Source organism: Chryseobacterium arachidis, from assembly GCF_900129245.1.
Lineage (GTDB): Bacteria > Bacteroidota > Bacteroidia > Flavobacteriales > Weeksellaceae > Chryseobacterium > Chryseobacterium arachidis.
On sequence record NZ_FQUT01000005.1, the window covers coordinates 173,014 to 230,684 of the forward strand.

49 protein-coding genes and 19 tRNA genes (2 of these 68 only partly in view) are annotated in these 57,671 nt (G+C 35.0%); 61 read left to right on the forward strand and 7 right to left on the reverse strand.

The features are described 5' to 3' along the window. The 3 genes from BUA89_RS11530 to BUA89_RS11535 all read left to right on the forward strand — a co-directional run. Positions 1–51: the 3' portion of an SIR2 family NAD-dependent protein deacylase gene (locus BUA89_RS11530; RefSeq protein ID WP_072957644.1), read on the forward strand. 777 nt of this gene lie to the left of the window's left edge; only the last 51 of its 828 coding nucleotides appear in the window; its start codon lies beyond the left edge, outside the window; its stop codon occupies positions 49–51. A 10-nt stretch (positions 52–61) separates the two neighbouring features. Then, a tRNA-Ser gene (locus BUA89_RS23140) sits at positions 62–130 on the forward strand. 167 nt (positions 131–297) lie between these two features. Then, positions 298–1,092: a TatD family hydrolase gene (locus tag BUA89_RS11535; RefSeq protein WP_072957647.1), complete on the forward strand. Its 795-nt coding sequence runs from the start codon at positions 298–300 to the stop codon at positions 1,090–1,092. A gap of 6 nt (positions 1,093–1,098) precedes the next feature. Here the strand turns inward: BUA89_RS11535 and BUA89_RS11540 are convergent, their stop codons facing one another. Then, the gene (locus BUA89_RS11540) at positions 1,099–1,932 is read right to left on the reverse strand and encodes a glycosyltransferase family 2 protein (RefSeq protein WP_072957650.1); all 834 of its coding nucleotides are present in this window, start codon (positions 1,930–1,932) and stop codon (positions 1,099–1,101) included. A gap of 295 nt (positions 1,933–2,227) precedes the next feature. Beyond that, the gene (gene deoD, locus BUA89_RS11545; protein ID WP_072957653.1) at positions 2,228–2,941 is read right to left on the reverse strand and encodes a purine-nucleoside phosphorylase; all 714 of its coding nucleotides are present in this window, start codon (positions 2,939–2,941) and stop codon (positions 2,228–2,230) included. A 539-nt stretch (positions 2,942–3,480) separates the two neighbouring features. Between deoD and BUA89_RS11550 the strand changes: the two genes are divergently transcribed. The 43 genes from BUA89_RS11550 to BUA89_RS11750 all read left to right on the forward strand — a co-directional run bounded on the left by BUA89_RS11550 (position 3,481) and on the right by BUA89_RS11750 (position 36,282). After that, complete coding sequence (locus BUA89_RS11550) at positions 3,481–5,040, forward strand: T9SS type A sorting domain-containing protein (RefSeq protein WP_072957656.1); 1,560 nt, start codon at positions 3,481–3,483, stop codon at positions 5,038–5,040. 10 nt (positions 5,041–5,050) lie between these two features. Continuing rightward, the gene (locus BUA89_RS11555; protein ID WP_143152334.1) at positions 5,051–8,680 is read left to right on the forward strand and encodes a hypothetical protein; all 3,630 of its coding nucleotides are present in this window, start codon (positions 5,051–5,053) and stop codon (positions 8,678–8,680) included. Positions 8,681–8,687: 7 nt separating this feature from the next. Next, positions 8,688–12,305: a DUF6443 domain-containing protein gene (locus tag BUA89_RS11560; RefSeq protein WP_072957664.1), complete on the forward strand. Its 3,618-nt coding sequence runs from the start codon at positions 8,688–8,690 to the stop codon at positions 12,303–12,305. A gap of 427 nt (positions 12,306–12,732) precedes the next feature. Further along, positions 12,733–12,984: an RHS repeat-associated core domain-containing protein gene (locus BUA89_RS23505; protein WP_072957672.1), complete on the forward strand. Its 252-nt coding sequence runs from the start codon at positions 12,733–12,735 to the stop codon at positions 12,982–12,984. Continuing rightward, positions 12,899–13,417: a hypothetical protein gene (locus BUA89_RS11575; protein WP_072957675.1), complete on the forward strand. Its 519-nt coding sequence runs from the start codon at positions 12,899–12,901 to the stop codon at positions 13,415–13,417. Before BUA89_RS23505 ends, BUA89_RS11575 begins: the two co-directional genes overlap by 86 nt. 130 nt (positions 13,418–13,547) lie before the next feature. Further along, positions 13,548–13,949 (forward strand): hypothetical protein, encoded by a 402-nt coding sequence (locus BUA89_RS11580; protein WP_143152335.1) that lies wholly within the window; start codon positions 13,548–13,550, stop codon positions 13,947–13,949. A 276-nt stretch (positions 13,950–14,225) separates the two neighbouring features. After that, on the forward strand, positions 14,226–14,867 hold the full coding sequence (locus BUA89_RS11585) for a hypothetical protein (protein ID WP_228420556.1): 642 nt from the start codon (positions 14,226–14,228) through the stop codon (positions 14,865–14,867). Positions 14,868–14,983: 116 nt separating this feature from the next. Beyond that, the gene (locus BUA89_RS11590; protein ID WP_072957681.1) at positions 14,984–16,117 is read left to right on the forward strand and encodes an AAA family ATPase; all 1,134 of its coding nucleotides are present in this window, start codon (positions 14,984–14,986) and stop codon (positions 16,115–16,117) included. After that, the gene (locus tag BUA89_RS11595) at positions 16,090–16,833 is read left to right on the forward strand and encodes a hypothetical protein (protein ID WP_072957685.1); all 744 of its coding nucleotides are present in this window, start codon (positions 16,090–16,092) and stop codon (positions 16,831–16,833) included. The genes BUA89_RS11590 and BUA89_RS11595 overlap by 28 nt, the downstream gene beginning before the upstream one ends. Continuing rightward, the gene (locus tag BUA89_RS11600; protein WP_072957688.1) at positions 16,824–19,217 is read left to right on the forward strand and encodes a hypothetical protein; all 2,394 of its coding nucleotides are present in this window, start codon (positions 16,824–16,826) and stop codon (positions 19,215–19,217) included. Before BUA89_RS11595 ends, BUA89_RS11600 begins: the two co-directional genes overlap by 10 nt. Continuing rightward, the gene (locus tag BUA89_RS11605) at positions 19,201–20,889 is read left to right on the forward strand and encodes a hypothetical protein (protein ID WP_072957691.1); all 1,689 of its coding nucleotides are present in this window, start codon (positions 19,201–19,203) and stop codon (positions 20,887–20,889) included. The genes BUA89_RS11600 and BUA89_RS11605 overlap by 17 nt, the downstream gene beginning before the upstream one ends. Continuing rightward, positions 20,886–21,908: a soluble NSF attachment family protein gene (locus tag BUA89_RS11610; protein ID WP_072957694.1), complete on the forward strand. Its 1,023-nt coding sequence runs from the start codon at positions 20,886–20,888 to the stop codon at positions 21,906–21,908. Before BUA89_RS11605 ends, BUA89_RS11610 begins: the two co-directional genes overlap by 4 nt. A 10-nt stretch (positions 21,909–21,918) precedes the next feature. Then, positions 21,919–22,185 carry a hypothetical protein gene (locus tag BUA89_RS11615; RefSeq protein WP_072957697.1) on the forward strand — a complete coding sequence of 89 codons (267 nt, stop codon included), beginning with the start codon at positions 21,919–21,921 and terminating at the stop codon, positions 22,183–22,185. A gap of 812 nt (positions 22,186–22,997) precedes the next feature. Then, positions 22,998–23,071 (forward strand) — tRNA-His (locus tag BUA89_RS11625). Between the two features lie 9 nt (positions 23,072–23,080). Further along, positions 23,081–23,154: transfer RNA gene (locus tag BUA89_RS11630), tRNA-Ile, on the forward strand. A gap of 56 nt (positions 23,155–23,210) precedes the next feature. Further along, positions 23,211–23,287: transfer RNA gene (locus BUA89_RS11635), tRNA-Lys, on the forward strand. Between the two features lies 1 nt (position 23,288). Continuing rightward, positions 23,289–23,362 (forward strand) — tRNA-Arg (locus BUA89_RS11640). Positions 23,363–23,369: 7 nt separating this feature from the next. Beyond that, positions 23,370–23,454: transfer RNA gene (locus tag BUA89_RS23145), tRNA-Ser, on the forward strand. A gap of 198 nt (positions 23,455–23,652) precedes the next feature. Then, positions 23,653–23,724, forward strand: a tRNA-Pro gene (locus BUA89_RS23150). A 6-nt stretch (positions 23,725–23,730) separates the two neighbouring features. Next, positions 23,731–23,803: transfer RNA gene (locus BUA89_RS11645), tRNA-Glu, on the forward strand. A gap of 5 nt (positions 23,804–23,808) precedes the next feature. Then, positions 23,809–23,882, forward strand: a tRNA-Met gene (locus BUA89_RS11650). 8 nt (positions 23,883–23,890) lie between these two features. Continuing rightward, positions 23,891–23,962 (forward strand) — tRNA-Asn (locus BUA89_RS11655). A 305-nt stretch (positions 23,963–24,267) separates the two neighbouring features. Beyond that, positions 24,268–24,349: transfer RNA gene (locus tag BUA89_RS23155), tRNA-Cys, on the forward strand. 173 nt (positions 24,350–24,522) lie between these two features. Then, positions 24,523–24,609 (forward strand) — tRNA-Tyr (locus tag BUA89_RS11660). Positions 24,610–24,772: 163 nt separating this feature from the next. Then, positions 24,773–24,845 (forward strand) — tRNA-Glu (locus BUA89_RS11665). A gap of 206 nt (positions 24,846–25,051) precedes the next feature. After that, positions 25,052–25,125: transfer RNA gene (locus BUA89_RS11670), tRNA-Leu, on the forward strand. A gap of 7 nt (positions 25,126–25,132) precedes the next feature. Next, positions 25,133–25,206: transfer RNA gene (locus BUA89_RS23160), tRNA-Leu, on the forward strand. Between the two features lie 92 nt (positions 25,207–25,298). Next, positions 25,299–25,371, forward strand: a tRNA-Phe gene (locus BUA89_RS11675). 73 nt (positions 25,372–25,444) lie between these two features. Next, positions 25,445–25,517 (forward strand) — tRNA-Gln (locus tag BUA89_RS11680). Between the two features lie 9 nt (positions 25,518–25,526). Further along, positions 25,527–25,597, forward strand: a tRNA-Trp gene (locus BUA89_RS11685). Between the two features lie 117 nt (positions 25,598–25,714). Next, a complete protein-coding gene (locus BUA89_RS11690) occupies positions 25,715–26,200 on the forward strand; it encodes a ribonuclease H-like YkuK family protein (protein WP_072957705.1) in 486 nt (161 codons plus the stop codon). 99 nt (positions 26,201–26,299) lie between these two features. Then, entirely contained in the window at positions 26,300–26,845 is a 546-nt protein-coding gene (locus BUA89_RS11695; protein ID WP_083531666.1) for a 3'-5' exonuclease, read from the forward strand. Positions 26,846–26,849: 4 nt separating this feature from the next. Beyond that, on the forward strand, positions 26,850–27,104 hold the full coding sequence (locus BUA89_RS11700) for a cyclic-phosphate processing receiver domain-containing protein (protein ID WP_378127543.1): 255 nt from the start codon (positions 26,850–26,852) through the stop codon (positions 27,102–27,104). 116 nt (positions 27,105–27,220) lie between these two features. Beyond that, complete coding sequence (locus tag BUA89_RS11705; RefSeq protein ID WP_072957708.1) at positions 27,221–27,778, forward strand: DinB family protein; 558 nt, start codon at positions 27,221–27,223, stop codon at positions 27,776–27,778. A gap of 92 nt (positions 27,779–27,870) precedes the next feature. Then, positions 27,871–28,887 (forward strand): RNA ligase, Rnl2 family, encoded by a 1,017-nt coding sequence (locus BUA89_RS11710; RefSeq protein ID WP_072957711.1) that lies wholly within the window; start codon positions 27,871–27,873, stop codon positions 28,885–28,887. 51 nt (positions 28,888–28,938) lie between these two features. After that, complete coding sequence (locus BUA89_RS11715) at positions 28,939–29,529, forward strand: RNA ligase 1 family protein (RefSeq protein WP_072957714.1); 591 nt, start codon at positions 28,939–28,941, stop codon at positions 29,527–29,529. 211 nt (positions 29,530–29,740) lie between these two features. Then, positions 29,741–30,685 (forward strand): MBL fold metallo-hydrolase, encoded by a 945-nt coding sequence (locus BUA89_RS11720; RefSeq protein WP_072957717.1) that lies wholly within the window; start codon positions 29,741–29,743, stop codon positions 30,683–30,685. Positions 30,686–30,729: 44 nt separating this feature from the next. After that, positions 30,730–31,599 (forward strand): nucleoside hydrolase, encoded by an 870-nt coding sequence (locus BUA89_RS11725; RefSeq protein WP_072957721.1) that lies wholly within the window; start codon positions 30,730–30,732, stop codon positions 31,597–31,599. Positions 31,600–31,805: 206 nt separating this feature from the next. Next, the gene (locus BUA89_RS11730) at positions 31,806–32,369 is read left to right on the forward strand and encodes a metallophosphoesterase family protein (RefSeq protein WP_072957724.1); all 564 of its coding nucleotides are present in this window, start codon (positions 31,806–31,808) and stop codon (positions 32,367–32,369) included. Positions 32,370–32,561: 192 nt separating this feature from the next. Further along, positions 32,562–33,107, forward strand: coding sequence for a 3'-5' exonuclease (locus tag BUA89_RS11735; RefSeq protein ID WP_072957726.1), 546 nt, complete (start codon positions 32,562–32,564; stop codon positions 33,105–33,107). A 111-nt stretch (positions 33,108–33,218) separates the two neighbouring features. Beyond that, the gene (locus BUA89_RS11740) at positions 33,219–33,767 is read left to right on the forward strand and encodes a 3'-5' exonuclease (protein WP_072957978.1); all 549 of its coding nucleotides are present in this window, start codon (positions 33,219–33,221) and stop codon (positions 33,765–33,767) included. Between the two features lie 431 nt (positions 33,768–34,198). Continuing rightward, positions 34,199–34,261 (forward strand) — tRNA-OTHER (locus BUA89_RS11745). 506 nt (positions 34,262–34,767) lie between these two features. Beyond that, on the forward strand, positions 34,768–36,282 hold the full coding sequence (locus tag BUA89_RS11750) for a slipin family protein (protein WP_228420557.1): 1,515 nt from the start codon (positions 34,768–34,770) through the stop codon (positions 36,280–36,282). A gap of 159 nt (positions 36,283–36,441) precedes the next feature. Here BUA89_RS11750 and BUA89_RS11755 read toward each other — a convergent pair whose 3' ends face one another. Next, positions 36,442–36,894: a VOC family protein gene (locus tag BUA89_RS11755; protein ID WP_072957729.1), complete on the reverse strand. Its 453-nt coding sequence runs from the start codon at positions 36,892–36,894 to the stop codon at positions 36,442–36,444. Between the two features lie 487 nt (positions 36,895–37,381). Here BUA89_RS11755 and BUA89_RS11760 point away from each other — a divergent pair, with 487 nt between their 5' ends. The 4 genes from BUA89_RS11760 to BUA89_RS11775 all read left to right on the forward strand — a co-directional run bounded on the left by BUA89_RS11760 (position 37,382) and on the right by BUA89_RS11775 (position 42,089). Continuing rightward, positions 37,382–38,899, forward strand: a complete 1,518-nt coding sequence (locus BUA89_RS11760; RefSeq protein WP_072957732.1) for a TROVE domain-containing protein — start codon at positions 37,382–37,384, stop codon at positions 38,897–38,899. Positions 38,900–38,928: 29 nt separating this feature from the next. Then, entirely contained in the window at positions 38,929–39,255 is a 327-nt protein-coding gene (locus BUA89_RS11765) for a hypothetical protein (RefSeq protein ID WP_072957735.1), read from the forward strand. 194 nt (positions 39,256–39,449) lie between these two features. Continuing rightward, positions 39,450–39,977, forward strand: coding sequence for a DUF6584 family protein (locus BUA89_RS11770; RefSeq protein ID WP_072957737.1), 528 nt, complete (start codon positions 39,450–39,452; stop codon positions 39,975–39,977). A 1,272-nt stretch (positions 39,978–41,249) separates the two neighbouring features. Next, the gene (locus BUA89_RS11775) at positions 41,250–42,089 is read left to right on the forward strand and encodes an SMI1/KNR4 family protein (protein ID WP_072957741.1); all 840 of its coding nucleotides are present in this window, start codon (positions 41,250–41,252) and stop codon (positions 42,087–42,089) included. 339 nt (positions 42,090–42,428) lie between these two features. On the opposite strand, the gene BUA89_RS11780 is transcribed toward BUA89_RS11775, so the two are convergent. After that, entirely contained in the window at positions 42,429–42,773 is a 345-nt protein-coding gene (locus tag BUA89_RS11780) for a helix-turn-helix domain-containing protein (protein WP_072957744.1), read from the reverse strand. A gap of 10 nt (positions 42,774–42,783) precedes the next feature. Then, a complete protein-coding gene (locus BUA89_RS11785) occupies positions 42,784–43,200 on the reverse strand; it encodes a transposase (protein WP_072957748.1) in 417 nt (138 codons plus the stop codon). A gap of 348 nt (positions 43,201–43,548) precedes the next feature. Between BUA89_RS11785 and BUA89_RS11790 the strand changes: the two genes are divergently transcribed. After that, on the forward strand, positions 43,549–45,087 hold the full coding sequence (locus BUA89_RS11790; protein WP_072957750.1) for a SulP family inorganic anion transporter: 1,539 nt from the start codon (positions 43,549–43,551) through the stop codon (positions 45,085–45,087). Between the two features lie 334 nt (positions 45,088–45,421). On the opposite strand, the gene fusA is transcribed toward BUA89_RS11790, so the two are convergent. Then, positions 45,422–47,488 (reverse strand): elongation factor G, encoded by a 2,067-nt coding sequence (fusA, locus tag BUA89_RS11795; RefSeq protein WP_072957984.1) that lies wholly within the window; start codon positions 47,486–47,488, stop codon positions 45,422–45,424. A gap of 733 nt (positions 47,489–48,221) precedes the next feature. Between fusA and BUA89_RS11800 the strand changes: the two genes are divergently transcribed. From BUA89_RS11800 to BUA89_RS11830, 7 genes are all read left to right on the forward strand, one after another. Beyond that, positions 48,222–48,896 (forward strand): HAD family hydrolase, encoded by a 675-nt coding sequence (locus BUA89_RS11800; protein ID WP_072957753.1) that lies wholly within the window; start codon positions 48,222–48,224, stop codon positions 48,894–48,896. Between the two features lies 1 nt (position 48,897). Then, positions 48,898–49,722, forward strand: coding sequence for a phosphoribosyltransferase family protein (locus BUA89_RS11805; protein WP_072957756.1), 825 nt, complete (start codon positions 48,898–48,900; stop codon positions 49,720–49,722). Beyond that, positions 49,712–50,266, forward strand: a complete 555-nt coding sequence (locus BUA89_RS11810; protein ID WP_072957761.1) for a TerD family protein — start codon at positions 49,712–49,714, stop codon at positions 50,264–50,266. Before BUA89_RS11805 ends, BUA89_RS11810 begins: the two co-directional genes overlap by 11 nt. A 6-nt stretch (positions 50,267–50,272) precedes the next feature. Next, complete coding sequence (locus BUA89_RS11815; protein WP_083531667.1) at positions 50,273–51,442, forward strand: toxic anion resistance protein; 1,170 nt, start codon at positions 50,273–50,275, stop codon at positions 51,440–51,442. A 14-nt stretch (positions 51,443–51,456) separates the two neighbouring features. Continuing rightward, positions 51,457–52,407 carry a hypothetical protein gene (locus tag BUA89_RS11820; protein ID WP_083531668.1) on the forward strand — a complete coding sequence of 317 codons (951 nt, stop codon included), beginning with the start codon at positions 51,457–51,459 and terminating at the stop codon, positions 52,405–52,407. A 49-nt stretch (positions 52,408–52,456) separates the two neighbouring features. After that, on the forward strand, positions 52,457–53,068 hold the full coding sequence (locus BUA89_RS11825; protein WP_072957765.1) for a TerD family protein: 612 nt from the start codon (positions 52,457–52,459) through the stop codon (positions 53,066–53,068). Positions 53,069–53,155: 87 nt separating this feature from the next. Next, positions 53,156–54,199: a TerC/Alx family metal homeostasis membrane protein gene (locus tag BUA89_RS11830; protein ID WP_072957768.1), complete on the forward strand. Its 1,044-nt coding sequence runs from the start codon at positions 53,156–53,158 to the stop codon at positions 54,197–54,199. A 519-nt stretch (positions 54,200–54,718) separates the two neighbouring features. Here BUA89_RS11830 and BUA89_RS11835 read toward each other — a convergent pair. After that, positions 54,719–55,720, reverse strand: coding sequence for a catalase family protein (locus tag BUA89_RS11835; protein ID WP_072957771.1), 1,002 nt, complete (start codon positions 55,718–55,720; stop codon positions 54,719–54,721). Between the two features lie 208 nt (positions 55,721–55,928). On the opposite strand from BUA89_RS11835, the gene BUA89_RS11840 reads away from it, so the two are divergent. The 3 genes from BUA89_RS11840 to BUA89_RS11850 form a co-directional block, all read left to right on the forward strand. Further along, on the forward strand, positions 55,929–56,366 hold the full coding sequence (locus tag BUA89_RS11840) for an FKBP-type peptidyl-prolyl cis-trans isomerase (protein ID WP_072957775.1): 438 nt from the start codon (positions 55,929–55,931) through the stop codon (positions 56,364–56,366). Positions 56,367–56,575: 209 nt separating this feature from the next. After that, positions 56,576–57,526 carry a hypothetical protein gene (locus BUA89_RS11845; RefSeq protein WP_072957992.1) on the forward strand — a complete coding sequence of 317 codons (951 nt, stop codon included), beginning with the start codon at positions 56,576–56,578 and terminating at the stop codon, positions 57,524–57,526. Positions 57,527–57,592: 66 nt separating this feature from the next. Then, positions 57,593–57,671, forward strand: the beginning of a protein-coding gene (locus BUA89_RS11850) for an Rrf2 family transcriptional regulator (protein WP_072957779.1). The gene runs 332 nt beyond the window's last position; only the first 79 of its 411 coding nucleotides appear in the window; the start codon lies at positions 57,593–57,595; its stop codon lies off the right edge, out of view.

Genomic DNA, 57,671 nt, shown 5'->3' on the forward strand with positions numbered 1-57,671 from the left:
GTAGCGCTTCCACAACTAAAAAATATGATGGAAGAAATGATAAACTCTTAAATTTTCAGACAAAGTAATAGTTTAATGGAAAAACACATTCTACTCCAATGGATTGCCGGTTCGATTCCTGCTTACTTTGTTTTTTTTGATTAAAATTGAATAAAAGATTAATATTTTTTTCTCGCAGATTTTGCAGATGATGCAGATCTTTTTCTTAATACAATTCTGCTTCTTAACCTTTTAAACCGACATTGGAAACTGCAGCGTTAAGAAAATTAATAATAAAATAAATTAATAAATAAAAAAATGAACACATTTATCGATATTGGTATCAACCTGACCAATAAACAATTTTACAACGAACAGGAAGAAATCATCAACCGTGCCCTCGACAATGGGGTAGAGCAAATGATCCTCACAGGAACGAGCATTCGTGGAAGTAAAGAATCAGCAGAAATTGCAGAAGATTATCCTGAGATTTTATTTTCCACGGCAGGAATTCATCCACATGATGCAAAATCATTTAATAATGAAAGTATTCATGAATTAAGAAAACTTTTAAAACAAGATCACGTTGTTTCTGTCGGAGAATGCGGGCTGGATTTTGACCGGGATTTTTCGCCAAGACCAATTCAGGAGAAATGTTATCGTATGCAGCTCGAATTATCCATTGACGTGAATAAACCGCTTTTCCTTCATGAAAGGTCGGCTTTCAAAAGATTTAATGAAATTACAGATGAATATCTTGCCAAACTTCCCAAAGCGGTCGTTCATTGTTTCACGGGAACATTAAATGAAGCAAAAATCTATTTAGACAAAGGGTTTTACTTAGGATTTACCGGAGCTATCAGCGATCAGAATAGGTTTAAACATTTGGAAGAAGTGATAAAATATATTCCGCTCGATCGAATGATGATTGAAACCGACGCACCATTTATGCTTCCGAAAAATATGCCGAGAATACAGAATCGAAGAAATGAGCCTTCATTTTTACCTTACGTTGCTCAGACGATTGCTCAATTAAAGAAAATAGGTATTGCTGAAGTCGCCAACGAAACCACAGCAGTTGCCCGGGATTTTTTCAGGATAAATTTTAGATAAAGTAATTCAGCGCCTTTTAAATGCTAATCTGGCTCTGTTTTTTATTCGGTAAAATAACCTGGTCTGATAATTTAAAAGTTTAAATATTTCAGCAGAATCCGTGTAAAAATCGGGAACTTCTATATTGTCAATTGTTTTTAAATCACGTCTTTTCATTGTCTCATGAATGACTTTTGCAAAAGAATTTTTAGCGTTTTTCTTAGATTTAAACTGTGAAATCCCTTTGGCATGAAGCCTGTACAGATACAGGTCTTCATCAATAAATGAAGGATTCCCGTGATCCAGAATTTTCAGATACAAATCCTGATCTACTGCACTGGTAAGTTCAGAATTAATCCCTTGAGTTTGGAGATAGATATCTTTCCTGAACGTAAAAAAATGGGCAAACTGAACAGGGCAGTTGAAAAAATATTTATCGTTATATATTTCTTTGGTTTTCGGAAATGTTTTATCAGGAATAAGATCTTCATTGCACATCATCATTCTCGAGTAAGTGGCAACAATCTCAGGAGCATAATCGTATTCCGCAACTGATTTCTCCAACGCCTCAGGATATAAAGCATCATCGGGATCCACATAGCCACACAGATCTCCTTCAGCAAATTCCATGCATTTCCTCTTTGTGAAGCCACAGCCTTTATTGGTCTCGTTTTCGTATAATTTAAAACGGGGATCATCGGTAATGATTTCTTTTATGACTTCCACGGAATCATCGGTTGAGCGGTCATCTACAATAATCACTTCCCAGTTGCTATAGGTTTGCGATATAATAGATTCATAACATTCTTTGAAATATTTTCCGTTATTGTAGTTAGCAATAAGGATCGAAAATTTTTTCACTTTTTGTTGAATTGTTTTGTATTTGTAAAATTACTATTATTTAAAGAAAAATGGAGGGAAATTAAATGTTAAAATTATAAAAGACTGGATTTTAACGGTATTATTTTCCGTCAATACTAAATATTATTCAGATTTAACCTATTCCCATTTTGTTAAAGTTTAAATTAAATTACTAATTCCTAAATGCACGATAGGTTTAAATTATCCAAAGACTTTACAGAAAAAAGAGCTTTACAGTATATGTAAAACTCTTTTTATTAAATATTAATGACAGGTATTCTTGCCCGACAATTTTTTATTTAATACTTTTCCAAGCCGCTTCCAAAGCCAGCTCAATCATCGGTCTCAAAGCTGTTTCTCTTTGATCGGCTGATATATTTTCGTGTGTAGGAATAATATCTGAAACGGTAAGAATCGTTGCCGCATTTTTACCTAAATGTTGAGCATTGGCAAACAGCCCGAAAGCTTCCATTTCTACTGCGGGACAGCTGTATTTCGTAGCAATTGCAGGAATAGCGGGATCTTTTCTGTAGAAAATATCGCTGCTGTGGATGTTAGTCGCTTTTGCGGTTAAAGACATTTCTTGAGCCGTTTCGTTGATAGTATTGAAGATATTTCCCTGGTGAGAAATAATTTCTTCATCAATTTCCCATGCGTATTTTGCATACGTACTTTCGCTGGCTGCATTTTCGACGTTAAGGATATCGAAAACTTTAAGATCTGTTGTATAAGCCCCGCAGGTTCCGATTCTGATAATGGTGTCCACCTCATATTCCGTAAACAGTTCAAAAGAATAAATCCCGATGCTTGGGAAGCCCATACCGCTTGCGCCTACCGTAATTTCTTTTCCCTTATAAATCCCTGTATAATAGAGGATTCCTCTGGTCTGGCTTACTAATCTTGCATTTTCCAGAAAGTTCTCAGCGATATATTTAGCACGCAACGGATCTCCGGGCTGCAGGACAACCTTGGCAATTTCTCCTTTTTTTGCACTGATGTGGATACTCATAATTTTTTTATTTGAAAGCGCAAAGATAATGAATTATGAGGTTTAATCCGGGCTGATAGAATCTGTACGAATTTAACTCTTTTATAACTGAGTTTTATCTTTTCGGTGTCTATTTTATTAATCAGGCTTTTTCGAAATTCTCTCCGGAATTTTATCATTTCTTTTAAAGATCACAGTAATGTGGAAGATATATTAAATACAAATACAGATATAAATCGACGAAGGACAATAATGGGTTTACTGTAATTTTTTCTTTTGTTTAAATACTACTTTCTTCGGATCTTCTTCGGAAGACCTTCGGATGGGCTTCGGAAAAAAGATACTTTTTCCGAAGGAGTGCCGAAGAACTCTCGAAGAAAACCTGAATAATAAATAACACGTCACGTTTTGACGTTGTATCGTTTTATTTTTGTCTCAGAATGATTTAATGATAATATTCATATACTATTAACTGATAAATCTTCCTAAAGTGAAGTATAAAGTCTATTTTTGCAGCGATTTTAAAAAAAGTAATAACTAAGAAACAAATAAACACGGGAATGAAAAAATTCTACATGGGTGCATTGTTCTTATGCACTGTTCAGGGGTTCTCTTCTCAGGAGGTCTTGTGGCAGAAGGACATTAAGTCTTCCACCCAGGATTTCATTTCACAGGTGACCACAACAATCGATCAGCAGTATCTGATTACCGGAAGCTCTATTCAGTCTAACAACCAACAACCGGGGGCGAACGGCCAAAAGCAAAACAATGGTTACGATTTTCATTTGGTAAAACTTAATCAACAGGGGGAAGAAGTCTGGGAAAAATACTTTGGCGGAAAGAACCATGATTTTTTATCGGCTACTGTCAATACCCAGGAAGGAGGATTTCTGTTAGCGGGTACTTCTTACTCTTCAAAAGGTCTGGATAAAAAAGACGATTCAAAGGGTGGTTCCGATATCTGGCTGATCAGGATCAATGAATTCGGGGATGAACTGTGGCAGAAAACCATTGGCGGAAGTTCGGATGAAGAAGCTCGAGCAGTGATCCAGACCACGGATTTCGGCTTTTTCGTTGCGGGTAATGTCCAAAATTCATCCAAAGGCTACGGTTCAAAAGATGTTTTGGTTGTAAGATTGGATAAAAACGGAAAAGAATTATCTCAGTTGGTATTGGGCGGAAAAGGATTGGATGAAGTGGAGAAAATGATTCCGACTATGGATGGTGGAGCTTTATTAGGGATTTATTCCAGAAGCAACGCAGGAGGATCAAAGAAAACTGAAAATTATGGCGAAGGAGACTACTGGATCATTAAACTTTCAAAAGACGGAAAGGTTGAATGGGAAAAGAACTTTGGAGGCAAAGGAGATGACCATATCAGAACATTAGCTTTTACATCAACAGGATATCTAATCGGTGGTGAATCAAGATCTGAAAGATCGGGAAACAAGTCTGTCGGTATTGAAGAAGGAACCGATCTGTGGCTGATCTCACTCAACGAACGAGGCGAAGAGATCTGGCAGAAATCCTACAATTTCAAAAACAGGGATGTTTTGATGGGAATGGGTGTAATCGGTAATCCATCAACTAAGAACAATCAACCAACAACCAAAGGCATTTTACTGGGCGGTTACACTCAGGCTGAGGGCAGAATTGAGAGTGATGACGAGACGTTCTGGATGCTGTATCTGGATCAGAATGGTAATGAACAGTGGAGAAAGCATGTGAAAGGAGAATCGAGAAAGAGAGAAGAGAGATTATCCGATATTAAATTAAACAGAGACGGATCTATTATTCTGGCAGGAACCAGTGCAGAGGAACTCGGCAAAGAGAACTGGAAGATTGTGAAGCTGGGCGATACTCAGCTTGATCAGCTGATCGAGAAACAGGATATTAAGATTTATCCGAACCCGGTATCAGATTATACGTATGTGGAGATTGGCTTTGATTTTAAAGAAGCTGATATTGTGATGTATGATATGGGCGGAAGACAGGTACAGAGCCTTAAAACCAAGAATAAGGTGACCAAGATGAATACGCAGGCTTTGATTCAGGGAGCTTACATTATTTCTGTGAAAACGGATGTGAAAACCGCAAACGCTAAACTAATAAAACAATAAGATTAATAAAATGAAGAAGACATTGATAATAACTATTTGCATGCTCTTTTGTTCGTTAGTGTATTCACAAATATACAAAGGACCTAAGAATGTGTTTCCATATACCCCTGAAACAAGCAGCCTGTTAAAGTATCAGGAGACTCCAGTCTCCAATTATACTGGAATACCGAATATTTCAATACCGATTTATAATGTAAAATCCGGAAGTGTTGAGTTACCTGTCACATTAAGCTATCACGCTGGGGGTGTCTTAGTCTCAGATATTGCAAGCTCTGTAGGACTAGGTTGGTCAATCAATACTGTTGCCCCTATTACGCGAAAAATTAATGGACTTACCGATGAAAATGGTGTAATGAAACATGATACAGATAATATTGAAAATTTTTTAAATAGCAATATTGATAATCAGAAACTAAGATTGAACATGGCAAATAATCCTCTATTTAATGAGTCAATAGCTGATCTTATGTCAGATGAATTTGCTATGTCAATTGATGGTTTTGCAGGAAGTTTTTTTTACAATCCTAAAAATAAAAAAATTGTGACCTTCCCAATGTCAGATTTGAAAGTTGATTATTATACAAAAGTATTTGATCCCACATATTATAGCAGGCTGGATACAATAAATGTTACAACAACTTCAGGATTAAAATATACTTTCGGTGGTGATGGTATAGAAGTTCTTAGAGGAGATGGATCTGCATCAGGTAGTAATAAATATGGTGTTAATGCATGGAAGATAAAAAAAATCAAGGGGGTAGATAATAATGAAATTAATTTTTACTATTTGTCCAACCAAATGGTTAGAAGAGAGCTTGCACCTCGAACAAGAAATATTACATACTTTACTCGTTCATTTTTAACGGGTTGTAATTATCCAAATATAACAACTCCTCCAATACCAACTCCAAGTTATGACATAACATATGACATGACAGAAGCTTTATTGAATAAAATAGAGACTACGGATGCGATTGTAACCTTTGAATACTCAGGTAGATTGGATTTCAATAACTTAAAAAAGCTCGATAGAATTATAATTAAAAATAAAAGTGGAGTTTTAATATCAGAAAAAAAATTTAATTACGGATATTTCACAAATACAACAGAAGCAACTGGAGCAAATGATCCCACAGAAGATCCTACGAAAAGATTGAAACTACTATCGTTTCAGGACTGTGATAGAGAAAACAAATGCCAAACAACTTCTTTTGAATACTATGAAGATAACATAATGAGGCAAAGGTTATCTTTCTCAACGGATCATTGGGGATATTATAATGGTACCAGTTACAATTCAGGTTTTCCCAATGTACCTGTGAAGTATTTGAATACATTTTTAAACACTCCGGTATGGGGTTTCACAGATGATGTTAATGGAGCATTATTTACAATTGCAGATAAGAATGTACACTCTCAATTTACCCATACCAACACCTTAAAATCTATTACATATCCCGAAGGTGGAAAAAATGAATTTATTTATGAACCTAATAAGGCTAGCTCATTAATCTACGAGCCAGTAAGGGAACATTATTTTTTAACAAAAAAGAAAACTCTTCAAAAGAATGATTTTTTTATGGTAAGTGCAACTGCACAAGGTCCTAATCTCACATATTCAATGATTCCGACCGAAGATGGAGGATATTATAAAACTTTTGTTAAGGAGATTGATTTAACAGCTGAAAAAGCTCTATCATTAAAAATGACCCTCAAATCTACTTTCAGGGCATCTACTTTTTCGAATTCTTTAAATAATAGTTACTTAAACGCTGAATACGGTATTTTTTATTATGTAAATGGAGTTAAAACTTATCTTTCCACAGGTGGATCATTATCAGGACAAAATGAATTTACCATAAAGTATACTGAAATCAATAGTACAGCTATCCCTTTGCAGAAAATATATTTGGAAATTAAGCATATTTACTGGGGAGGGCTAAGCTATGACAGTAATTTATCTAATTATATTTACTCATATTCCCAAGCGGCACTAAGTTGGGAGGAACAAGATCCCGAATATAAGGAGCCCGTTATTGATGCGGGAGGTATTAGAATTAAAGAGATAAAAAGATACGATAATAATGGAGAATATAAATACTCTTCAAAGTATTTGTATACGAAAGATGGAAACAGCCAATTATCAAGTGGTGTTTTATTTGATATTCCTATGTATACTAGGTCTACTAGATCAGGGTATGTAAGGTCACATACTTGTGGACAGGGTAACGATTCAGGAAATACTAAACTTATTCAAGATAACATTGAATTATCGAATAGACCAGTCATTACTGGTATGCGAACCCAAGGAAAAACAATAGGATATAGTAATGTAGAGGTAGTAAGAACAGATAATATGAATAATATAAAGGGAAGAGAAATATTTAAATATTACATCGAGCCTCCTTTTCAATCTGGTGATAATTTCCTAGCTACTACAGAAAATACATCAGCGAGATATGAATTTATGGAAACCAGAGACTGGAGAAATGGTGAATTAATAAATTATACTGCTCTCAATAATTTAAATGATACAATAAAAACAACCAAGCGAGATTTTTATACTGTTGGAGCTCCGAATGCAAGTATTAATTATCAACAAGATCGGAACATTAAAATGATTTTTTCGAGCTTAGTTTCGCCTATTGATTATATATCTGGTGGAACACCTTTAAGAAATGAATATTCGGGTGCATCAATGTTAGAACCAAATGTTGAAATAAATGATATTTTTCCATCCTATATAGGAGTTAATACAACAGTAAGCCCAGGTCCTTTTCCTATTTTCGTAAGACATAATGATGCGTTTTTACTAAAGAAAGAAGAAACTACAGATTATTTTACTGACGGTAGAAAGAAGTCTCGAAAAACAGAATATTTTTATAATGATTCATTATATCCCACAAAATTAACGTCTACAAGAGAATCCTTTTCTGGAGAAAATGTAGAGTTGAACACTACTTTCAAATATGCATATGAGAAAGGGAATCAGCTCATGATTAATAGGAATATGCTTAATATTCCATTAGAAAATACTACGACCCAAACGATAAATGGAATTACTAAAAACTTGGAAAAATCAGAAACCATTTATCCCACATCCCTTCCGACAACACAAACCGGAAATTTAGTATTGCCGTTATCCGAACAATCTTATGACAAGCTCAATAATAATGCTTCAACGGATGTTTCATACGACAAATATGATGAAAAAGGAAATATCCTTCAGTATACAACCAAGGATGGGATTCCTGTTTCAATTGTGTGGGGATACAATAAAACGCAGCCGATCGCAAAAATCGAGGGTATTTCTTACGGTGATTTAACAGTAGGAATTTCTATCGCTGGGATTGTTTCAGCTTCGAATGATGATGCAACTGATCCAACAAAAGAAGGTTTGTTGCTTGATGCTTTAAATAGTTTCAGGAAGGAATCTGCACTATTGGGAAAGAAAATTACGACCTATACTTATGATCCTCTGATCGGAGTAACCAGTATTACGCCTCCATCGGGTATCAGACAGACTTTCGTATATGATGCAGCCAACAGGCTCAAAGAAACCGATATCAGAGGTAAAAACAATTCCGGAACCTATATCAATAAAAAAATCTCTGAGCATAACTATAACTACAAACACTAATACAAGCATGAAAACAAATATTATTACAAAAGCTTCATTGGTCCTTGGGTTAATGGTTACAGTTCTATCCTTTGCCCAATCAACAAATGAAAACTTTATACAGTCCAAAAAATGTCTTAATGATGACTGCTCGAGAAAATCTGAAACTATTACGTATTTCGATGGATTTGGAAGGGCAAAGCAGATTATAGATGTCAAATCAACACCTACAGCAAAAGATCTGGTAACTGCTGTTACCTATGACGGATATGGAAGACGGGCCAAGGATATCCTACCCGTACCTGTAGCTACACAAAACTCGGCAATCCACACAGGCATTACCAATGAGTCTGCGGCAAATACCTACTATGGCGTAAGCAATGCCTTTTCTGAAAAAGAACTTGAAAACTCCCCTCTGGACAGAGTATTGCAGCAGGCAAAACCGGGCGAACCTTGGAAGAAGAGCTCCGGGCATACACAGAAATTCCAGTATGAGGCAAACTCCGGTAGCGAGGTAAAAAAATTCAAGACCGTTACCTCCATCAATACGATCAGTGGGATTTCCAGTACGGTTTCCGAATTGTCAGTTTCCGCTGATAATTCAGGATTCTACCCCGCATCGACCCTTTATAAAAATACAGTCACCGATGAGGATGGAAACCCTGTGATCCGTTTTCAGAACGGGAAGGGACAAACCGTAATGATCCGACGTAATGACGGGTCGCAAAATGTAGACACCTACTATGTCTATAATGAATACGACCAGCTGGCTTTTGTGCTTTCTCCAAAGGCAGTTCAGCAGATCACACAGAATAATAATGTAATTACTGAAGCTATTCTAAACGAGCTATGCTACCAATACAGATATGACGGACAAGACAGAGAGGTAGAGAAAAAAATCCCTGGAAAAGACTGGGAATTTACGGTTTATGATAAGCATGACAGAATAGTCCTAACTCAGGATGGAAGCCTACGAATAACAAATAATACATTTGGAAATAGAGGTTGGCTTTTCGCAAAGTATGATGAGTTTGGAAGAGTGGCTTTCACTGGTTTCTATCCTAACTTAGACTCAAGGTCTGCAATACAGAATCAGGTGAATAATTCATCCAGTATCGAAAGCAGATTAGCAGTCCCAATAGTAATCAGTGGTGGAAACCTATATTATAGAAATCTGGGGTTCCCATCGGCAAATATTACTGTCCTAACGGCAAATTACTATGATACTTATCCTTCGGAAGCTCCTAGTGTTCCCCCAACTATTTTAGGTCAGCCTACCATGTCCCAGATATTAAGCAGTACGGATGATGCTTCAACCAATGATGCTCTAACAGCTACCTATGTAAAGAATATTGAAGACAATAACTGGACAAAGACCTATAACTACTATGATTCGATGGGAAGGCAGATTGCCAGCAACTCGGTGAATCACTTAGGAGGTTATACCAATACCGAAACGGAGCTTGATTTCGCAGGATCTCCCTTAAGAAAAAACACTTACCATCTTAGAAAGCAGGGTGAAATCGGTGTTACGGTGAAGGAAAGATTTCTTTACGATACGCAGAACAGGCTTGTGCAGCATTTTCATCAGGTAGATAATAATGATGAGGAACTTCTGGCGGAAAATACCTACGATGAACTTTCCCAGCTTATCAATAAAAAGGTAGGATCTACATCAGGTTCTGTGCCGCTGCAGAGTATCGATTACGACTACGATATCAACGGCTGGCTGACCGATATCAATAAAAACCAGATGTCTGTCGGTAATCTTGATGGAAAGCTGTTTAGCTACAAAATAAAATATGCCAGCAGAGACGGAATACAGAATCCGGATACTGCACAATTTCCGGGCAGAAATGTTTTGCCGAAATACAATGGCAATATTGCGGAAGTCGACTGGAGAGCCGTGGAAAATATAGGGGTAAATCCTCCGCTTACGCCCAAAAGGTATGGCTATGCCTTTGATAAAATGGACAGGCTTTTAGCTGGATATTACCAGAATCCGGACAACCCATACAGCAAAGAGAATACGGAATCTTTGACCTATGACCTGAACGGTAATATATCTGACCTTTATAGAACATCAAAAGCAGAATATGGCAATACTACCGCAACGGTTATTGATAATCTGCAATATACTTATAATGGGAACAAAGCACTAAACATTAAAGACAACAGTGGAAACCCAACGGGATATGAGGGTACCGCAGGTTTTCCTATTGATTATGATGTGAATGGGAATATGACCAATATGATGGATAAAAATATCACAGGTATTGGGTACAATTATTTGAATCTTCCTAATGCAGTACATATTGGTTTTGGTCAGATTACCAATGATATTTCGACAAAATACAGGGCTGATGGTGTAAAAGTAAGAAATGAGAGCCTAAAAATGTCCATAGGTATTGCCGGAACCACTTCCTCTAAGGAAACAACAGACTATCTGGATGGCTTCCAGTATCTAAATGTTACCAGTTCTGGGCCTGGTGGTAGTGATCCAGGAGAAAGCCCTGAAATGAGGATGCTGAAAAGAGCGTACGAACCAGAGGCATTTACTCCTGTAGGTATCTTGGAACCCACTGTTGAACCGACTTTTCTTAACGTACCAAAGACTGCGGAATTAAAGTTTTTCCCAACGGCAGAGGGCTTTTACGATTATACAAAAAATCAATATATTTACCAGTATAAAGATCAGTTAGGAAATGTAAGAGTTAGTTTTGCAAAAAATAGCTCAGGCACTCTAGAATTAGTGGATAACAACGATTACTATCCTTTTGGAATGAATCATTTGAAGACTGGACTTTCATATTTTAGGCAAGGCAGCTATAAGAACTATAAAATGCAGGAACAAGAACTACAGGAAACTGGATTTTATGCTTATAAATGGAGAAATTACATGCCTGATGTTGGACGATTCTTTAATATTGATCCTCTAAGTGAAAAGTACAATACTTGGTCTGTGTATGCTTTTAGTGGAAATAGAGTTATTGATGCAAGAGAATTAGAAGGATTAGAACCTTTGGTAATAAATAGGACTACTAAAAATTTAGTTTTAGTAAATCAAGGATGGATAAGAGCTAATCCTCCGAATGGAGCAACACAGGCACAAAATTTTGGTAAAGTGAATAAAGATGGAGGAATAGATTATGATGGTTTAGGAGTTATAAATAATTTAAATAGCAAAACTAATCAAGTTGGGGTATTTGGATCATCAAGTACTGAAAATACAAAAAATGACATTCTTACTTCTATTAAATCTTTTAGAAAGCAAAGTCCTAATGGAAAGTTAATTATGGTAGGACATAGTAGAGGGGCCGACAATTTTATCGAATTAGCTCAAGAGAATCCAGATATTAAGATTGATTTATTATTTACTCTAGATATAGCTGATGATTGGGATAGTGATCAAATTCCTTCAAATGTTAAAAAAGCAATAAATTATTATAATAAAAATGATGGCTTCTTAGGTAGTAGTATTGGAGGAGAAGATATAGAAGCTGATGACCCTTCTAAAACCACGATTTTAAATGTTCCAGTATCAGCTTCTCATACTGAGATTGATAATAAATATAAATATAATGCATATAATGCCGTAGTAAATGAACTAAATAAAAAGCCGAACAATGAAACAAAGAAAAAATAGAATTAATTTTATAATTAATATTTTAATTTGGTTATACACTATCATTATTGCCTATATTTTTATTAATGGAGGCTATGAAAAAAATATACTACTATTTTCAGGGATATCTATTGGATCACTTTTAACTGTAAATCTAGTCTATTTGAAAAAGAAATTATTTTTTAAAGAAATTATTTCAATAATTGTAAATATTATTTCAATTATACTAATTATTTATCTAACATCAGTTTTTATACAACTTGATGTCAGATAATATAAAAAAATATTAATAAATAAGTAGTAATTATAAAACAAACCACTGTAAAAACAGTGGTTTTTACAAAAAAAAAATAAAAATTATAATTATCAATAAATATATGAGTGATCTTACAAAAACAGTGCAGGTGCTCTACAGCTCATCGATAATCATGATTATTATCCGTTTGGGATGAACCATCTTAAAAGCGGTAATGCGTTCTTTTCACAGTCGAATTTAAGGAATTATAAGTTTAAAGGACAAGAATTACAGGAGACTGGTTTTTACTCGTTTAAATGGAGAAATTATATGCCTGATGTTGGAAGATTTTTCAATGTAGATCCGTTGAGTAAGAAGTATGCGTATCAATCTCATTATAATTTTTCTAAGAATTGGGTTACTTCACAGGGAATTAGAAAGATTAGAAGCTATAAATGCAAATGAAATTCGTAAATTTTTTAATAATGGAAAAAAAGGAAAGAGCTATCAATTAGTAATACACGTAGATCAACCAGGTAAGGGAGGTGATAGAGATACATATGAATACAATGGCGGAACAGATTCAGGGCATGCTTTTGTAACTTTAAATAGAAAAAATACTGATGGTACAACAGATTCAAAGACTTTTGGCTTCTATCCATATCCTCCATCTGTAAATCCTATAGCCTCGGAAGCTTATGGAAAAATAAAAGATAATTCAGTACATGAAAAAGAAGTTGTACAGATGCGACCGATAAGTGAGAAAAAATTTAATGACATTCTAGATTTTGTAGAATCTAACAAAAATAATAAATATGATTTGAATACTAATAATTGTACTGATTTTGTTTTAAATTGTGCTGCTGTTGGAGGAATTAATCTTCCAAAAACGAAATGAACATGGCCAAATGGAGGTGGTCATAATCCTGGTGATTTAGGTGAAGATTTACGTGAACAAAATAAAAGAATCAGAAATGGTAGACCTCCAGACCCTACTCCTAATAATTCTAACTCTAATAAAAAAGATAATGATAAAAAAATTGGCTTATAATACATTTTTAATTTTGATAGTTTTATCATTTTTTAGTTGTTCCAAAAAAGAAAACAAGTTTGATAATCCAATATTTTCTTTTTTTCATGAATTGAATGATAAAAATGTTGATAGTTTTATGAAGTCCTATTATAGTGAAAAACCTGATTATGTATTGAGCCAATATAGGATAGTTCTAAATCAACTAAAAAATTCAGACATAACTATTACAGATTATAATCATTATGAGGGAGAAAAAATAAATATAGATGGAGATACTAAAAATATTTTTATCATTTCTCATGATCAAGAAATTATTACAAGCGTAAAAGTTGAAGATAAGAAAGTAAAATATTTACTTTCTATTAATAAAGGAAAAGAACTTATAGGTTGGCTTTAACTATAATAATTAGAAATTTAATAAACATTGCAAAAACGGATAACTAATTTGGTTATCCGCTGCGCAAAGTTTCCCGACTTTGAGCAAACAAGCAAAATCCACTGCATTGCGGTGGATTTTTTTAGAATAGTCGTATCAAAAATCGCTCAAACTTCCATTATCTTCCAATACTATCCCAATCATGATGATTCATAATCAACCTCAATAAAAAATATTTAATCCCCAATCATTCCCGTAAAAATTTTATTCTCAAAGAAATAATTTTATTTTTGTTAGATGATGAAAACCCAATCTCCGTTTTTAGACACTTTGTTTCTGTTGCGGAAGGAAGAATGCATTACGATTTTTACGGATGTTAAAAAGATTTCTCCAAAAGAGGAACAGGAAGTGGCAGAGTATTTTGAAAGCGAATTCGAAAAAGAAAGGTTAGAATTTCTGTCTGATCAGATTCCGTTTGACAAAGAAGCGGCGGTCTGGGCGGCAAAAATTCTGTACCACAGTGTACAGCTTTATCTTGTTCGTGAAAATACGGAGAAAGACCTTTCCCAATTGATTCCTGGATTTAGGGGACAACTGACGGTTTCCTCCAGATTGTCAGCAGACTTATCACTCAGGTTTCTGCCGCAGATTATCATATCCCTGAAAAATACAGATCCAGATGACCCGTTAATAGCATTGCTTGAAAATATTTTAAAACAGTTTCATTATTCGGGGATTGAAACAGAACTTGATCTCGAAAATCTAAACTGGGAAGAAGAATTAAAAGATAAAACCTACAGAAAATTATATCTTGAGAGAATTGTAGAGAACAAAGTTTATAGACTCGCAGAAATTCCTTACATCAATCGGCTGCTGACTGCAGAATTCGGGTGGTACAAAGATATTTTCTGGAAAGAATTGAAAATAATAAAAGATTAAAAATCTTTGTTTACTTTGTTAAGTGAAACGCCTTTGCGAACTTAAAAACAGTTAGCAAGTTAAAGAAACCTTTGCGGACTTTACGTTAAAAAAAACTAATATAAAAACAAAAAACAATGACTCAAAATATAGAAAAATTAAACAAAGTTCTTACTTACGTCAAAGACACTTTCGTTGGTAAAAATAACGTTGTGGATTTGTTGGGAATCTGCTTACTGGCAAGAGAAAATGCCTTTCTGTACGGACCTCCCGGAACTGCAAAATCCGCTTTGGTCAGAACGTTGGCAAAAACAGTAAAAGACGGGAAAAATTTCGAATACCTTTTGACCCGTTTTACAGAACCGAACGAGATTTTCGGACCGTTCGATATCAGAAAACTGAAAGAAGGTGAACTTTTTACCAATACAGACGGGATGATGCCCGAAGCCTCCATGGTTTTTCTTGATGAAATTTTCAATGCGAATTCGGCCATTCTGAATTCCCTTTTGATGGCTCTGAACGAAAAGATTTTTAAAAGAGGAAAAGAAACAAAAAATCTTCCTGCATTGATGTTTGTGGGGGCCAGTAATGTTCTTCCCGAAGATGAAGCGTTGAACGCTTTGTTCGATCGTTTTTTGGTGAGAATTAATGTAGATTACGTACATCCCGATCTTCTTCAGCAGGTTCTTTTAGCCGGAAGAAAATTAGAAAATACAACAGATGCTGAAATCCCGGAAATCCTGGCTCACGAAATCAAAGAACTTCAGGCATTATGCAAAACGGTAGATTTAAAGCCTATTTATGAAGTTTATCTCAATACAATTATTAGTCTTCGAAACACGGGAATCACCATCTCGGATCGTCGTGCCGTAAAAATGCAGAATCTGATTGCCGCAAGTGCCTTGATTTGTGGCAGAAACGAAGCTATTTTATCCGATTTATGGGTGTTGAAACATATCTGGGATACCGAAGAACAGATTGAGATTTTAGAAGGAATTATCAACAGAACCATCGAAAAAGACGATAACCCGAAATCTCATCCACAGGCTTTACACAATAAGACTCCGAACCCTGAAGAAGTGATGAAAGATGTGAAAATATTAATTGATCAGTGGGAAAACGGAAGTCTGAGTTTTGAGGAGCAGAATGTCATCAAAGATAAGTTGAGATATCTTCAGACCCGTTGCGACTGGATTGCCCATGCAGAACAGAAACAGTTTATTCAAAAAGAAATTGAAAGCTTATGGCAGAAGATTCTTCAGAGCGCTTAAAAGAATTCTGGGCAGAAATTCCCCGTAAAGATGAATATTCTTTAGGGTCCATCCGCGACTGGAAAAATATTCAGATTGCCGGGGATGATGAGATAATTTGGCTGAAAGGTTTTACCGTAGAACAAGCCGTTTCTTCTGAATTGAAGCAGCTTCCTAATTTTATTTTATATGAATTAAAGAACGGATTGTTGTTCAGAAGAAATGCATTGGTTCCAAGTAAAAAAGTACGGACGGCATTGCTTTGGACATCTATTGATAAGGCTTTGAAATTAACGTTTCCGCCATCAAACCATAATTTGTTTGGCATTGATGAAAAAATTGCGGTTCACCTTAAAAAAGGAGAAAATGAATATCCGGCGGTTGCATTATTATGTTCTATCGATGAAATAAAAAATAAAATCGCCGAGCTTCCGAACTTTAAACTTGAAAAGCTGGAGTGGATCATTGTGGATGATAAAGCGTTATTCTTGGGAACACCATTATTAGGCTTTCCGGGGAAAACCTATTGGATGAAAGATGATCATCTTTTACCAAGCGGATTTGATTTTGAATTTAAAAACCTGAGTTCATTATTACAGAAAAAGTATAATAAAGATTCAGATAAATGGTTACTGTGGAATGAAGACGGAAGTTATCTCTCAATCAATAAAGAGGATTTCCGAAAGCTGTCTGTAAGCTCTTTCCGTCTGACTCAAAAAGCAAGAGAATGGATTTAGTAAGTTATTTTCAATCGCATGAAAATTATTTCTGGGAATGGATCACAGATAAGGATGTTCGTGACTCTTCCGGATATCTTGAGAATAATCTTATTTTGGTTCCGAATGTTGGTGTTATTGCTTACAGACCCTATATTATAGAAGTTTTAAAAGAGCTTCAAACACAAGGTTTGCCGCCTTTTGGAGCTTTTCTGCTGACAATGTACGCTACACAAGACGGTTATTTGAATCTGGATGGTATTTTTTATTTCCTAAGAAAATATAGAACAGAAGAGACTAGTGATTTTAATTTAGATATTAAAAATGCTTGTCAGCTATTGGAAAACCTCAGCAAAATTGGAAATTCCATGAAGAGAGGGCAAAACAGAATCAATCTTTTCCAGACGATTTTTAAAGATTCTGTTAATTTGATTTCTGCGGAAGAATCTGAATATATTCTTAACAGTTATCACAGAAGTCCCCAGAAAATTGGCGATGCTGCAGAAAAGCTTATGCTTTCTGATGATATTATAGATAGAGATATTGAAACGTTATCATTCATTCATAATCGGTTTCCGACCACAGAATCTATCGTTAAAGCGATACAGGGTTTAACAGTTGAACCGGAAATTAAAGAAGAATTAGCTGAAGAACGTACGGCCGAATCTGAAAAAGATTTCATTCAGGAATTGATTGAAGAGCCCAAAACATTTCAGTTAGGAAGTCTGATTAAAAGAATCTGGAGCGGGCTTAAAATTCCGATGAGGCATCTTTCTCCCGGCGAACAGCCGATTGGTGGTGTTGCGGATATTACCAATAAAGGAGATCTTCACAGAATGCTTTTATCTGAATATGCCAATGAAGATGAAGTTTTTATGAACCGTGTGGCCAATAACGAAGCGTTATATATTCAAAGGGAAATACCGCCTGAAGAAAATATTTTTGAAAGAATTATTCTCATTGATACTTCCCTGAAAAACTGGGGAACTCCGAAAGTGTTATCTTTTGCTTCTGCTTTAGCTGTGATAAAACATCCGAAAGCACATTCCGAGTGTAAAGTGTATGCATTGGGACAATCCAGCATTGCCATGACCCTGGATCGTGTGGAGGAAGTAATTGAAAATCTTAACCTCGTAAGCGGAACATTGGATGTTTCAGAAGCTTTAGATTTATTTTTCAAAAAAGAACGGACAGAAAAAGACCTCGAAGTTTTTTTTATTACCCATCATGAAAATCTGGCGAATGAAAGCCTTCAGAAAGTCATTCACGAAAACAGAAACCGACTGAAGTTTTTGGTGACAACCTCTTCAGATGGCGAACTGAATTTTTACAAGCATCATTTAGGAGCCAGAAAACATATTCAGAAGATTGTATTGCCGCTGAAAGAGCTTTGGGCAGATCCTCCGTATAAAAAAAGTAAAAGGTCGGCAAGTCAGAACGGTAAAGGAGAAAAAACGGATGTTCCGCTTAATTATCCATTGCTTTTCCCGATTCCGCAACAGCAGATTGCGAAGTTTATGTATGAAGGAGAATTTTTTATTCTGAGCAGTAAAAAACAATTACTGAGAACTTATCTATCAGACAATTATTATAACAGAAATTATTATGATTTATATAAAATCCTTCGTGGTTGTGAGGTGTTGTTTGAAAATATCTCCATAAAAGACAGAGGAATGTTTGCTTTGGCAAAGAATAAGCAACAGCAGTTTATTTTATGTCAGTATCAGCAGGATAAAAAACTGATTTCAAAATTAAATATTGAAACGAAAGAATATTCCGAACTGAATATTTCAGGTTTTGACATTCCGTTGCATGTGGAATTGGTATATTTCAATAAACATTTTTACTTACACGAAAGTAGTTTAACAAATATTTTTGAAATTAATCTTGAAGGTGAAGTTTCTATAGAATCGATAAAAAACGATCCTGAAATTCATAAAAATATAGAAAAAGTAAAGATTGAAGTTGATAAACTAAATCGTAACAATTACAAATTCACCAGCAATTTTACGTTGATCGGAATTAATGAAAATAATAATCTGGTAATTTCTAAGTATGAATTAAAGTTTTGGGGAAGTTCAATGGCGCAGTACAAAAACCAGTCTCCTATTGTAATGGTTGCCAGTCAGGATAAAAATAAGTTCACATTTTCAGACGGGAGTGAAATTATTGCAGACTCTCGCGGAATGATTACTTTCAGAAGTATTAATGCCAATATTCCCGAGTTTTATATGCCGACTTCAACGCATACAGGAGTAGCTTTGGCTTCAGAAAAAGAGTTTGGCGGCTACGAATATTATCTTCCGGATCATACGCTGCTTAAAGTAAAAACCGTTGAGGATATGTACCAGGATTATTTACAACCTTTTATAGATCAAGTATTGGAATATGGAGCTAAAGATTAAACCTTTTCCGAAAAATCATTATCCGAAAAGAGGGCTTCTCATCAGAAGCGATTCACCTTTGGCGTGGCTTCGTGAAATAGAATCTTTGGGAATTGATCTTAACACTGTACAGTCTTTTGCAATCCCTTCTCTTGAACCTAATATTCTGTATGGTTGTTTTCTTGTTTTTGGAGATCATGCTCCGGCTGAAATAGGTAAAAATTCATACTTCCAGTGTTTTGATCAGAAATTATTCATTCCCGAGAATACAGATTTTTATCCTAAAATCAATTCAGAAGACTGGAAAAATATAGATGCCAAATACATCATCATGCATCCCGATTTTGGATTGGTAAAGTTAAATGAAGCCATCGATTGGGTTTCAATAGTAGCAGAATCTCCGAAAACAGAATCAAAACTAAAAAAGCCGTCAAACGGAGTTTTCATTCCACAGAAAATACGAAGCTTTAAAGTGGATATGAATGATGATGAGCTATTGGAACAGCTTTTGGCTCCCGTTACCGATGAAGAGTGGATGATAAACTTACCTTTTGATTTGGATAAATTGAAAGCGGGAGATGAAGCAGAAATTCTAAAATATATAGAATACATTACCAAATATCCGGAGCGGGCGGTATATTTAGGAATACCATTGGATATTCATGCAACATCCCGAGGTGGATTCGGAAATTTCGATTGGGGAATGTTTGGTGATCCCATCGCTCAAGACACAGACAATTCCTCCGGAGGCGAAAGCTCTCCACTGAAAATGACCGGTTCGCAAAAGATTTTTGCACTGTTTCTGGCGGTTGTAGTGATTATTATTTTTGCCGTCGATTTTGGTAAAAAACAGGCAGAAAAAGAGTTTGTGGCTCAGAATTCCTACAATGGAAATACGGCGGAAGGAAATTTTCAGAAAGGAAATGACGATCAGGCACTGATTTTTGAGTCGGGTTTTACTGAGATTGATCGGAAGATCGATTCTATGTTTGGACGTGACAGAAGATTGCTGATTGAAGAATATAAACAGAAAAGTTTCTCGGAAAGAGGCATGTCTTCCATGCAGTGGCAGATTGATGAGTATAAAGCCAAAGAGCGAGAAGCAAGAGAGGCTCTGAAAAAAGTATATCAAAAAAAGATAGAGGATTTAGTCAATCTTCAGACCAGAAAGTATTACCAGAAAGTATTGGATTCTATCCGGAAAGATCCATCCAATACAATGAATAAAATATCGAAAGAGCTTTTGGCCGATGATATGAAGGAAATGAAAAAAATATTGCTCAGTGATTCTCTGGCAAGGGTTTTCGGTACCTTTCGGGAAACTGAACCTAAGATTGTATTTAACGAATATGTGCAGGAAAGACCATTTGATGTGATTGGAGAGGTTCCTGAAAAAAAAGAAGTTTCCTTTTCCGAGATCGTGTGGATGTTGCTTGCTGTTGTAGGGCTGGTGGGCGTATATTCTTATTTTTTCAGAAAAAAACCTTTGTATATGGGTGGAAATTATGTTCCCGACGGGATCAAATTGGTTCTTATTGCACTATTGGGAATTATTCTGCTGTATATTTTTTATCCTTTGATCAATTCTTTCGGATACAATTGGCTCGTCTGGTTGATGATTATTGGAGTGATTGTTCTCCTTTACCGATTATTTAATGAAGATGAAAACATTTTAAAATCAAAGAAAAGATGAAAAAGCAAAAGTTTCTGGAAAAGTTTTTGGTTGCCTTCTTTATTCTTGTGATTTTTAAGGCGATTGCTATTGTGGCACAGTCGTTTCAGATGACTTTGGCGAGTTTTTGGGAAACCCTGTTCAAATTTATATTTTTTGCAGCCGTGGCTATTGTGCTTATTGTTATTCTGCAAAATCAGGAAAAAGATCCTCAGCCTCCGGTAACGAAAAAATACAGCGGAAGTTCCGGTTCATACATCGATACATCTCTTTTTGATAAGCTAAGAAGCATGTATGAAGATATTGCCAGAAAACATATTGAGGATAATGAATATAAAAAAGCAGCCATTGTCTACATGAATCTTCTCAAAGACAACTACCGTGCGGCCGCAACACTGGAAGAAGGAGGTTTTTATAATGAAGCGGCAGTCGTTTATCTGAGAAAAGTACAGAGCAAGGTAGATGCAGCCAATTGTTATGCAAAAGCAAAACAGTACGAAAAAGCCATTACGCTTTACAAAGAACTTCAGCAGAAGGAGAAAGTGGGAGATTTATATAAGGAAATTAATGACCTTGAAAATGCATTTATTTTTTATCAGATGGTTGCAGATGATTATGTACAAAGTCATCAGATGGTAAAAGCTTCTTTAATGTATCGAAATAAAATGGATAAGCCCCATGAAGCACAGAAAATCCTTTTGCAGGGCTGGAAAGAAAATAAAGAAGCGTTAAACTGTCTTCATCATTATTTTGCAAATATCCATGAAGTGGATAAACTGGAACAGGAAATCAAATATTTATACGAAAATATTTCACCGGATAAAAAACTGATTTATCTGGAAGCGATGAAAACTGAATTTAAAAAAGACCAGCGCCTTCAGCATTCAACAAGAAATATTGCATACGATATCATTGCCGAAAACCTCAGCAGCCGTTCTGAGATTGTGAATGATCTTAAGCTTTTTAACCCTGATGATGAGGTGATTTTAAAGGATATTTCGAGATATAAAACGGGGAGAAATAAGATGTTTAGAAATTAGAATTCATAAGATGGATAATACAAATAAGTATCTTCACATAAAACACGAAGGTAAAAATGTTTATGAAATTGTAGATGAATTAATGGGAAAGTATAAATCTCCGTTGGTTACAATTCAAAAAATCAGAGAAATATTTCCTCAACTTTCATTAATAGAGGCAAAAGAGGTTGTAATTATAAAAACTTCTGAACATAAAAGTCTATATGATTATCAAGGAAGTTTGTTTCCGGATCTTCAAAGATTCTTAAACGAAGAAAACGACAATAATAATTTATAATATTTGATGATTAAAGCTTTTAAAAACGATCGGTTTTATTACCCGTTCTCGTGAAAATTATAAATTAAAGAAGAAAAAGATTTATCTTTGCACCAATAAAATTATGACAATACAAAGAGCACATATCAGTTTAAATCTATGCGATCGCCCTGTACTAAAGGGATCGTTTGGATATGAATGGATGATATTGGATGAGGCGAAATGTGCTTTCTTTGAAAATTATTTACTGTAAACTCGTAAAAATTTAATCAAAATACTGCAGAAACGCCTCGATGATCGGGGCGTTTTTTGTGTTTTTAGGGCAGAAATTATTTAGAATGAAAAAAAATAACCATAAAAATGAAAATTATTTAATAAAAAATGAACAATTAATAAGAAAATAAAGCGTGATAAGTAACCCGATGAGAGACAGTCATTTAGGTATTTAAGACATCTGCAAAATATTGCGGACAGAAATTCCCTGTTCTAAAATTTAATTATAATTAATTGATTTTCAGTAATTTAAATGAAAAATAAATTTGCGAGTTAAAAAATTTCATCCTTACTTTGCAACCGAAAATTGAAAGCAACAAGTTTTCAAGCCTTTCAAAAAAACTTTTTTAAAACAAGAAAAATAAAATGAAACAATTACATAACATATCTAATTTATCTTCAAGACAACGCGGTGTAGAACCGATGGGGCAGGGGTATGCTTGTATTATTCTTCTTGATAGTGAATTTGTGGATAAAAGGTGCTTATATAAATGGGTCAGCTAATGTAGCGACACGTCTAAAAATATAAAGCGCCTCCCAAAAAGAGGCGCTTTTTCTATGGTTTCTCTAGCTTATTTGGTAAAGCGTCGGTTTGTGGCACCGGAGAACAGGGTTCGATTCCCGGAGATACCCAAAATTATAAAATCTCATAGCTCAATTGGTTGGAGCGTCGACCTGATACGTCGAAGGTTGAAGGTTCGAGTCCTTCTGGGATTACAAAAATGTGAAAAGTTAATTTTAAAATTGACAATTGACCATTCATAATAAAAAACAATCTCATGGCTCAAATGGTTAGAGCACCGGTCTTTTAAACCGGGGGTTGAAAGTTCGAATCTTTCTGGGATTACCAAGGTTCCGTAGCTCAATTGGATAGAGCATGGGTTTTCTAAACCCAGGGTTACAGGTTCGAGTCCTGTCGGAATCACAAGAAAGGAGAGTAGGCAAATATTGGTTTGTTGCGGCTTACTGCTAATGAGTTCTACGACAGTAGTGAAGGTTCGATTCCTTTGCTCTCCGCAAAAAAGGTCTATTGAGGTAATGGCTAACCTGCCTGACTGTCGCTCAGGCACTGCGAGTTCGAAATGCAAAGCATTCGTGAACTCAAATAAAAAAATATATGCGATGGTGAACAATCTCGCATAGACCGCAAAGATTCACGGAAAATTTCGGATCCGACTGTCTCTCGGAGAAGATTTTTAAAGTGAATCTGCAAAACTGGAAAGATAACGGTGGTTGTTTACCTGTCTTGGACGCGGGAGGTCGCAAGTTCGAATCTTGCTTTCCAGACAGTTTGCTCCATTCGTCTAATGGTTTAGGACGGCTGCCTTTCGAGCAGTAGATAAGAGTTCGATTCTCTTATGGAGTGCAAAAGATTTCGTAGCTCAATGGGTTAGAGTATCGGTTTCATAAGCCGAAGGTTGAAGGTTCGAGTCCTTCCGAAATTACAAAAAACGATTCTGTAGCTCAATGGTAGAGCGCTGGTCTGTTAAACCAGAAGTTGAAAGTTCGAGCCTTTCCGGAATCGCAAAAAACTAAATATTAATTGTTTCAAAAGAGAAAAAGAAAAGGTTTGTCGAGAGCAGAAGATCTTTACGCCAAAAACACGATATAATATAGACAAGCTTTTTCTTAACTCGCTTGAAACTTGATGAAGAAAGTTTTAAACATAATATAAATTTTTAGGTAAAATAAAGTTTGTCAAAGCGCAGAAGTTCTTATATCAAACAAAAATTAAGACAGGCTTTATTTTTTTATTAAAATTTAAATAAAAAAGAATAATCAGAATGTTGGGAAATTACTCATTACCCATTACTGATTAATTATAAAAACGATGGTTCGCCGAAGTGGAAGAGTCGGGGCGGTCTGCAAAACCGTTGCGTAAGCTGAGTGGGTTTGAATCCCATAACCATCTCAAATAACTAAAATGAGATTAGTTCCGAAGAAAAAGAAAAAAGTTTGTCGAGCGCAGAAGTTCTTATATCAAACTAAAAATTAAAGACAGGCTTTGTTTTCTTCACAAATTAAAGATTAAGTAGTTAGTTGGGAAATATTACTCATTACCAATTGCTTATTACTCATGAAAAGGGAAGTACGCCGAAGTTGGAGAGTCGGGGCAGACTGTAAATCTGTTGCTTCATTGCTGAGTAGGTTCGAATCCTACTACTTCCACCAACACCGCTGATAATGTAATGGCAGCATGCAGGAAATGTATTCTTGTTGTTCAGGTTCGACTCCTGGTCAGATGGTCAAAGAAAGTGAATGGTGAATAAGTCAATTGTCGGTTTTAAAAAATTGACTACAAAGCAAATTGACAATTTAGAATTCACACAAAAATGCTCTATTCGTCTAACGGTTCAGGACGCCTGCCTTTCGAGCAGAAAATAAGGGTTCGATTCCCTTATAGAGTACAGGTTAAATGGGAAAGAGAAAGGTTTTGTCAAGCGCAGAAGATCTTACAAATATAACAGGCATAGTTTATAAATATAGACAAGCTTTTCTCAGACCTAAATTATGAATAATCAGTAATGTGCAATGAGTAGTTATTGCGACGGTTAATATGAATTTATAAAGCATAATTTTTTTTATTACACATTACTTATTACTCATGAAACTCGCGGGAATGGTGGAAATGGTAGACACACTTGATTTAGGCTCAAGGTTTTGGGGGTTCGAGTCCCTCTTTCCGTACAAAATTGCCTCTCTATTCCAATTGGCAGAAAAAACGGCTTTAAACCCCGTAAAGTCCCAGTTCGAATCTGGGGAGAGGTACAAAATATGAGTAATGGGGTAATGTGCAATGAGTAATAAACTACGCGCAAAAAATGTTACTAATTACCAATTACTCATTACCTATAAAAAATGGAAGAGTGGTGTAGTAGGTCTGCACGTTAGTCTGAAAAACTAAAGGTACAGGTTCGATTCCTGTCTGTTCCGCAGAAATATGAGTAATCATAATATGCAATGAGTAATAACTCAACACTCATAATTAATAACTTATAACTAGAACTGATTCATAGTGTAATTGGTCAGCACACAAGACTTTGACTCTTGTTGTTCAGGTTCGAGTCCTGATGAATCAACAAAAAATTGCTTCGATGGTGTAATGGTAGCATCTCAGTCTCCAAAACTGATGGTATTGGTTCGAGTCCAGTTCGTAGCGCAAGAAAGTGAATAGTCAATGGTGAATTTTGTTTCACAAGTGAATTTTAAAAATTGACCTTTCACAATTGACCTAATAATTAATAAAAATTTAGACAAAACAAAACATGTAGAAAAAATGGAAACGCAACAACAAACATGGCAGAACATGACGGGAAAAATTTTCCAACACTCTATCACACATTTGGTAGAAGAAGCCATCATCCGCGAACAGGCAAACGGGCACCGACTGAAAGTATGCGTGGGTTCAGACTCCCACGTTTACGGGGATGCCATTAATTATGCTACGGCAGTTGTCTTTATTCGTGAGGGAAAAGGAGCGTTTACCTTTATCAGAAAAGAAAGAGAAATACAGAGTATCAGTATCAAAGAGCGTATGCTGAACGAGGTGAACAAATCCGTGGAAATAGCCTATGCCATTTGCTCTATTCTGGAAACGTATGATGTGGAAATGGAGGTACACGCAGATATTAACACCGATCCGGATTTTAAATCCAACGTTGCTTTGAGAGACGCAATGGGATACATTCTGGGAATGGGATATGTGTTTAAAGCAAAACCTTACGCATTCGCAAGTTCAAATTGTGCTGATATGATGGTGTAAAATAGCTTGAAGCGGGATGATGGGAGATGGAAGCTTTTTGACAGTATGAATTTAACTTCCTTTATCTAGCTTCTAACATTCATCCAAAAAATAATTAAAATGTTTTTGTACGACAAAGTAATCGTCATAGATATCGAAGCCACGTGTTGGGATAAAGGACAAATCCCGGAAAATCAAAAAAGAGAAATCATTGAGATCGGAATTTGCAAACTCAATATGTCAGACGGAAGTATTGAAGAGAAAAGAAGTTATTTGATAAAACCTACACAATCGGAAGTCAGTAAATATTGTACTCAATTAACAGGAATTACTCCCGAAAAGTTGGAAAAAGAAGGAGTTTCTTTTAAAGAAGCCTGTTCAAATATCAAAAACAGATACAATTCCTTACGAAGAACATATGCGGGTTATGGCGGGTTCGACAAATCGATTATGGAAAGTCAATGTAAAGAATTTGATGTTAAATTTCCTTTCAGTGAAACTTATCTAGATTTGAAAGTATTAATAAGTTTGATGACCGGAGAAAAACCGATCGGACTTTTAAAAGAACTTAAAGCAAGGAATATCGAATTTGAAGGAAATAATCACAATGGTGCAGATGACGCTTTTAACACAGCGAAATTATTGTATCATGTTTTAAAAAAATAAAGCAATGGAACTCACAAAACGATTACTGTTTCTGGATGATATAAGATATCCGATTGAGGCATATCATTATACAAAACAAGATATTTTCCTTAGAAAAGATTGGCATATCGTTCGGAATTACGAGCAGTTTGTCAACAGGATTTTGGAAAAAGGACTTCCGGAAATGATTTCTTTTGACCACGACCTTGCTGATGAGCATTATTTGGAATCAAATTCTCAGGAATTTGTGGAAAAAACAGGTTACGATTGCGCAAAATGACTGGTAGAATATTGTATGGATAACTATTTAGATTTACCCAAATTCTATTGTCACTCAATGAATCCTGTTGGAAAGGAAAACATAGAAAGCCTTTTAAAGAATTTTAAAAATTTGTAATGGACATTTTTAGATTGATTCAAGATATAAAAACGCATTTGAAACTCAGCTTTGATGAGGTTGACAGATGGTTTGATAAAGATAATAAAATGTTGAATTATCAACCTTCAAATGGAGGTTGGACGGTTCAGCAGATTTTAGAACATATTTATCTTACGAACTTTTATTTGTTGATTCTTATTGAAAAAGGATCAAAAAAAGCAATGCGAAATTATCTGGATCTTGATTTAAATCTTGAAATAAAAAATTACAGTTTTAATCAGGAAAAGTTTGAAAAGATAGGTGAGTACGGCGCTTTTCAATGGATAAGACCAGAGCATATGGAGCCAAAAGGAGAATTGAATTTAACTGAAATCAGAAGTTTAGTTTCTCAGCAATATCATCAATGTCTACATTACTTGGACTTGATGAATAACGGCGAAGGTCTTCTCTGCAAAACGACAATGACAGTGAATGATTTAGGAAAAATCAATGTGTATGAATACATTTATTTCCTCTCACTTCATGCTCAAAGACACGTTACTCAGATGAAAAATAATGAATTAGAAGTGATTTGAGTATTGGATTGTCTTTTTTCAAACAGTGTTGAAACCTTACAGGTTTTCAAAACCTGTGAGGTTTTAAGTAAAAACAATTTAAAAATTAAAAAATGATTTTCAAAACATATAACTCTATAGAAAATGCTTACCAAACCCGCGTGATCGATCAGATCAGGATGCAGGGTTTTGGGGATGAGGTTTTCATCGTGCAGGAGAAAGTTCATGGTGCAAATTTCTCTTTCTTCACCGATGGAAAGAAAATTAAAATCGCAAAAAGAACCGCTTTCATCGAAAAAGATGAAAAATTCTTCAATGCACATCAGATTTTAGAACGTTACAGAAAAAATGTAATCGAAGTGTTCGAAAAAGTGAAAACGATGCATCCCGATATTGAAACCGTAGTGATTTACGGCGAATTGTTCGGAGGTGGTTACAAACATAAAGAAGTAGAACCTGTAAAAGATGCAATTAAAGTTCAAAAAGGTGTTGAATATGCACCTCATAACGAATTTTATGCATTCGATATTAAGTTAAATGGAACTACTTATTTGGATACAGATTTGGTCAACCAAATTTTTGAAGAAACCGGATTTTTCTATGCAAAAATCTTATTTCAAGGAACTTTAGATGAAGCTTTAAATTATATGAATGTTTTCGATTCTAAAATTCCGGCTTGGTTGGGATTACCTGAAATTGAGAACAATATGTGTGAAGGAACGATTATCAAAACTTTGAAAACCAAATATTTTGGAAACGGCTCAAGAGTTATTTTGAAAAATAAAAATGAGAAATGGGTCGAAAAGTCTAAAGTGGTGAGAAAACAGAATAAATCGGTTCAGAAACCAATTAACTTTAGCGAAAAAGCTCAGAATATTTGGGAAGAAATCCAAAAATATGCAACTGTAAACAGATTGAATAATATGGTCAGCAAAATTGGAGAATTCGAACCCAAAATGATTGGAAAAGTAATCGGTCTTTTTGCTCAGGATATTTTAGAAGATTTTGAAAAAGATTTTCCGGAAGTTTTCACAACCATAGAAAAAGAAGAACAAAAAAGAATCAACAAAAAATTGAATTCTTTAGTGATTGATGTTGTAAAAGAAGAACTAATTTCAGCAAAAGTGTAGTTTGGGTAAGTTACCGATGAATGAAAATTTTTGCGTTAAAACAGATTAAAAATGAAAAAGATAAGTACATTATTCAAAAAAGATATACATAATTTAGGAAGAGTTATTAACGAAATTAATCCTGAAAACAAATGGGTTTTTGACGGAAAAGCTGTTGCTACGCAAAAGTTTGATGGTTCTGCATGTGCAGTAATCAACGGTAAATTATACAAAAGATACGATGCCAAGAAAGGTAAAACGGTTCCTGAAGGTGCAATTCCGTGCCAGGAAGCGGATCTTATTACCGGTCATCATCCGCATTGGGTAGAATGTGACAGTACTAAAAAAGACGATCAATACTTCTGGGAAGGCTTCAATGCTTTGGCTGAATCGGGCAAGGTAGAAGACGGTACTTACGAACTTATCGGTGAGAAAGTACAAGGAAATCCCGAAAATATTAAAGGTCATTTATTGGTAAAACACGGGCATAATATTCTTAGTTTGGAAAGTTTGGATTTTGAATTTATCAAGAACTTTTTGAGCAATCCCGAGAATAATATGGAAGGTATCGTTTTCCATCATATCGCTGATCATCGTATGTGCAAGATCAGAAAGTCTGACTTTGGTGTGCGAAGAAAAGCGTTAAAAGAACTTATTGTTTAAAATAAAGATTAGGTTTCGGTAATTCATTTTATCGAAACTTTTTTACTTGTTAAATTGAATCATAAAAGCTAAAATATTATTATTTAAACGCTCTGTTTGTCATTCCGTAGGAATCTAGGCAAAGTTTAGCAGAAATAAAAAAATATGCGCTTAGATTCCTACGGAATGACAAACTAAGTGTGATAAGATTTTATGATAATAAAAAAAAGAAATGTTACAAGCAGAAATAAAAAGTCTTTTAAAAGAAGACATCAGCATATTAATAAAAGTACCCAATTCAGCAAAGCATTATTTGTGTGATTGCGGTGAAGCGAGTTTACTCACGGTGAAAGAAATTCAATCTGTGTCTGCGATGTTCATCAGTCATACTCACATTGATCATTTTTCAAATTTTGATGGAATTTTCAGACATCAGATCGGAAGCGGTGAAAAAATCGTGATTTGCGGACCGAAAAATATTCACCAACAAATTGAAGCCAGATTAAAATCTTACACTTGGAATTTAATTGATGAAAATGCGATTGAATATGAGATTAGAGAAATTGTTTCAAAAGAAGAAATTAATGTTTATCAACTTCATCCCCCACACTGGAAACTTGAATTGATAAAAACTCAGAATTTCCTTTTTGAAGATGAATATGTAGATGTTGACTTCGCAATTCTCAATCACAAAACAGATTCCATTGCTTATTTATTTAGGGAAAAAGATTCAGTGTCTTTCAATGAAAGCGGTTCCGAATTCAAAAAAGGAAAATGGATAAGCGAATTGAAGAAAGCTTATGAAAATAACGATTCCGACAAAGAAATTCAGATTGAAGAAACGGTTTACAAAGCTTCAGATTTATTTTATTTACTGACAAAAAATGCAGGCTATAAACTAGGTGTTATTATGGATCATGCTGTTTGTAAAGACAATTATGAAAAAATTAAAACGGTTTTCAAAGAAGCGGATATGGTTTACATCGAAACATTTTATAAAGATGAAGATCAGGAATTTGCAAAGCTGAATTATCACAGTTTTGCGTCTGCATCCGGAAAAATCATGAATGAATGTGAGGTGAAAGAAGCAATCCCAATTCATTTTTCAAGAAGATATGTCGAAAGCGATAAACTGGAAATTGAAGCGACTTTTTATAAAGCGTTTCGAGGAAATTAATTAAAAATATTTATTAAACTAAAATTAAAAAACTAAAAATAATCATGCAATTTAAAATACCTTTTCATTTTGATATGGAAACGGCTGATCCTGATGATTCTATGACGCTGGCTATTTTGGCAACGCATCCGAAGGTTCATCTGGCAAGCGTTTCGATACATCCGGGAGGAAAAGATCAGATAGGTTTTGTAAGACGTGTCTTGCAAATTCTGGACAGGGAAGATGTCCGCATTGGAGCCGGAACTCCAAAATCTTCAGCAAGCCGTGTTTCGGGTTTTTACCGAAGCTGGGTTGGAAAATTTGAGGACTCGGAAGCAGATGATACCGCAGCAAATATTATGACTGAAACACTTCGTCAATTTCCCGATTGTACTCTATTGACAGGAGCAGCACTTACAAACCCTCATGCTTTGTGGCAAACCGGAGTTTTCTTCGATCGTTGGTTTTGTCAAGGCGGTTTTGCAGGAGATAATATTGTTCCAAAAGAAAATCGATTGGAAAAATTTGACGGGAAGCTTACCTGTGCGACATTCAACCTGAATGGAAATCCATTGGCTGCCGAAAAGTTGCTATCAATACCAATGACTGAAAGACGATTGATCAGTAAAAATGTATGTCATGCTGCGGTTTTTACGAAAAAAGATACAGAAATGTTGATTCCGTTTCAAAATGACAATAAAGGATTGAAGTTGTTTCTTAAAGCAGTGGAGCTCAAAGAAAAGGCACTTCACGACACTGTGGCAGCTTTATTGGCGATAGATCCTTCAAAGGCAGTTTGGGCGGAAGTTATTCCTTACAGACAACGTGGTGAGTGGGGTTCTAAGGAAGTACAGGAGAATTCCGGACAGAATTCATCACTGATTACAACTCACATTCCGGATTTAAAAGATTTGTGGATGGTGATTACACCTTAACGAATTAATATTTATTAAACTAAAACTGCAAAAAAGTTATTAATTATGCGTGTAGTTGTCATTCAGAACGTAACGAAGTGGAGTGAAGAATCTCCAAAAAGTTATATTCAGATTCTTTGAACTTCGTTCGCATCCCTTCAGGCTGTGTCAGAATGACAACATCATGAAAAATCAGAACTTTTTACAGTTAAAAAAACAATTAAAAAATGAAACCAAATATATTTTTCACAGCAGACCACCATTTTGGTCACGAAAATATTATAAAATTTTCCGAAAGACCTTTTGAGTCTTTGGAACACATGAATGAAGAGCTCATCAAAAGATGGAATGAAAGGATCGGCAAGGATGATATTGTCTACCATTTAGGCGATGTAAGTTTAGGAAAACCGGATGTCACAAAAGATATTTTGGATAAATTGAATGGTAAAATTCATTTAATAAAAGGTAATCACGAATATTCTGCACTCAGAGTTCCAGACAGATTTGAATGGATTAAAGATTATCATGAACTGTATATAGAAGATGAAGAGGCGGCTGCTCGTAAACAGAAAATTATTCTTTTTCATTATGCCATGAGAACCTGGAACGGTTCGCATCGAGGAGTTTGGCAACTTTACGGTCATTCACACGGAACATTACCCGATGATGAAATGGCTCTGAGCTTCGATGTCGGCGTAGATTGTCATAATTTTTACCCGGTTTCTTACGAAGAAGTCAAGGAAATCATGAAAAAGAAAAAATGGACGCCACCGTTTGCGCCAAGAAATTAAAAATTGCTCCCTTCGGGGAGTTTTTTGAAATTATTTTTTAACTGCGTAAATAGAATGCGCACTGACTATTGTAACTTTGCACAACTTTATCAGTTAAAATAATTCTTCTTTTGGGTATTTCTTCCCGCTTCTTCTCCCACATTAGAAAACAAATGCAGATGAATGAAAAATGAATAGAATAAAAATGTAAAAATGAAAACAACAAACGAAATCGTAATTATCGATTTGGAAGCCACATGTTGGGAAAATGATAAAATTCCCAGAGGACAAAAAACCGATATTATAGAAATAGGAATTTGCGAATTGAACAGAACAACACAAGCAATTTCCAAGAAACAAAGCATTTATGTAATTCCCGAAAGGTCTAAAATTAATAAATTTTGTACAAATCTCACGGGAATTACCCCGCAATTAATTGAAGAAAAAGGAATTTATTTTGAAGAAGCCTGTGAAAAAATAAGAGATGAATATCATTCAGCTCAGCTTACTTGGGCAGGTTTTGGAAACTTTGATAAAGAGCAAATCGTAGAACAATGCGATTATCTCGGAATTGAAAATCCTTTTTCCGAAAATTATATCAATGTGATGTATCAATTCAAAAATTACATCGGGCATTATAAAATGATGGGCTTAAAAAGAGCCCTGAATTATATGAACATGGATTTTGAAGGCAGTCATCATAGCGGAGCAGACGATGCTTACAACGCCGCCAAAATTTTGAGGGAAATTTTGAGGTAATAATTTGGTCAGGAAGATAGATGATGGAAGCGGGAAGTTTTTGCAGTGCGAAATTTACTTCCAGCCTCCAGCTTCAAACTTCCAGCTTCAAATATTAAATTTTTTAAACAAATGAAAACAACAGATAAAATATTAATTATAGACCTCGAAGCTACGTGTTGGAATGACCGACCGCCGAGAGGTCAGGAAAGTGAAATCATAGAAATCGGGGTTTGCATTATGGATGCAAAAACCGGTAAGATTTCACAAAATGAGGGGATTTTAGTAAAACCTCAATTTTCAAAAGTGAGTCCGTTTTGTACGGAACTGACTTCCATCACACAACAAATGCTTGATGATGAAGGCGTTTTGTTAGAAGACGCATTAGATATTCTAAGAGTAGAATACGATTCTGAAGATCTGACCTGGGCAAGCTATGGAAACTACGATTTGAATATGCTTCAAAATCAGGCAAGAAGATTCAATATCGATTATCCTTTAAGTGACGATCATATTAACGTGAAAACTTTGTTCGGAGAATTGCATCCGACAGTTCGTAAAAGTGTCGGGATGGCAAGAGCTTTAGGAGAACTGAATCTCAAACTTGAAGGTACGCATCACAGAGGTGTGGATGATGCTAAGAATATTGCTAAAATTTTGCATTGGTGCTTGCAACGATAATGTAATAATTTAGTAATTTAAAAATGTAATAATGACTTCCTTTTGAAGAGGAAGTTTTTTTATTTTCCAATCCTGTCATTGCGAGGAGAGAAGCGACGAAGCAATCTATTATTTACACTGAGATTGCTTCACTTTCAGTTCGCAATGACAAAAGAAAATTAATAAAAATAAAAAAAACAGCGCAAAATCATTGCGCAATTCTGTTTTTACTTTGCATCATCAAAATAAAACAACACTAAAATTTTGAAAAACAGATTTTAGTCAAAATATCAGGCAGGTCTTGTTGGGTGTTTCTGTATAGCACTATTGCAGAAGAATTTGTTGAGAAACATGATTTCGTTCTGTTCAGCTTAACCTGAAGGTTTCGAGGTTTTCCAAAAATCTCGTCCGACTCTATTGGTTGAAGGTTCGAATCCTTCTATCTGTTGAAAAGGGATATAGTTCAAATGGTAGAACAGTAGATTTATGCGTGGGTTCGAATCCCACTCTCGTTATGCACGGGATAGCTCAGTTTGGTCAGAGCACTACACTTCTAATGTAGGTTGAAAATAGACTCAAAATCTATTTTTTTATTAGAGTTTTGAATATTCTCATTAAAAATGTTCATGGAAAAGTCTGGGATTTTTTTCAGTTGTTGAATCAACATTTTGAAAAAGCCTGTAAGAAAAGATATTTTCTGAGATGAAATGGAGACGAAGAATCAATAATTCTTGGATGAATTTCTAAAAAGGACGATCGTCTGCGTGAGCGATGGTAACGGATACCCCGCAGTGAAGAGCGAAAGCGATGAACGAGGAGTAGGAGTGAACGTAGCGACCCGAGCTGTTGGAAAAGCCAATGCAAGGGACACGCCCAAGATCTGAACATTTAGAAATAATTTTGAAAATAAGATTCCGAACTCAATGAATTTTTCTGAAATCCTTTACTTCCGCCATTTTTTGGAAGAAAGAATCTCGGTTTTTCCTTTTTAATTGAAATTAATAACCATTTAAAATAAAAAATGATGATAAAGAATGTACAAATTAAAGCGTATGAAACAGGTTTGGTTTTCAGAAACGGAAACCTGATTGAGATTTTAAGAGAAGGTAATTTCTGGATGTTTGGAAACAAATCTGTGGAAATTTATGATATGAAATCTTTGTTTAAATCGGATACTGATCTTAATCTTTTATTGAAAAATGAAAGCCTGAAATCTCTATTGGAAATCGTTGAAGTAAAAGACGGTGAAATCGTTCTGGTGTACGAAAACGGAATTTTCAAAGAAGTTCTGAGTGTTGGTCAATACGCTTTCTGGAAAGGAATTTTGAACAGAGAGTTTCAAAAAATCGACTTAACGAAAGTTGAGATTCCGCAAGAAATTTCCAAGACAGTTTTGGAAAATATGAAAGTAAAAAGTTTGGTAAGAAAGTTTGTAGTGCCATCTCACTATAAAGGTTTGCTATTAATTGACGGAAAATTGAGTCAGGTTTTAGAAAGTGGTATTTACTCTTTCTGGAATAATGAATCTTCTATTGAAATTAAAATCGTAGATCCAAACTATGAAATAAAATCACAGTTCGGATCCCATGAAAACGCAACTGTTTTGATAAAATCTGAACCGATTAAAGATTTTTTGAAAATTATAGAGGTGAAAGACGGGGAAATCATCTTGCTATATGAAAACGGAAGTTTAAAAGATGTATTAAACGTAGGTCAGTATGCATTTTGGGTAGATATTATAGACCGAGAATTTGAAAGAGTGAATTTGATGAAGGTTGAGATTACAGAAGATATTTCGAAGACGATCTTGGAAAATGTTAGATTGAGAAATTATGTAAGAAAATTTATTGTTTCCAATCAACATAAAGGATTACTGTTAATTGACGGAAAATTAATAAAAACTCTTGAAGCCGGAACCTACTACTTCTGGAATAACGAAATTTCCATCGATGTAAAATCTGTTTATGTAAGAATGCAGCAAATGGAAATTGCAGGGCAGGAATTGTTGACGAAAGATAAAGCGATGCTTCGTATCAATTTCTATGTACGTTTTCAGGTTGAAAACATCGAAAAAGCATTGATGGAAAATAAAGAATACGATAAGCAATTGTATATTCTGATGCAACTGGCTTTGCGTGAATTCGTTGGAGCATTGACGTTGGATGAATTGCTTGTAAAAAAAGATTCTGTAGGAAAAGAAATCCTCGAAAATCTTGGAAATAAAGCTGAAGAATTAGGTTTGAAAGCTTCCGATGCAGGAATCAGAGACGTGATCTTGACAGGTGAAATGAAGGAAATCATGAATCAGGTTTTGATCGCCGAGAAAAAAGCTCAGGCAAACAGCATTATGAGACGTGAAGAAACCGCTTCCACAAGAAGTTTGCTGAACACAGCGAAATTAATGGAAGAAAACGAAGTGCTTTGGAAGCTGAAAGAAATGGAATACATGGAGAAAATCGCCGATAAAATTGGAGATATCACCGTTTCAGGGAACAGCAACATCGTTTCTCAATTGAAAGAAATCTTCACAAAATAGAAACTAATAACTATCATTATAGAGATGGGTTTTGCAAAAGCAAAGCCTGTCTTGTTTTTAAATTAAAAGAGTCCCGAAGGGACGATTTACCATAGAATCGGATGGTAATCCGATTAATTAATCAAATGATGTGCAACAGAAATCTGATCTAATTTGAGATCAGATTTTATTTTTCACCAGCCATTTCTCATAAGAAAGCACACCCAATTCCGGTTTTCCTTCTCCTTCCAAAACTGCGATAAATTCCAGTTGATTTCCATCCGGATCATTAAAATAAATTGCTAAAGCGGGCATCCACCCGAAAACCATTGGCTGAAAGCTTCCGTCTTTCAAAAAATTATATGGTTTTAAATTTTTATTGTTCAAAAATTCAACGGAATAATTTAAAATATCTTCTTTATCGGCTGTAAAAGCGAAATGTCTGGTCTGCAAATTTTCTTTCTGTTCCCACAAACCCAACATTGATTCTTTGTTTTTTCCAATCCATAAAAATGCAATCGGACGGGTTTCATCTTTGTGAGCAAATTCCAATCCCAATACTTTTGTGTAAAATTCTATTGCGTTTTCCAAGTTGCTTACCTGAACATGAGTTTCATATAATCCTTTAATCATAGTTTAAAATTTTAATGAGACAAAGCTAAACAACGGATTTTTAAAAACTCCTAATGAGTAATTTCCTTATTTAAAATGAATAATAGACAAATTGTATTTGGGTACTGGTTGATGGTTGTTGGTTTAGCGGTATGTTTGTCATTCAGAGCGGAACGGAGTGGAGCGTGGAATCTCTGCCATTAAAAAATAATTTAGATTTCTACGGAATGACAAACTTTGTGAATATTTTTTTTACATTCTTCATCACCATGTTTTTCTTAAAGATAACATAACAAAAATTTTTATCGCAGATAAAAATCCTTGCGCCTTAAAAACAGCATCAAAAAAAGAAAAACTTAGCGCCTTTGCGATTTTCCAACAAAAAAATAAAACTTTTTCACAAAATTTTCACTACGCAAAAACATTGCGTAAAATCCTCCTTACTTTGCATCAGAAATCAGAGAGGAAGTGATAATCCTCCAAAATGTTTAACTAAAAAACAGTAACCATGAAATTTAATTTTTTAAGAAAAGAGAATAAAGTAGTAACGAACTACGAAGGTGCAAAGGCTTACACTATGACGCCTGCAGAAGAATTGTACAGTGCTGTTGTTACAACAGGATTATCAAACGCAACTTATGAAAAAGGAAATGACAGATTGGCGAGAATCCAGTCTCTGATTCAGAAAAACGACCCTGAGTTTGTTGCAAAACTGGCGGTTTATGTAAGAAAAGATATGTATTTGCGCTCGATTCCATTGGTTTTGACAACCGAATTGGCAAAACAGACTTCAGGTACAGACTTGGTAAGCAGAACTGTTGACGGAGTCATCCAAAGAGCAGATGAAATAACAGAACTATTGGCATATTACCAATTGGCAAACGAAAGAACAGATTTGAAAAAATTGAATAAACTTTCAAAACAAATCCAAAAAGGTCTGGTAAAATCATTCAATAAATTTGATGAATACCAGTTCGCAAAATACAATAGAAAAGCGGAAGTAACTTTGAAAGATGCTTTGTTTTTAGTTCACCCGAAAGCAAAAGATGAAAATCAACAAGCCATTTTCAACAAAATTGTCAACGATTCGTTAGAAACTCCGTATACTTGGGAAGTTGAACTTTCGGTTTTAGGTCAGACAAAATTTGCCGATGATGCAGAAAGAAAATTAGCTTTCAAAAACAAATGGGAAGAACTGATTTTCAGCAACAAATTGGGTTATATGGCGACTTTGCGAAATCTTAGAAATATTTTGGAAGCCAACGTTTCTCCGGAAGCGATGAACAAGGTGTGCAATTATTTGTCGGATGAAAAAGCCGTGAGAAATTCAAAACAATTGCCATTCAGATTTTTGTCGGCGTATAGAGAATTGAAAACGATCGATTCGCCTTATTTATCATCAATCTTGGAAGCATTGGAAGATGCGGTAATGGTGAGTGCAAAAAACATCAAAGGTTTTGGTTTCGATACTTCGGTGGTGATCGCGGCAGACGTATCCGGTTCGATGCAACATCCAGTTTCTCCGAAATCTAAAGTATTGTTATATGATATCGGTTTGCTGATGTCGATGATGCTGCAGTCACAATGCAAAAACGTGATTACAGGTATGTTCGGTGACACCTGGAAGAGAGTTCCGATGCCTAAAAACGGTATTCTGACGAACGTAGATGCATTCTATAAAAGAGAAGGTGAAGTTGGTTATTCCACAAACGGTTATCTGGTGATTGATGATTTGATCAGAAGAAACGAAAAAGTGGACAAAGTAATGTTGTTTACAGATACTCAGCTTTGGGATAGCAACGGTGGTAGAAATTCTTTCGAAAATTCGTGGAATCAATACAAAAGTTTCAACCCGGATGCAAAATTGTATATTTTTGATTTGGCAGGTTACGGAAGACAACCATTAGATGTCAGAAAAAATGATGTATATCTTATCGCAGGTTGGTCCGACAAAATTTTCGATGTACTTAATGCTTTGGAAGACCGAAAATCAGCGGTAGCAATGATAAAAAAAGTAGTGCTGTAAAGGGCACTGCTTTAGATATTAGATGAAAAATGAAAGTTATAAATATATATCCGATTTTATCAGACCTAAATTGTATAGATAAAGATACTGTTAGGTTTGAATTCTCATCTAATCAGATGCAATTAAATAATTTTGTTGTAACAATTTTTGGCTTTAAATCTGATGATTTGAAAAGTTTAGTTGAACTAATAAAAAAATATTATCTTAATAAGCAAACTGTACTTCTAGAAGAAGATAATTGTATTGAAATTTTGTCAGGAGATATTGATGAAAGCCCAGATTGGGGAGATTGGAGTACTTTTTTTGCCCCATTTGATTTTGAAAAATATGAGACAAATTTTACTAAGAAAAAATAATTAGTGAAAAATAACCGATGCTGTAAGAAAAGAATTCCTTCGATTTCCACTTGAACAAGAGTCTTTTCGCTGGATTGCTCGGTTTACACTAACCAATGTCGTTATCCTAAGAGTTTCATCGTCAGACTTCCAATTTGAAAACATTCAAAACTCTTAAAATTGTTACTTGGTTTTTTTAATTAAAAAAGATAATCATGGGAAATATGTTCTATAGAATTGAACAGGATCTTAAGGATGGCAGAAAGAAAAAAGCCTGCGATAGATTGAGAAATATGATCAATCAGTTTCCGGATGATATTTCATTGAGAGAGAAATTGGCACAAATCTATTATGATTCTGGATTTAAAGATGAAGCCGGGAAATTTTGGATTTTATCAGAACCTCAGAATTTTGAAATGAAAGAAGCTGTTGAAATTTATAGAAATTCTTTAAGTAATTCAGGAAATGCTATTTTAAAAGATATTGTTTTTCGTGGAGATAAAAATAGGCTTTCAGAGCACTCGAAAAATATTTTGAATGAATTGGAATCAGACAGTTTTAAAAGAACTAAACACGTTCCTGATTTTAAACCTAAAAAAAGAGAAAAAGGAAATTATGCTGAATCTAAAGATAATTTTTTTAGCAGAGTTGGTTTTCTCTTACTTATTGGAGGAATTATTTTACTTCCGTTTTTAGGAATTGTTAAACTTTATGAATTATTAGATTCATTATTCTTTAAATAAATTTTAACTGCGTAAAAAGAATGCGCACTGAAGTAATAATTTTGCTTCAACAAAAACAATAACCATAAAAACTTAAAAAGTAAGTGTTGTTAAATAGAATTACTTCGTTTAAAGGGCGGTTTTGCAGGTTCGAATCCTGCTCCTGAAAATTCAGGATGGTGTAATGGGCTATCACGTCGCAGTCAAGTCTCTATTTGATTTTTCACCTTACTTAAAAATAATCGATGCCGTAAAAAAGAGTTACTTCTACTTACCATTGAAACATAATCTCTTTTTAAACATTGCTCGATTTTAAAAATTATTCTACAAGTGCCGTGGATAAAAGTTACTTCGATTTTACAAAGGTTCGAATCCTTTCGCCGAAAGGTGTGGTCGAGTGGCAAGACGAGTTTTAAGACAGCTTTTATCAATCTTTGCCTTGTACTTTAAAAAAAATAGTATTTAAACATATAAAAAATCAAGTGTCGTCTTAGAATCATACTTCGATTGTTAATCATTGGGTCGCAGGTTCGAGTCCTGTCTTTTCTAAGGAAAAGTAGCTCAGACGGTAGAGCAAATATTGGATTCTATAATTTTTTACCTTGATTTAAAAAAATAAAAGAGTGCCGTAGAAAAGGCTTACTTCGAGGCAGAATTTAGACGTCAAAAATCTAAGAAAAAGTGCAATTTCCTGAATAACAGTAAGGATCGGGTGCATGTCTGTCTTTTCGCCTTTTGCCTCTTTTTCATTAAAAATTTAAAGAATATGTCAAGTGTCGTAGTATAGAAATGCTTCGTCCACGCTTAAGATGCAGGTTCGAATCCTGCCTGTAAAAACAGTCGTCTAATGGTAAGATGCAAGCTATAAGTGTCTGTACGAAAATTACCTTGATAAAAACAAAGAGTGCCGTTAGAGAAAACTTACTTCGGTTAATCTTATGATGTTGGTTCGACTCCAGAATAAATCAGAAATGATTTATATTAAAGGTTTTCTCGTCTTTTGCCTCTTTTTTAATTAAAAAAAACTAACAGATAAGTGTCGTAGAGAAGGGTTACTTCGTAACTATAACGGTCCTAAGGTAGCGAAATTCGGGTGACCGAACTAGTGAGGTTGGGTTGAAAACCAACTGGGCAAAAGTTTTCGTAAGAAAGCGCAAGTCTCTCGCAGATGTAGAATTGCCGGCTCACTGCCCAAATCGGGTAAGAGCGGCGCTCTGAAAAGAGCACAAATACCTTTTTCGCCTTTTACCTTATCTGTTTTTTATATACAAAAAATTAAAATCCTGTAATACAATGATTATACCTGAAAATTTAACTGATTTCTTATACTGGGTGAAAGAACGTACAGAAAAGCTATGGGCGAGCGAAGACTGGCGCGAGCATGAATTTTATGGTGCAAAATGGCAGCCTCTTACGGAGCAACAGATTGATGAAGTTGAACAAAAATATGGTGTAAAATTTAATAATGAACACAAAGAATTCTTAAAAATCCTTCATGCTGTTGACAGGAAAGAAATTATAGAATATGATGGTGAAAATAATGAGGTGATTTTTGAAGAATGCACATGGTTTTACAATTGGTTGAAAGATGAACAGGAAATTAGGGAAAGGCTTCATGGTCTTTCGGACTGGTTTTATTCGGATGTTGAAGGAGGAAATCAGGTTTGGCTGAAATCATGGGGGAAAAAACCTGGATCCAAAGAAGAAAGGGAAAAGATTTTTCAGGAGTGGTTTTCTAAAATCCCACAACTTCTGCCAATTTACAGTCATCGCTTCGTAGTCGGTGATGATAATTTAAAATGGAACCCGATAATTTCCAGTTGGGGTTCAGATATCATTGTAATGGGTTGGGATTTCAGAACTTATTTGCTGAATGAGATCGGAAGTCATCTTGATATTTATGAAGATGTTTTTGATGAAGAAGATCAAATGTTTTATCCTGAGGTATTGCCTGAAATACAAGAAATTTTTAATGAAAATTTCAAATTTGATGAAACCAAAGATGTTCCCTATCTTAAAGAAATGATGCTCTACTGGTCTTCCGGCTGGTCAAGTTTTGGTATGAATTATTATCCAAAAGGAACAACGGTAAGTCCGATTGTAAAAACATGTATTGCCGAAGAAGAAATTTAAAATATAAACAAGTGCCGTAGAATAGCGTTACTTCGCTCATCACGACGGGGTCGCGGGTTCGAGTCCCGCCTTTTCCACAATTCAAAAACACAAAATCTAAATAGGAAAAGTAGCTCAGTTGGTTAGAGCACGACATTACGCTTTTTGGTTGTTGCCTTGTTTTTTTAAATAAAAGTGTCGCAGAGAAAAGTTACTTCGTCACCATTTAAAGGGGAGGAATAGCGAAGCCGGTATCTCCGGCAAGGCTATCCGGTTCGACTCCGGCAAGACGTAGCCCCGTATTTTTCTCGTTTTTATCTTCAAAAAAATCCGGTCAATTCTAATGACCGGATTTTTTTGTTAATTTTTTTCCGCAGGGTTATCCTGATCTTCTGCAAAAAGTCTTTTCCAACGGCTGATGGTCGTCCTGCTTATTTTATATTTTTTAGACATAAAACTGATGGAAAGCTCATGTTTCTTTTGATAATCCAACAATTTGAGAATGGTCTTTTTATCGTATATTCTCAATTTTTGATTATTGTGTGAACTTTCTTTGGATGGCGTAAAAACCAAATCATTAAAGTTCAGGATATCTTCTGTCGTCTTCAACTTTTTTATCAAACGTTGAATCTTCGGGTCTTCTAGTTTTTCAGGAGCTTTTTCTTTCAGCATATCCTGATAAATTTTTGTATAATTGGGGCGCATAAAATTCAGGTTAAATTTTTTGAAGCCAGCGGTGAAGGGTACTTTTAGGAATTGAATATTCTTTGATGATCTCACTAAGCGTCATCTCACCAGATTGTATCTTCCCGATGATAAAATCCTTAATTTCCTGAGTATAAATATTTTTTCTGAAAAAAGGAATGCTCTCCGATTTATTGTTTTTTCCTTTATCTACGGCCGATGGTGGTGAATATAAAATTAAATGTGAACTGTAAATTCTAAAAAAATCGTATTCCAGTAATTTTGAAAATCTCAACAGGAGACCCGTGTCTATGGTTGAGCTTTGATACATTTGCTCAACAGCCTCTTCGTCTTTTTTCAGAAAACTGCATACTCTTTCTTTGCTGATTTCCATTTCATCCACACGTTCTTTGATGAATTTTCCGATATGTATTTCTTTATATAACATAATGTAAGCTTTGTACAGTTTAAAAACTTTAATTAAAATATTTAATTAAAAAAGATAAAATAAGTATTCTGGAAATGATGAATTAATTACAAATTTGAATAATGTTTAACGAAAATAATTCGCTCAATTCTCTCAAATATAAATAAAAATCAATTATCCGGAAAGAATATATGAATGAATTTTTTAAAAATATGATTTTTGATTAAAAGTGTGGTATATGTTATTTTGCTGGAAAAAGATCATTATTGATGAAAGATCTGAAGGAAGTATTTTAAAATTAGATTTCGTGGCTATCTTGAGTATATAAATATTCGATAAAGATTTCCAAAGTCCATATCTTTGCAGTTCATGAAAAATACGATCGCCTTATTCGACTTCTCTAAGAAAATCAATTATAAAAACGAAATTTTAGCGGGGCTTACTGTTGCAATGACAATGATTCCCGAGTCACTTTCGTTTGCTATTCTTGCCGGACTTTCTCCTCTCATTGGCTTATATGCAGCCTTCATGATGGGATTGGTCACCGCAATTTTTGGAGGACGTCCCGGAATGGTTTCCGGCGGAGCAGGGGCGACGATTGTTGTTTTAATTGCTTTGATAAAAACTCACGGTGTAGAATATCTCTTCGCAACCGTTCTTCTCGCGGGTGTTTTTCAGATATTGGTCGGAGCTTTTAAACTCGGAAAATTTGTAAGATTAATTCCACAACCAGTCATGTACGGTTTCCTGAATGGTTTGGCAGTCATTATTTTTATGGCACAGGTCGAACAATTTAAAATCACGGATGCTAGTGGAACAACAAGCTGGCTGCAAGGTTCTTCCTTATATATAATGGCAGGACTTACCGCATTCACGATCGTCATTGTTTACTTTTTTCCAAAGATTACAAAAGTAGTTCCGGCATCTTTGGTCGCAATTTTAATAATCTCCGGAGTCGTTGTAGGTTTCGGTATTAATACGAAAACGGTTGCAGACATTGCTCACATCAGCGGAAATCTTCCAAGTTTTCACATTCCGAGTATCCCTTTTTCATTAGAAACTTTACAGATTATTTTTCCTTACGCCTTAATTATGGCGGGAGTCGGATTAATAGAATCTTTATTAACCTTATCAATGGTTGATGAAATCACAAACTCAAAAGGAAGTGCCAATAAAGAATCTATTGCTCAAGGCTTAGCCAATATTACCAACGGTTTCTTCGGTGGAATGGGTGGATGTGCAATGGTTGCCCAAACTTTGGTTAATCTGAATGCAGGTTCAAGAGCCAGACTTTCCGGAATTATTGCATCCATTACAATTTTAATCATCATTTTAGTCGGAGCGCCTTTTATCGAAAAAATTCCAATGGCGGCTTTGGTTGGGGTCATGATGATGGTTGCAATCAGTACTTTTCAGTGGGTTTCGATTCGAATTGTCAATAAAATGCCAAAATCCGATATTTTTGTCGGAATTACGGTAGCTTTAATTACGATTGTCCTTCACAATTTAGCGTTAGCTGTTTTAGTAGGAGTGATTATTTCAGCATTGGTTTTTGCCTGGGATAATGCGAAAAGGATTCGTGCAAGAAAGTATATTGATGAAAATGGTATTAAATATTACGAAATTTCCGGACCATTATTCTTTGGTTCTGTTACAGCATTTACAGATAAATTCGATCCGATAAATGATCCAAACGACGTCATAATAGATTTTAAAGAAAGCCGAATTGTAGATATGAGTGCCATTGATGCCGTAGACAAATTATCAAAAAAATACAGTCAGCTTAATAAAAAACTTCATTTAAAACATCTCAGCGAAGATTCCATTAAAATGCTGAAAAATGCCGAAGCTGTCATTGAAGTGAACATTCAGGAAGACCCGACTTATAAGGTAATGCCCGAGAAGTAAGAGGGAAGGAGTGTTTGAGAGTTGTAGAGTTTTAGTGTGTTGTACGTCATTGCGAGGAGCGAAGCGACGAAGCAATCTCAAAAAAATTACAAGATCCGTGAGAAAGCAAGTCTTTTGAAGTTTGATGATGAAAGTTTAAAAATATTACGCAACATCTGTGAAATCCGTGCAATCTGCGGGAAAATAAATTTTTGTTAGACATTCGTGAAAATTCGTATAATTCCTGACAAAGAAAAAGATCTGCGCAATCAGCAAAATCTGCGAGATAAAAATTCACAATTCACCTCTATAACCCAAACAAGGACTGCAAAATAAAATTTACAGCCCTCGTTTTTTAGGTCACTAATGTATTTGCTATGAAATCAGGCACCAAAGCATAGTGCGACAATTTCATGCTGATCGAAGCTCTACCGCTCGTCAACGTTCTCAGATCAGAAATATATCCGAAAGTAGAAGCCAAAGGAACTTCCGCGGTGAAAATTTTTCTTCCTGATTTTTCATCAATCGAAGTGATAATTCCTCTTCGTTTGTTGATGTCGGCGGTTACAACTCCCGTGTATTCGTCAATACTTTGAATTTCAACCTGCATGATCGGTTCTAATAATTTCGGTTTACAATTTTTTGCAACCGATCTAAAACCGTCTCTTGCAGCCATTTCAAAATCATAAGCTTTGGAATCTTCAGAGTGCGTCGAACCATCCAAAAGAGTAACTTTCATACTTTCCAAAGGATTTCCGCTTAAAGCTCCGTTTTCCATTGCTTCTCTGAAACCTTTCTCGACAGACGGAATAAATTCACTCGGAATCACACCACCTTTAATTTGATTAATGAATTCCAACCCCATTTCATTATCTTCTCGAGGTCCGATTTCAAAAGTAATATCAGCAAATTGTCCGCTTCCGCCATTTTGTTTGGAAAGTTTTTCTCTGTGTCTTCTGGTTTCCGTTAAAATTTCCTTATACGAAACTTTAGGTTTTCCTTGATTGATTTCAATTCCATGATTCAACCGGATTTTTTCTAAAGTCACTTCAAGATGCAATTCCCCCAAACCGCTCAGCAAAGTTTCTCCTGTTTGTTTGTCTCTTTCAACAACCAATGATGGATCTTCTTCCTGAATTTTTGCTAAAACCAATCCGAAAGATTTTTCATCAGCATTCGTTTTCGGTTCAATCGAAACTCGGATCACCGGAGCTGGAATCGTAATAGATTCAAGTAAAACAGATTGTTCAATAGATGATAAAGAATCTCCTGTTTTCGCATCTTTTATTCCCGTTAAAGCAACGATATCTCCCGCTTTTCCTTCTTCAATCGTTAACGTTTTGTCCGACTGCATCTGTAAAATCCTTGAAATCCTGAAACTTTCACCTGTTCTCACATTCTGAACTGTGTCACCGGATTTTATCTTTCCGGAATAAATTCTCAACATCGAAAGTTTACCCATGTGTTTATCGATCACAACCTTGAAAACCAATCCAGAAAAAGTTTCTTCTTCATTTCTTTCAAACTCTATTGTTTCTTCCGTTCTCACATCTTTTCCTTTGATAGAAGCTAATTGATTCGGAGCAGGAAGATAGCTTACAATTGCATCAAGTAAAGGTTGAACGCCTTTGTTTTTAAACGCAGAACCGCATAAAACTGGAACTAAACTTCTTGACTGACAAGTTCTTTGTATCGCTTCAAAAATCATTTCCTCAGAAATTTGAGTTTCAGAATCAAGGAAATATTCAAAAAACTTTTCGTCGAATTCGGCTAATGTTTCCATTAATTTCATTCTCCATTCATTGGCTTCAGATTGATAATTTTCAGGAATATCTTTCTCTACAATTGTTTCTCCGTTTTCATCAATCCAATACAAAGCTTTTTGTTTGATTAAATCGATAACGCCTTCAAATTGATCTTCAGAACCTATCGGAATTTGCAAAGCCAAAGGAACTGCATCCAGTTTGGTTTTAATTTCATTTAAAACAGCAAAGAAATCGGCTCCGATTCTGTCCATTTTATTGATAAAACAAATCTTGGAAATTCCATGTTTCTCGGCTTGGAACCAGACATTTTCCGTTTGTGGCTGAACTCCCGAAGAAGCGCAGAAAACCGCAACAACGCTGTCTAAAACTCTTAAAGACCGTTCAACTTCCACCGCAAAATCAATATGTCCCGGCGTGTCGATAATGTTGATATTGAAAATGTTACCATCCTTTTTCCATTGTGTGGAAATCGCAGCAGATGAGATCGTAATTCCTCGGTTTTTCTCCTGAATATCTTTATCCATTGTAGTATTTCCTTCATCTACATTTCCGATTTTATGGATCATTCCTGTGTAATACAGCAATCTTTCCGTTAAAGTTGTTTTTCCTGCATCGACGTGTGCTATGATCCCTATATTTCGTGTGTTGTATTTCATTTTGTTTAATTTAAATTGTTGATTTTTAAGGTCTATTCTGAATTTTAGGTACAAAAATTTTTTGTCCTTACGTTTCGTTTTTGTAAGAAATTGAATTTTATTTTCGTGAAAAATATCAGATAACCTTTTCGAATAATTGAAAAGCTGAAAGTAGGGTAGCAAAAAAGACCTATCTGAACAGATAGGCCTTCGTTATATTTTTTGTTTTATAAGGTCGATCTTTATTCAGATAAATATTTAGTGCTACCAAAGTACACAGCTCTGATAGGATTGCTTAAAGTTATAATATTTATCATTTTTGTTGACATTGTTGATTCTTAATCGGTTGCGAAATTAGAAAAAATATTTTAACGACAAAAACTTTTTTTAATTTTTTTAAACGACCGAAAAATCGAAGAAATAAAAACCTCGGTTTATATTCAGCAAATGATAGCGGAACGCCTTGGCTGAGTGAAACGCCTTTGCGAACGAAAAATATGCCCAATAATTTTAAAAAAAATCTTTGCGGACTTTGCGTTTAAAAAAAGAATTTTCCGCCATCAAATATTAAATTCAGACTAAGGAAAATCATAAAAATATCTTAAAACAACAAACTACATTTACACATTAATTTAAAAATTCTATCTTTGGGATGAATAGACAAATTTTAAACACGAATTGATGAAAGGAAACAGTAACCATTTAAAAATCTTTTTCAAGACATAAGCTAAATAAAACTTTTAACTCAACCATTTTGAAAACAGATATAGACATCCACAATCACTCACATTTTTCTTTTGATTTGTGGCTTACTTTAATAAAATCTCATCCTGAATTTAAAGCAAAAAGAGTTGAGCTGTTCTCCTCATTTTTTGATGTTAAAAAACCGATTGATGAAGTTGCGAAAGTCGTAAAATATTATGATGATCTTTGCAATACTATTAATGAGGTGATTGGAGGTAATGTAGACACTTTTGAAATTTATTTATTGATCTTAAATGCTTTGGAAGTAGATTTAAAACAATTGAATAAAGATCAATTAAACGAGTTTTATCAAAAAAGCGAAGACTTGTTTTTGGAATACAAACCCGTTGTGATTTTCGAAAATTTGCACCAGTTTTTCGATGAAATTAAAAATCAGGGAAAGACGATTAATATTCTGAGCAATACAGGTTTTATCAAAGGAAAAACGATGAGAAAATTTTTGATTAATGAAAACCTCGATCAGTACATTGATTTTCATATTTATTCTGATGAAATCAATTGCTCAAAACCAAATCCACAGATATTTCAGGAGGTGAAAAATTTAATTAAAAATCAGGATTTGGATTTAAAACAGATCTTACACGTTGGTGACAATCCGATTGCTGATTATAAAGGCGCAAAAGATTTTGGTTTCAATGCACACTTACTTAAACACAAAATATAATATGAACAAAAGGTACAGCTTACATCACATTCATTCGGCGGATGAATTCACTTTTTCGCCCGAGGAATACAGCTATTTCAAGTATGGCGATAAGTCGTATGCTGAGAAATTTGCGAAAGAATTATTCGAAGGATTTGTTTCTGAACACGAACAAATTTTAAATACAGATAAAGACATTGTGGTATTGCCAAGTCCTTACATGGCGATTCCTACGGCTTCTAATTTTCTATGTTTTTACTTTAAAAAGCATCTGGATTTTTATCTGTTTCAGAAAGGGAAAAAATCTAGTATTTTGTCGAAAATCAACAGAAATCATACTTACACGACAGATTACGGAAATTTAAGCTTCGAAGATCGTAAAAATTTGATTGCCAACGATACTTATTATCTTGATAAAGATTTTTTGAGAGGAAAACTTTGTATTTTTATAGACGATATCAAAATTACGGGCAGCCACGAATACACGGTAAACAAAATTTTACAGGAATACCAAGTGGATGGAGAATTTTTATTCATGTATTACGCTGAACTGATGAATTTTGAGTTGGATCCAAAGATTGAAAACTTTTTCAATTATTATGCAGTGAAAAACGTTGAACACATTGCAGAAGTAATGGTGAAACCGAATTTTGAATTTAATACAAGGATTGTAAAATATATTTTGGCCTTAGAATCAAGTAAATTTGATTATCTTTCGTCTAAAGTAAAAAAAGAGCAGCTGGATCAGCTTTTAGAACTGGCAATCAGTAACAATTATCATTTAATAAAAGAATACGAAAACAATATAAACACTTTAACACAAACCGAATTATATTATGGCTATTAACTTACAGAAAGGACAGAGAGAAAATATAAATGCCCCTAAATTTACAGTAGGTTTAGGATGGGATATCAATAATACATCTACAGGAACGGCTTTTGACCTTGATGCATCATTATTTTTATTAGGTGAAAATAAAAAGTTAATTTCTGATAATCACTTCATTTTTTACAATAATCTTGAATCTCCGGATAAAGCGGTGATTCACACGGGAGATAATCTTACCGGAGAAGGATCGGGTGACGATGAACAAATTAAAATCGATTTAACTAAAATAGACGATGCGGTAAAAGAAATCACTGTTGTGGTAACAATTCACGAAGCTGATGCAAGAAGACAGAACTTCGGACAGGTGAGAAATTCTTTTATCAGAATTTTCAATACAGATACGAACGAAGAAATCCTGAAGTACGAATTAGACGAAGATTTCTCTATCGAAACAGCAGTGGAATTCGGAAGAATCTACAACAGAAACGGAGAATGGAAATTCGAAGCAGTAGGAAGCGGACAAAGAGAAGGTCTTGAAAAATTTGTATCAATTTATCAATAATTTACCATGGATAATCAAGAAAATCAACCGATTGATCCACTTGGATCTATTGAACCTTTAAAGACATTCGAACCAACTCCAATGACGCCGCCGACACCGGCAACGCCAAGTATGCCACCCGCACCGCTTGTGGACAGAGAAGGGAATGTAAATCTTACACAATTACAGTCGGAAGAGAGACAAAAATACGAAGTTCTTGCAGATTCTATCGACGAAACCAATCCTGGATCGATCGTAAATTTCGGAGCAGATCTTCAGAGAACATTATCGAACCAAAGTGACAGTTTCTTAGGAAATGTAAGAAGATCAAATTCCGGTGAAGTAGGTGAATTGATTAATAATTTACTCGTAGAACTGAATTATGTAGATGTTGAAGAATTAAATCAAAATAAATTCAAAAGTTTTTTAAGCAAATTACCTTTCATGAAAAGTGTAATGACGCAGATCGAGAATTTATTTGCCAAATATGATAAAATTATCAACAATATCGATCAGATTGCTTATAAAGTAAATGCAGGAATCATTACTTCAACAAAAGATAATGCGGTTTTACAGACTATTTTTGAAAGTAATGTAAACGCAATTAAGCAAATCGAAGAACTGGTCATCATCGGAAACATTAGAATGGAAAAGGCCGGAGCAGAATTGGCTCACATGGAGGCCAACACTCAGGAATTCCAGGATTATCAGATTGCGGATAAGAGAGATTTTATCGCGAGATTAGACAGAAGATTGGCGGATCTTAAAGTGGTTCGTTTAATCATGATGCAGTCGCTTCCGCAGATCAGATTGGTACAGAACAACAACGTTTCGATTGCAGAAAAAGCACAAACCATTTTGACAACAACGCTGCCGCTTTGGAAAAATCAGCTTTCACTGGCTGTTGCGATGTACAGACAACAGCAAAGTATCGAAATTCAGCAAAAAGTTTCGGCTACAACGGAAGAAATTTTAAGAAAAAATGCAGAACGTTTGGGGCAAAATTCAGTGAACGTAGCAAGAGCAAACGAACAGACGATTGTTTCTGTTGACGTGTTGAGAGAAACTACGGCAAAGCTGATCAGTACATTAAACGAAGTGAAACAAATCCAGAAACAAGGCGCAGAAGGAAGAAGAAAACTAGATCAGGATCTGATGACTCTGGAACACGAATTAAAAGCAAACGTAAGAGGATAATAGCGGGATAAAAGGTGAACGATGATGCTGTAAACATACTATCTCAGAGCAAAAGAAGATTAACTAAACTTAAACTTCTGGCGAATTTTTTTGAAAATGGAGATATAATTTCGATTTATATTAAAACCGATGTTATACACAATCTTTTTCAGGGAAATAAGGAATTGGATTACAGCAAGCTCGAACTTTTTCATCTGCAGTATACCGACAGTCTCATTGAACTTCTTACGAAGATTAAAAGACAGAAGGAAAATGAAATGCTGGCGGTTATCAACGAAATTGATGTTAATAATAAATATATTTCGGGTTTTGAAGAAAAGCGGATAGATGGCTTTGAAACAGACCGGAAAATGTACAGCGGTATTTTTTCTAATCAGCTTAAAAATCTGTATCATGATCTTACGGAAGACAAATTCCGTTTAAACTGGGACAATGTTTTGTATTTCCATAAAAAATATGCAGCAGAGTTTTACAGATCGAATGTTGATGAAGAATTGCTTAAGGGTGGCTCATTTCCGGCATATCAGTACATGGAGTATCAGATAGAGCGGAAATTGCTGGGAAGGCTTAATATTCAGAGTTTTAAAGTTCGTTTTGTCTGTGGCTATGTGATTACGGGAAATGAATATGAATTATTTAAAGTTTTCCAGTCCGACGATCATTTTATCTTTGATATTGAAGGAAAAAAAATGTATTTAATAGATCCTGAAAAAATGGAAAAACTGGATACAACACCCAACGCATCAAACCAGGGAACGATTGTCAATCAGCTGAGAAGAAAAAATGAGCAGCTGGAAGAATCAATGAACGAAAGGAAAAAAGTATTGCCCGAGCAGGTGACTGCTGTATTGAAGGATTATATTAAAAACCTCGAAAATACAGACGTCATGAGTAAAATATTCGACATCAATGAAGAAACCAATATTCTCCGCGCCATGCTGAATTTAAATTTAAATAACAACTAAAGCGAAAATTGCTTTACCAAAAACAAAATAATAATATAAACATAAAAAGATGGCTATTAACTTACAAAAAGGTCAAAGAATTAACCTGACAAAGGAAAACGGGACCACACTTTCTCAGGCTTGCGTAGGAATCAACTGGGGAGCGATTGAGAAAAAAGGATTTTTCGGAGGTGTTACCAGAGAAGCCGTAGACTTAGACGGGAGCTGTATTTTATACGATTCTAACAAAAACGCAACGGAAATCATTTATTTCGGAAACCTAAAATCAAGAAACGGTGCTGTAAGACACAGCGGCGACGATTTAACAGGGGATGTTAACGGTGACGACGGTCTTGACAATGAGGTAATCACTATAGATTTCAGTAACCTTGAACCTAATGTTGAGCACGTTGCTTTGGTTTTAAACAGCTACAAAGGTCAGGATTTCGGAACCATTCCTTTCGCATCGATCAGAATTTACGAAGGAACGCCAACGAACGTAAGGGAAGTTTTCGCTAAATATGATATTGCCAACGACGCATCTTTTAAAGGTCACGTTGCGATGGTAATGGGAGTTTTCTACAAGAGAAACAACGAATGGAAGTTCAATGCAATCGGAGATCCCACCGCAGACAGAAAATTGCAGGAAACAATTGAAACTGTAAAGCAGAAATATTTGTAAGAAGTTACAAATCAAAATAATAATAGATTAGCAATACTTGTACCCTGTACATCTATTGCTTTTATCATATAATAAACACATTTAAAAGTGGGACAAAATACAAGTATTTTAGATCTTCATCCCGGTCTGGTTTGGGGATTTGCGATAACGGTGGTTATCATGTTGCTCCTTGACTTAGGGGTTTTCAACAAAAAAAGTCATGAAGTTTCTTCCAAAGAAGCTACTATCTGGTCAATTGTCTGGATTTCGCTGTCTATGGTGTTTTCGGGAGTTGTGTATTGGGTGTATAATTCAGATTTAGGCCCGAACAGCCACTCGATTGCCATAGAGAAGTTTACACAATATCAGGCTGCGTATTGGGTGGAGAAAGCACTTTCGGTGGATAATTTATTCGTATTCATCTTAGTTTTCGGATTTTTTAAAGTTCCGAAATATCTTCATCATAAAGTTCTTTTCTGGGGAATTATCGGAGCTCTAATTTTCAGAGCAGTCTTTATTTTTGCCGGAATCGGATTGATTAATCTAACGTATTTACCTGAGATGAATATTTTCGGAAAAGCAGTTCAGATCAATATCGTAATGGCTCTTTTCGGGTTGTTCCTTGTTTATGCCGGAATCAAATCTTGGGGAGGCGGAGACGACGATGACGACGAAGACTACAGCAATACGGCCGGAGCAAAGCTGATCAAAAGTTTCTGGAAAGTTTCTGATAATTACGACGGAGATAAATTCTTCACCATTCAGAACGGGATCAAAATGGCAACACCTTTATTAGTGGTGGTGGGAGTAATTGAGTTTACAGACGTTCTTTTTGCGGTAGATTCTATTCCTGCAATCTTTGCGATTTCAAACGATCCGTTTATCCTTTATACATCAAATATCTTTGCAATCTTAGGACTAAGATCCTTGTATTTTCTGCTGGCGAATTTCATTTACATGTTCAGCAAATTACCTTACGGATTGGCGGTTATCCTGTCTTTCATCGGGGTAAAAATGCTTATTGCACCCTGGATTCATATTTCATCACCGGTTTCATTAGGAATCGTGGGTGGAGTATTGGTAATCTCAGTAATTCTTTCATTGATTTTCCCTGATAAAAAAGATGAGGAAAAAGAAAAAATTGAAGAATAATATCAATTTTCATTAAAAATAGAAAGGCTTTGCAAATTGTAGAGCCTTTTTTATTTAAGTTTTGTTAAATTTTTAGGAGCTATTTCGCGCTTTCCGCACTCGCTATTTTTTTGATTTCTGGCGGCGCGGCTTTGCCGCGCCGCCAGAAATCAAAAAAATGAGCTCAAACAATTGCTCCAATCGCGGCTAGGGAAACGGTTGTGTTTTTTCAACAGTAAGATAGCCAAACAGTTTGCCATTCTTTAGTAATCTAAGTATAGTTAAAAAAATTACGTAAATATTCAACCATAGATTTCTACAGAATAACAAATATGATGTTTAGTCTTCATAATAATCATTAGTTGAGCTAAATGCCTTTGCGAACGAAAAATATTCTCAATCATTTCAAAGAAAACTTCGCAGACTTTGTGTTAAAACAGATTCTCCTTTCATCAAAATGACACTCATAGCAAACCTCAAACATAAAACTATAAAAGGTTCACCATTGACGCGTCAACAAAATTCACCATTCACTATAATCTACTTATTGTATTTCAACAGCTTATTCATCTTTCGCCTCGTCTGTATAGAAACCTTATACGCCTCATCCCGCAGCTTCTGAATCTTTCCTACAGGCTGAAAGAAAATTTTGCTTTCAAACGGATTAAAAGAGAGCATTTCGTTGTCACATGAAGCGGGATTCAGAAGTCCGTTTTTGTCAATTTTTACTTCACCGATCTTGATGTAAGGGGAGTTTTTCCATTCCACATTCAGTTTATTGATGGGCTGGTCTTTTAAATCATAGCAAAGCTGTATTAAGACATCGGCTGTGAAATTATGGGTTTTAAAGTAACTTTTAATAGAGTTTTTTACCTTTAATTTTTTACCGAAATGTCTCTCAATAGATCTGGGCTTAAGTTTAATTTTCATCATATTTTCGCCCAGTTTATAAGCTCCGACAGAATGGAAATCAAAGGATAAAATAAAATCATTTCTTTTACTGATTAATTTAATGATATTCTTTAAAAAAGAGCCCGTAAAAATCGAAGGCATAATTTTTAAAATCTGGATCATTAATGAAAAAGAACTCCATTTTTTTACATAAAAACGATTGACGGAAGTAAACAGTTTCAGAAAAGTACTCACTGAATTGATCGGAAATAAAGGAAAATTAACCAATGGATAATTCGCCAGTAAATTTCCGTTCTCATCTTTAATCTTTACAGAAAATCCGTAAGCCGGAAGATCTTTTTTATTTTTATTAATTTTGAGATGCGCATTCGAAAAACGAATTGTCAGATCATATTTTTCTTTATCAAAAAACGGTTGAAGTTCTTCAGGCACATTTTTATCAATAACGAACTCGCCTTTTGCGACGGCGTAAGTTTTTGCATGGGCATTTCGGGTAGCATAATCGATATCACTGATGGAGGTTGACTGTTCCACAAAGTCGGCAATGCTTTTTTTGTTGATCTCAAGAAGTTCTCTTTCCTCATCAGTCAGCTTATCGTATTTCTTATTATATTTTATCGGATTTGGCATTTAGTTTTTAAAATTCAATTATAACGCCAAGTTGCGAGAATTGTGTTAACGTAATATTAAACTTCTTTGAATTTACTTTATAAAACAGATTAAATGTTTACATATATTACATCTAAGACTGTGTTTTTTTAATTTTTTTCCTAAAAACTTCATTACAGGCTTTCAACTTCCATCTGTAAAAATCTTATCTTTGTAAAAAATATCAATTATGGGAGTAGCAGATTTGTTATTTAAACGTAAAAAAGAGCAGGCAGAAAAAAACCTGAAAGACGGTCAGGAATATATGGCAGAATACGGAAAAAGAGAATCTGTAGTTCAGTTGCCGAGCGGTTTGCAGTATGAAATTATTACAGAAGGTGATGGCGATAAGCCGGGTCCGAAATCTACTGTAAAATGCCACTATCACGGGACAACGATTACCGGAAAAGTTTTCGACAGTTCCGTAAAAAGAGGAACTCCGGCTTCATTTCCTTTAAACAGGGTAATTGCAGGATGGACGGAAGCTCTTCAGCTCATGCCTGTCGGCAGTAAGTGGAGATTGATTATTCCTCCGCATCTGGCGTATGGAGATCAGCAGATCAGCAAGGAGATCGGGCCAAATTCTACCCTTATTTTTGAAGTTGAATTGCTGGATATCAAAAAATAATTCTATCCTTAAAAATAGCTTAAAAATTTACCTGTTCTCCAGGTAAATTTTTTTATTTGTGTATATTAGTATTAAGCTAAATGAGCGTTTTTTTTATTTAAGTAAAGGTTGAAATTATAAGCGTGATGTAGTTCCGACGAAAGAAGGAATCTATGTGCAAGATTAGATTTTTCATCCTATTTCGAATGATAGATAAGAAATATAAACACATGAAAAAACTACTTTACTTTTTTGCTTTCTTAGGATTGTTCATCTCTTGTGTTTCAAAGAAAAATCAGGTGATTAATCAGAATATTCTTACGTTGAAAGACAGTTACTGCAAAGCTCCTTTTAAATACAATTATGATAACAAAATCCCGTCTTACAATTCAGATTCTATTATTGCGGCTAATAAAGATTTGACGGCCATTTTTTCCGATCAGAGTATTTTAATTTTAAATGCTTTGGATAATCTGGATGAAGTTCATCAGATCATGGAGCTCAAAAAAAGTACCTCCCTTGAGTCCCAGGTAAAAGTTTTACAGCTGAAAAGCAAAATCAACAGTAAAATAACGATTGCTTTAACGGAGCTGGATGCCGTTGCAGCAGAATTCGACTGTGAAGGTGAAAGGGTGGCACAAATCGGTAACTATGTAGATAACTTAAATGACTCCAGAAATAACAAGCTGATTTTATATTCCATCGTTGCAGGAGCTGCCGCTTCGATTGCCGGCGGAATTGTAAAAGATGATGCATGGAGCAGTGCGATTGATATCGGAGGGGGTGCTCTTGGGGCAGGTTTTGGTTTGGCAACTTTAAATCCAAAAGGAAAAAAAGTTGAATTTATTCATCAGAGAAATTTGTTAAGAGACATTTGGAACGAAAAGCTGCAATCTCCAAATTTTCCGCCATTTGTATGGTATATGTATACGGAAAGAAAATTTTCTAATAAGGATGGCATTCCGATCATCCAAAGCATTAAAAAAAGATGGCTTCATTTCCAGTTTGATAATAATGCAAAAGCGGCTGATGGATCTGTTATTTTCAGTGATGGCGGTCTTTATCGTGCTGATGACCTTCATAACCGTGCCGCCATGCTGAACCAGATGCAGTCGGCAACCAGAACGATTAATCAGAATATCAATTATTTATTATTAGATTTGGACAAATTAATTCTTTAAGAAAAATTTAACTGTAATAAAATTTGTTACATTAAAAAATCTGTCTATATTTGCAGTGTAATTACAATGAACAATACGAGATTTGCCACGGCAATACATATTATGACTTTATTGGCGGAAAGTCCGCAGGAATGGCTCACCTCCG

Excerpts from the sequence above, each read along its gene's own strand:
- BUA89_RS11810 (WP_072957761.1), top strand. The coding sequence starts at position 49,712 with ATGGCTATTAACTTACAGAAAGGACAGAGAGAAAATATAAATGCCCCT.
- BUA89_RS11780 (WP_072957744.1), bottom strand. The coding sequence starts at position 42,773 with ATGCGCCCCAATTATACAAAAATTTATCAGGATATGCTGAAAGAAAAA.
- BUA89_RS11575 (WP_072957675.1), top strand. The coding sequence starts at position 12,899 with ATGCGTATCAATCTCATTATAATTTTTCTAAGAATTGGGTTACTTCAC.
- BUA89_RS11710 (WP_072957711.1), top strand. The coding sequence starts at position 27,871 with ATGATTTTCAAAACATATAACTCTATAGAAAATGCTTACCAAACCCGC.
- BUA89_RS11600 (WP_072957688.1), top strand. The coding sequence starts at position 16,824 with ATGGATTTAGTAAGTTATTTTCAATCGCATGAAAATTATTTCTGGGAA.
- BUA89_RS11785 (WP_072957748.1), bottom strand. The coding sequence starts at position 43,200 with ATGTTATATAAAGAAATACATATCGGAAAATTCATCAAAGAACGTGTG.
- BUA89_RS11835 (WP_072957771.1), bottom strand. The coding sequence starts at position 55,720 with ATGCCAAATCCGATAAAATATAATAAGAAATACGATAAGCTGACTGAT.
- BUA89_RS11585 (WP_228420556.1), top strand. The coding sequence starts at position 14,226 with ATGATGAAAACCCAATCTCCGTTTTTAGACACTTTGTTTCTGTTGCGG.
- BUA89_RS11590 (WP_072957681.1), top strand. The coding sequence starts at position 14,984 with ATGACTCAAAATATAGAAAAATTAAACAAAGTTCTTACTTACGTCAAA.
- BUA89_RS11720 (WP_072957717.1), top strand. The coding sequence starts at position 29,741 with ATGTTACAAGCAGAAATAAAAAGTCTTTTAAAAGAAGACATCAGCATA.
- fusA (WP_072957984.1), bottom strand. The coding sequence starts at position 47,488 with ATGAAATACAACACACGAAATATAGGGATCATAGCACACGTCGATGCA.
- BUA89_RS11595 (WP_072957685.1), top strand. The coding sequence starts at position 16,090 with ATGGCAGAAGATTCTTCAGAGCGCTTAAAAGAATTCTGGGCAGAAATT.
- BUA89_RS11765 (WP_072957735.1), top strand. The coding sequence starts at position 38,929 with ATGAAAGTTATAAATATATATCCGATTTTATCAGACCTAAATTGTATA.
- BUA89_RS11815 (WP_083531667.1), top strand. The coding sequence starts at position 50,273 with ATGGATAATCAAGAAAATCAACCGATTGATCCACTTGGATCTATTGAA.
- BUA89_RS11805 (WP_072957756.1), top strand. The coding sequence starts at position 48,898 with ATGAACAAAAGGTACAGCTTACATCACATTCATTCGGCGGATGAATTC.
- BUA89_RS11740 (WP_072957978.1), top strand. The coding sequence starts at position 33,219 with ATGAAAACAACAGATAAAATATTAATTATAGACCTCGAAGCTACGTGT.
- BUA89_RS11615 (WP_072957697.1), top strand. The coding sequence starts at position 21,919 with ATGGATAATACAAATAAGTATCTTCACATAAAACACGAAGGTAAAAAT.
- BUA89_RS11605 (WP_072957691.1), top strand. The coding sequence starts at position 19,201 with ATGGAGCTAAAGATTAAACCTTTTCCGAAAAATCATTATCCGAAAAGA.
- BUA89_RS11790 (WP_072957750.1), top strand. The coding sequence starts at position 43,549 with ATGAAAAATACGATCGCCTTATTCGACTTCTCTAAGAAAATCAATTAT.
- BUA89_RS11610 (WP_072957694.1), top strand. The coding sequence starts at position 20,886 with ATGAAAAAGCAAAAGTTTCTGGAAAAGTTTTTGGTTGCCTTCTTTATT.
- BUA89_RS11555 (WP_143152334.1), top strand. The coding sequence starts at position 5,051 with ATGAAGAAGACATTGATAATAACTATTTGCATGCTCTTTTGTTCGTTA.
- BUA89_RS11705 (WP_072957708.1), top strand. The coding sequence starts at position 27,221 with ATGGACATTTTTAGATTGATTCAAGATATAAAAACGCATTTGAAACTC.
- BUA89_RS11775 (WP_072957741.1), top strand. The coding sequence starts at position 41,250 with ATGATTATACCTGAAAATTTAACTGATTTCTTATACTGGGTGAAAGAA.
- BUA89_RS11825 (WP_072957765.1), top strand. The coding sequence starts at position 52,457 with ATGGCTATTAACTTACAAAAAGGTCAAAGAATTAACCTGACAAAGGAA.
- BUA89_RS11845 (WP_072957992.1), top strand. The coding sequence starts at position 56,576 with ATGAAAAAACTACTTTACTTTTTTGCTTTCTTAGGATTGTTCATCTCT.
- deoD (WP_072957653.1), bottom strand. The coding sequence starts at position 2,941 with ATGAGTATCCACATCAGTGCAAAAAAAGGAGAAATTGCCAAGGTTGTC.
- BUA89_RS11715 (WP_072957714.1), top strand. The coding sequence starts at position 28,939 with ATGAAAAAGATAAGTACATTATTCAAAAAAGATATACATAATTTAGGA.
- BUA89_RS11730 (WP_072957724.1), top strand. The coding sequence starts at position 31,806 with ATGAAACCAAATATATTTTTCACAGCAGACCACCATTTTGGTCACGAA.
- BUA89_RS11690 (WP_072957705.1), top strand. The coding sequence starts at position 25,715 with ATGGAAACGCAACAACAAACATGGCAGAACATGACGGGAAAAATTTTC.
- BUA89_RS11750 (WP_228420557.1), top strand. The coding sequence starts at position 34,768 with ATGATGATAAAGAATGTACAAATTAAAGCGTATGAAACAGGTTTGGTT.
- BUA89_RS11550 (WP_072957656.1), top strand. The coding sequence starts at position 3,481 with ATGAAAAAATTCTACATGGGTGCATTGTTCTTATGCACTGTTCAGGGG.
- BUA89_RS11760 (WP_072957732.1), top strand. The coding sequence starts at position 37,382 with ATGAAATTTAATTTTTTAAGAAAAGAGAATAAAGTAGTAACGAACTAC.
- BUA89_RS11700 (WP_378127543.1), top strand. The coding sequence starts at position 26,850 with ATGGAACTCACAAAACGATTACTGTTTCTGGATGATATAAGATATCCG.
- BUA89_RS23505 (WP_072957672.1), top strand. The coding sequence starts at position 12,733 with ATGAACCATCTTAAAAGCGGTAATGCGTTCTTTTCACAGTCGAATTTA.
- BUA89_RS11580 (WP_143152335.1), top strand. The coding sequence starts at position 13,548 with ATGATAAAAAAATTGGCTTATAATACATTTTTAATTTTGATAGTTTTA.
- BUA89_RS11770 (WP_072957737.1), top strand. The coding sequence starts at position 39,450 with ATGGGAAATATGTTCTATAGAATTGAACAGGATCTTAAGGATGGCAGA.
- BUA89_RS11560 (WP_072957664.1), top strand. The coding sequence starts at position 8,688 with ATGAAAACAAATATTATTACAAAAGCTTCATTGGTCCTTGGGTTAATG.
- BUA89_RS11695 (WP_083531666.1), top strand. The coding sequence starts at position 26,300 with ATGTTTTTGTACGACAAAGTAATCGTCATAGATATCGAAGCCACGTGT.
- BUA89_RS11725 (WP_072957721.1), top strand. The coding sequence starts at position 30,730 with ATGCAATTTAAAATACCTTTTCATTTTGATATGGAAACGGCTGATCCT.
- BUA89_RS11840 (WP_072957775.1), top strand. The coding sequence starts at position 55,929 with ATGGGAGTAGCAGATTTGTTATTTAAACGTAAAAAAGAGCAGGCAGAA.
- BUA89_RS11755 (WP_072957729.1), bottom strand. The coding sequence starts at position 36,894 with ATGATTAAAGGATTATATGAAACTCATGTTCAGGTAAGCAACTTGGAA.
- BUA89_RS11735 (WP_072957726.1), top strand. The coding sequence starts at position 32,562 with ATGAAAACAACAAACGAAATCGTAATTATCGATTTGGAAGCCACATGT.
- BUA89_RS11535 (WP_072957647.1), top strand. The coding sequence starts at position 298 with ATGAACACATTTATCGATATTGGTATCAACCTGACCAATAAACAATTT.